The sequence below is a fragment of the Rhodoferax sp. TS-BS-61-7 genome (assembly GCF_002943465.1).
In the GTDB taxonomy this organism is placed as follows: Bacteria; Pseudomonadota; Gammaproteobacteria; order Burkholderiales; family Burkholderiaceae_C; genus Allorhodoferax.
On record NZ_PTQY01000004.1, the window covers coordinates 168,346 to 223,321 of the forward strand.

General features: G+C 62.3%; 62 protein-coding genes (2 of these 62 running past the window's edge). 31 read left to right on the forward strand and 31 right to left on the reverse strand.

Going from position 1 to position 54,976, the window contains the following annotated elements; translation table 11 throughout:
• From C5F53_RS12385 to C5F53_RS12500, 24 genes are all read left to right on the forward strand, one after another.
• Positions 1-823 carry the 3' portion of a dipeptidase gene (locus tag C5F53_RS12385; RefSeq protein ID WP_105261684.1) on the forward strand. Its footprint begins 149 nt before the window's first position, so the window shows 823 of its 972 coding nt (coding positions 150-972); its start codon lies off the left edge, out of view; it ends in the stop codon at positions 821-823.
• Positions 824-902: 79 nt separating this feature from the next.
• Positions 903-1,775: a glycine betaine ABC transporter substrate-binding protein gene (locus tag C5F53_RS12390; RefSeq protein ID WP_370446729.1), complete on the forward strand. Its 873-nt coding sequence runs from the start codon at positions 903-905 to the stop codon at positions 1,773-1,775.
• A gap of 24 nt (positions 1,776-1,799) precedes the next feature.
• Positions 1,800-2,333 (forward strand): DUF5943 domain-containing protein, encoded by a 534-nt coding sequence (locus C5F53_RS12395; RefSeq protein ID WP_105261685.1) that lies wholly within the window; start codon positions 1,800-1,802, stop codon positions 2,331-2,333.
• Positions 2,334-2,357: 24 nt separating this feature from the next.
• Positions 2,358-4,418 carry an NADH:flavin oxidoreductase gene (locus C5F53_RS12400; protein ID WP_105261686.1) on the forward strand — a complete coding sequence of 687 codons (2,061 nt, stop codon included), beginning with the start codon at positions 2,358-2,360 and terminating at the stop codon, positions 4,416-4,418.
• A 1-nt stretch (position 4,419) separates the two neighbouring features.
• The gene (locus C5F53_RS12405; protein ID WP_105261687.1) at positions 4,420-6,312 is read left to right on the forward strand and encodes a DUF3483 domain-containing protein; all 1,893 of its coding nucleotides are present in this window, start codon (positions 4,420-4,422) and stop codon (positions 6,310-6,312) included.
• Complete coding sequence (locus C5F53_RS12410; RefSeq protein WP_105261688.1) at positions 6,309-7,421, forward strand: electron transfer flavoprotein subunit alpha/FixB family protein; 1,113 nt, start codon at positions 6,309-6,311, stop codon at positions 7,419-7,421. Before C5F53_RS12405 ends, C5F53_RS12410 begins: the two co-directional genes overlap by 4 nt.
• Positions 7,418-8,170, forward strand: a complete 753-nt coding sequence (locus C5F53_RS12415) for a hypothetical protein (RefSeq protein WP_105261689.1) — start codon at positions 7,418-7,420, stop codon at positions 8,168-8,170. The genes C5F53_RS12410 and C5F53_RS12415 overlap by 4 nt, the downstream gene beginning before the upstream one ends.
• A 21-nt stretch (positions 8,171-8,191) precedes the next feature.
• Positions 8,192-9,448, forward strand: a complete 1,257-nt coding sequence (locus C5F53_RS12420) for an aromatic ring-hydroxylating dioxygenase subunit alpha (RefSeq protein WP_105261690.1) — start codon at positions 8,192-8,194, stop codon at positions 9,446-9,448.
• 45 nt (positions 9,449-9,493) lie between these two features.
• Positions 9,494-10,597, forward strand: a complete 1,104-nt coding sequence (locus C5F53_RS12425; RefSeq protein WP_105261691.1) for a hybrid-cluster NAD(P)-dependent oxidoreductase — start codon at positions 9,494-9,496, stop codon at positions 10,595-10,597.
• 210 nt (positions 10,598-10,807) lie between these two features.
• Positions 10,808-11,845 (forward strand): glycine betaine/L-proline ABC transporter ATP-binding protein, encoded by a 1,038-nt coding sequence (locus tag C5F53_RS12430; protein WP_105261692.1) that lies wholly within the window; start codon positions 10,808-10,810, stop codon positions 11,843-11,845.
• The gene (locus C5F53_RS12435; protein ID WP_105261693.1) at positions 11,838-12,710 is read left to right on the forward strand and encodes a proline/glycine betaine ABC transporter permease; all 873 of its coding nucleotides are present in this window, start codon (positions 11,838-11,840) and stop codon (positions 12,708-12,710) included. Before C5F53_RS12430 ends, C5F53_RS12435 begins: the two co-directional genes overlap by 8 nt.
• Before the next feature lie 29 nt (positions 12,711-12,739).
• Positions 12,740-13,825 (forward strand): GlxA family transcriptional regulator, encoded by a 1,086-nt coding sequence (locus C5F53_RS12440; RefSeq protein ID WP_370446730.1) that lies wholly within the window; start codon positions 12,740-12,742, stop codon positions 13,823-13,825.
• A gap of 272 nt (positions 13,826-14,097) precedes the next feature.
• A complete protein-coding gene (locus C5F53_RS12445; RefSeq protein ID WP_105261936.1) occupies positions 14,098-15,021 on the forward strand; it encodes a choline ABC transporter substrate-binding protein in 924 nt (307 codons plus the stop codon).
• 10 nt (positions 15,022-15,031) lie between these two features.
• Complete coding sequence (gene purU, locus C5F53_RS12450) at positions 15,032-15,892, forward strand: formyltetrahydrofolate deformylase (RefSeq protein ID WP_105261694.1); 861 nt, start codon at positions 15,032-15,034, stop codon at positions 15,890-15,892.
• Between the two features lie 21 nt (positions 15,893-15,913).
• The gene (betB, locus tag C5F53_RS12455; protein WP_105261695.1) at positions 15,914-17,374 is read left to right on the forward strand and encodes a betaine-aldehyde dehydrogenase; all 1,461 of its coding nucleotides are present in this window, start codon (positions 15,914-15,916) and stop codon (positions 17,372-17,374) included.
• A 19-nt stretch (positions 17,375-17,393) separates the two neighbouring features.
• Positions 17,394-19,064 carry a choline dehydrogenase gene (betA, locus tag C5F53_RS12460; protein ID WP_105261696.1) on the forward strand — a complete coding sequence of 557 codons (1,671 nt, stop codon included), beginning with the start codon at positions 17,394-17,396 and terminating at the stop codon, positions 19,062-19,064.
• Positions 19,065-19,237: 173 nt separating this feature from the next.
• The gene (locus tag C5F53_RS12465) at positions 19,238-20,350 is read left to right on the forward strand and encodes an ABC transporter substrate-binding protein (protein WP_105261697.1); all 1,113 of its coding nucleotides are present in this window, start codon (positions 19,238-19,240) and stop codon (positions 20,348-20,350) included.
• 89 nt (positions 20,351-20,439) lie between these two features.
• Positions 20,440-21,327 (forward strand): ABC transporter permease subunit, encoded by an 888-nt coding sequence (locus tag C5F53_RS12470; RefSeq protein WP_105261698.1) that lies wholly within the window; start codon positions 20,440-20,442, stop codon positions 21,325-21,327.
• Positions 21,324-22,112: an ABC transporter permease gene (locus C5F53_RS12475; RefSeq protein ID WP_105261699.1), complete on the forward strand. Its 789-nt coding sequence runs from the start codon at positions 21,324-21,326 to the stop codon at positions 22,110-22,112. Before C5F53_RS12470 ends, C5F53_RS12475 begins: the two co-directional genes overlap by 4 nt.
• A 19-nt stretch (positions 22,113-22,131) precedes the next feature.
• The gene (locus C5F53_RS12480) at positions 22,132-23,190 is read left to right on the forward strand and encodes an ABC transporter ATP-binding protein (RefSeq protein ID WP_105261700.1); all 1,059 of its coding nucleotides are present in this window, start codon (positions 22,132-22,134) and stop codon (positions 23,188-23,190) included.
• A gap of 15 nt (positions 23,191-23,205) precedes the next feature.
• Complete coding sequence (locus C5F53_RS12485; RefSeq protein ID WP_105261701.1) at positions 23,206-23,535, forward strand: multidrug efflux SMR transporter; 330 nt, start codon at positions 23,206-23,208, stop codon at positions 23,533-23,535.
• Between the two features lie 78 nt (positions 23,536-23,613).
• Positions 23,614-24,660: an L-glyceraldehyde 3-phosphate reductase gene (mgrA, locus tag C5F53_RS12490; protein ID WP_105261937.1), complete on the forward strand. Its 1,047-nt coding sequence runs from the start codon at positions 23,614-23,616 to the stop codon at positions 24,658-24,660.
• Positions 24,661-24,670: 10 nt separating this feature from the next.
• Positions 24,671-25,360 carry an AraC family transcriptional regulator gene (locus C5F53_RS12495; RefSeq protein WP_105261702.1) on the forward strand — a complete coding sequence of 230 codons (690 nt, stop codon included), beginning with the start codon at positions 24,671-24,673 and terminating at the stop codon, positions 25,358-25,360.
• 73 nt (positions 25,361-25,433) lie between these two features.
• Positions 25,434-26,270 (forward strand): DMT family transporter, encoded by an 837-nt coding sequence (locus tag C5F53_RS12500; protein ID WP_105261703.1) that lies wholly within the window; start codon positions 25,434-25,436, stop codon positions 26,268-26,270.
• A 61-nt stretch (positions 26,271-26,331) separates the two neighbouring features.
• On the opposite strand, the gene ptsP is transcribed toward C5F53_RS12500, so the two are convergent.
• The 6 genes from ptsP to C5F53_RS12535 form a co-directional block, all read right to left on the reverse strand.
• On the reverse strand, positions 26,332-28,119 hold the full coding sequence (ptsP, locus tag C5F53_RS12505; protein WP_105261704.1) for a phosphoenolpyruvate--protein phosphotransferase: 1,788 nt from the start codon (positions 28,117-28,119) through the stop codon (positions 26,332-26,334).
• An 85-nt stretch (positions 28,120-28,204) separates the two neighbouring features.
• Entirely contained in the window at positions 28,205-28,474 is a 270-nt protein-coding gene (locus C5F53_RS12515; RefSeq protein WP_105261705.1) for an HPr family phosphocarrier protein, read from the reverse strand.
• Entirely contained in the window at positions 28,443-28,889 is a 447-nt protein-coding gene (locus C5F53_RS12520; protein ID WP_105261706.1) for a PTS sugar transporter subunit IIA, read from the reverse strand. Before C5F53_RS12520 ends, C5F53_RS12515 begins: the two co-directional genes overlap by 32 nt.
• 28 nt (positions 28,890-28,917) lie before the next feature.
• Positions 28,918-30,141 carry a nitrate/nitrite transporter gene (locus C5F53_RS12525; protein WP_105261707.1) on the reverse strand — a complete coding sequence of 408 codons (1,224 nt, stop codon included), beginning with the start codon at positions 30,139-30,141 and terminating at the stop codon, positions 28,918-28,920.
• Positions 30,138-30,668: a hypothetical protein gene (locus tag C5F53_RS12530; RefSeq protein ID WP_105261708.1), complete on the reverse strand. Its 531-nt coding sequence runs from the start codon at positions 30,666-30,668 to the stop codon at positions 30,138-30,140. The genes C5F53_RS12525 and C5F53_RS12530 overlap by 4 nt, the downstream gene beginning before the upstream one ends.
• Positions 30,665-31,369, reverse strand: coding sequence for a DUF4197 domain-containing protein (locus C5F53_RS12535; protein ID WP_105261709.1), 705 nt, complete (start codon positions 31,367-31,369; stop codon positions 30,665-30,667). Before C5F53_RS12535 ends, C5F53_RS12530 begins: the two co-directional genes overlap by 4 nt.
• A gap of 15 nt (positions 31,370-31,384) precedes the next feature.
• Between C5F53_RS12535 and C5F53_RS12540 the strand changes: the two genes are divergently transcribed.
• Positions 31,385-31,882, forward strand: coding sequence for a TlpA disulfide reductase family protein (locus C5F53_RS12540; RefSeq protein WP_105261710.1), 498 nt, complete (start codon positions 31,385-31,387; stop codon positions 31,880-31,882).
• Between the two features lie 19 nt (positions 31,883-31,901).
• Here the strand turns inward: C5F53_RS12540 and C5F53_RS12545 are convergent, their stop codons facing one another.
• Positions 31,902-32,354: a cytochrome c gene (locus C5F53_RS12545; protein ID WP_105261711.1), complete on the reverse strand. Its 453-nt coding sequence runs from the start codon at positions 32,352-32,354 to the stop codon at positions 31,902-31,904.
• Positions 32,355-32,532: 178 nt separating this feature from the next.
• Between C5F53_RS12545 and C5F53_RS12550 the strand changes: the two genes are divergently transcribed.
• Both C5F53_RS12550 and C5F53_RS12555 read left to right on the forward strand, forming a co-directional pair.
• Positions 32,533-33,195: a cytochrome b/b6 domain-containing protein gene (locus C5F53_RS12550; protein WP_105261712.1), complete on the forward strand. Its 663-nt coding sequence runs from the start codon at positions 32,533-32,535 to the stop codon at positions 33,193-33,195.
• Position 33,196: 1 nt separating this feature from the next.
• A complete protein-coding gene (locus tag C5F53_RS12555; protein ID WP_105261713.1) occupies positions 33,197-33,700 on the forward strand; it encodes a GNAT family N-acetyltransferase in 504 nt (167 codons plus the stop codon).
• A gap of 21 nt (positions 33,701-33,721) precedes the next feature.
• Here C5F53_RS12555 and C5F53_RS12560 read toward each other — a convergent pair whose 3' ends face one another.
• From C5F53_RS12560 to C5F53_RS12660, 21 genes are all read right to left on the reverse strand, one after another.
• Positions 33,722-34,228: a peroxiredoxin gene (locus C5F53_RS12560; RefSeq protein ID WP_105261714.1), complete on the reverse strand. Its 507-nt coding sequence runs from the start codon at positions 34,226-34,228 to the stop codon at positions 33,722-33,724.
• A 145-nt stretch (positions 34,229-34,373) separates the two neighbouring features.
• Positions 34,374-34,643 carry a 30S ribosomal protein S17 gene (rpsQ, locus tag C5F53_RS12565; protein WP_105261715.1) on the reverse strand — a complete coding sequence of 90 codons (270 nt, stop codon included), beginning with the start codon at positions 34,641-34,643 and terminating at the stop codon, positions 34,374-34,376.
• Positions 34,644-34,653: 10 nt separating this feature from the next.
• Positions 34,654-34,863 carry a 50S ribosomal protein L29 gene (gene rpmC / locus C5F53_RS12570; RefSeq protein WP_105261716.1) on the reverse strand — a complete coding sequence of 70 codons (210 nt, stop codon included), beginning with the start codon at positions 34,861-34,863 and terminating at the stop codon, positions 34,654-34,656.
• 16 nt (positions 34,864-34,879) lie between these two features.
• Positions 34,880-35,296 carry a 50S ribosomal protein L16 gene (rplP, locus tag C5F53_RS12575; RefSeq protein WP_029708121.1) on the reverse strand — a complete coding sequence of 139 codons (417 nt, stop codon included), beginning with the start codon at positions 35,294-35,296 and terminating at the stop codon, positions 34,880-34,882.
• A gap of 2 nt (positions 35,297-35,298) precedes the next feature.
• Complete coding sequence (gene rpsC / locus C5F53_RS12580; RefSeq protein WP_105261717.1) at positions 35,299-36,195, reverse strand: 30S ribosomal protein S3; 897 nt, start codon at positions 36,193-36,195, stop codon at positions 35,299-35,301.
• Positions 36,196-36,211: 16 nt separating this feature from the next.
• On the reverse strand, positions 36,212-36,541 hold the full coding sequence (rplV, locus tag C5F53_RS12585) for a 50S ribosomal protein L22 (protein WP_075585605.1): 330 nt from the start codon (positions 36,539-36,541) through the stop codon (positions 36,212-36,214).
• Positions 36,542-36,551: 10 nt separating this feature from the next.
• On the reverse strand, positions 36,552-36,830 hold the full coding sequence (gene rpsS, locus C5F53_RS12590; RefSeq protein ID WP_094476242.1) for a 30S ribosomal protein S19: 279 nt from the start codon (positions 36,828-36,830) through the stop codon (positions 36,552-36,554).
• An 11-nt stretch (positions 36,831-36,841) separates the two neighbouring features.
• Complete coding sequence (gene rplB / locus C5F53_RS12595; protein WP_105261718.1) at positions 36,842-37,666, reverse strand: 50S ribosomal protein L2; 825 nt, start codon at positions 37,664-37,666, stop codon at positions 36,842-36,844.
• A 2-nt stretch (positions 37,667-37,668) separates the two neighbouring features.
• Positions 37,669-37,992, reverse strand: a complete 324-nt coding sequence (rplW, locus tag C5F53_RS12600) for a 50S ribosomal protein L23 (protein ID WP_105261719.1) — start codon at positions 37,990-37,992, stop codon at positions 37,669-37,671.
• Positions 37,993-38,000: 8 nt separating this feature from the next.
• Entirely contained in the window at positions 38,001-38,621 is a 621-nt protein-coding gene (gene rplD, locus C5F53_RS12605) for a 50S ribosomal protein L4 (protein WP_094476239.1), read from the reverse strand.
• Complete coding sequence (gene rplC / locus C5F53_RS12610) at positions 38,621-39,295, reverse strand: 50S ribosomal protein L3 (protein ID WP_105261720.1); 675 nt, start codon at positions 39,293-39,295, stop codon at positions 38,621-38,623. The genes rplD and rplC overlap by 1 nt, the downstream gene beginning before the upstream one ends.
• 199 nt (positions 39,296-39,494) lie before the next feature.
• Complete coding sequence (gene rpsJ, locus C5F53_RS12615; RefSeq protein WP_068674876.1) at positions 39,495-39,809, reverse strand: 30S ribosomal protein S10; 315 nt, start codon at positions 39,807-39,809, stop codon at positions 39,495-39,497.
• 23 nt (positions 39,810-39,832) lie between these two features.
• Positions 39,833-41,023, reverse strand: coding sequence for an elongation factor Tu (gene tuf, locus C5F53_RS12620; protein WP_105261721.1), 1,191 nt, complete (start codon positions 41,021-41,023; stop codon positions 39,833-39,835).
• Positions 41,024-41,175: 152 nt separating this feature from the next.
• On the reverse strand, positions 41,176-43,278 hold the full coding sequence (gene fusA, locus C5F53_RS12625) for an elongation factor G (RefSeq protein WP_105261722.1): 2,103 nt from the start codon (positions 43,276-43,278) through the stop codon (positions 41,176-41,178).
• A 146-nt stretch (positions 43,279-43,424) separates the two neighbouring features.
• Positions 43,425-43,898, reverse strand: a complete 474-nt coding sequence (rpsG, locus tag C5F53_RS12630) for a 30S ribosomal protein S7 (protein ID WP_105261723.1) — start codon at positions 43,896-43,898, stop codon at positions 43,425-43,427.
• A 177-nt stretch (positions 43,899-44,075) separates the two neighbouring features.
• Entirely contained in the window at positions 44,076-44,453 is a 378-nt protein-coding gene (rpsL, locus tag C5F53_RS12635; protein WP_011466063.1) for a 30S ribosomal protein S12, read from the reverse strand.
• A gap of 116 nt (positions 44,454-44,569) precedes the next feature.
• Entirely contained in the window at positions 44,570-45,754 is a 1,185-nt protein-coding gene (locus C5F53_RS12640) for a D-alanyl-D-alanine carboxypeptidase family protein (RefSeq protein ID WP_201740843.1), read from the reverse strand.
• A gap of 25 nt (positions 45,755-45,779) precedes the next feature.
• Entirely contained in the window at positions 45,780-46,409 is a 630-nt protein-coding gene (locus C5F53_RS12645; RefSeq protein ID WP_105261725.1) for an alpha/beta hydrolase, read from the reverse strand.
• A gap of 69 nt (positions 46,410-46,478) precedes the next feature.
• A complete protein-coding gene (locus tag C5F53_RS12650) occupies positions 46,479-46,829 on the reverse strand; it encodes a ferredoxin (RefSeq protein WP_105261726.1) in 351 nt (116 codons plus the stop codon).
• 9 nt (positions 46,830-46,838) lie between these two features.
• Positions 46,839-47,933: a VanZ family protein gene (locus tag C5F53_RS12655; RefSeq protein WP_105261727.1), complete on the reverse strand. Its 1,095-nt coding sequence runs from the start codon at positions 47,931-47,933 to the stop codon at positions 46,839-46,841.
• A 17-nt stretch (positions 47,934-47,950) separates the two neighbouring features.
• Complete coding sequence (locus C5F53_RS12660) at positions 47,951-48,379, reverse strand: CopD family protein (protein ID WP_105261728.1); 429 nt, start codon at positions 48,377-48,379, stop codon at positions 47,951-47,953.
• A 558-nt stretch (positions 48,380-48,937) separates the two neighbouring features.
• Here C5F53_RS12660 and hemB point away from each other — a divergent pair.
• From hemB to C5F53_RS12675, 3 genes are all read left to right on the forward strand, one after another.
• Positions 48,938-49,951 (forward strand): porphobilinogen synthase, encoded by a 1,014-nt coding sequence (gene hemB / locus C5F53_RS12665; RefSeq protein ID WP_105261729.1) that lies wholly within the window; start codon positions 48,938-48,940, stop codon positions 49,949-49,951.
• 75 nt (positions 49,952-50,026) lie between these two features.
• Positions 50,027-51,148 (forward strand): magnesium transporter CorA family protein, encoded by a 1,122-nt coding sequence (locus C5F53_RS12670; protein WP_105261730.1) that lies wholly within the window; start codon positions 50,027-50,029, stop codon positions 51,146-51,148.
• 67 nt (positions 51,149-51,215) lie between these two features.
• On the forward strand, positions 51,216-51,959 hold the full coding sequence (locus C5F53_RS12675; protein ID WP_105261731.1) for an ABC transporter substrate-binding protein: 744 nt from the start codon (positions 51,216-51,218) through the stop codon (positions 51,957-51,959).
• Between the two features lie 12 nt (positions 51,960-51,971).
• Here C5F53_RS12675 and C5F53_RS12680 read toward each other — a convergent pair whose 3' ends face one another.
• From C5F53_RS12680 to C5F53_RS12690, 3 genes are read right to left on the reverse strand one after another with little or no spacing between them, the layout of a single operon-like run.
• The gene (locus C5F53_RS12680) at positions 51,972-52,661 is read right to left on the reverse strand and encodes a dienelactone hydrolase family protein (RefSeq protein WP_105261732.1); all 690 of its coding nucleotides are present in this window, start codon (positions 52,659-52,661) and stop codon (positions 51,972-51,974) included.
• Complete coding sequence (locus C5F53_RS12685; protein ID WP_105261733.1) at positions 52,658-53,653, reverse strand: Bug family tripartite tricarboxylate transporter substrate binding protein; 996 nt, start codon at positions 53,651-53,653, stop codon at positions 52,658-52,660. The genes C5F53_RS12680 and C5F53_RS12685 overlap by 4 nt, the downstream gene beginning before the upstream one ends.
• A 59-nt stretch (positions 53,654-53,712) precedes the next feature.
• Positions 53,713-54,471, reverse strand: a complete 759-nt coding sequence (locus tag C5F53_RS12690) for an MgtC/SapB family protein (protein WP_236635359.1) — start codon at positions 54,469-54,471, stop codon at positions 53,713-53,715.
• 31 nt (positions 54,472-54,502) lie between these two features.
• On the opposite strand from C5F53_RS12690, the gene C5F53_RS12695 reads away from it, so the two are divergent.
• Positions 54,503-54,976 carry the 5' portion of an SDR family oxidoreductase gene (locus tag C5F53_RS12695; protein WP_105261938.1) on the forward strand. Its footprint extends 273 nt past the window's final position, so only the first 474 of its 747 coding nucleotides appear in the window; its start codon is at positions 54,503-54,505; the stop codon falls past the right edge of the window.

Sequence of the window (54,976 nt, forward strand, 5' to 3'; positions counted from 1 at the left end):
CAACATCGCCCAGCTCAAACAGCTGATCCGCGACAACAGCGACCTCGTGACCCTGGCGCGCAACACGGCTGACATCGTCCAAGCGAAAGCCGATGGCAAAACCGGCATCGTCCTGGGCTTCCAGAACGCCCATGCCTTTGAGGACAACCTCGGCTACATCGAGGCCTTCCACGACATGGGGGTGCGCGTGGTCCAGCTTTGCTACAACACGCAGAACCTTGTGGGCACCGGTTGTTATGAGCGCGATGGCGGACTGTCCGGCTACGGCCGCGAAGTGATCGCAGAGATGAACCGTGTGGGCATCATGGTCGACCTGTCGCACGTGGGCAGCAAGACCTCGGAAGAAGCGATCCTGGCCTCCACCAAACCCGTTGCCTACACCCACTGCCTACCCCTGGGCCTGAAAGATCACCCGCGCAACAAGAGTGACGCAGAGCTGAAATTCATCGCCGACCACGGTGGTTTCATCGGCGTGACCATGTTCTCGCCCTTCCTCAAGCGCGGCAATGAGTCGACCGTGCACGACTACGTCGAGGCGATCGACTATGTCATCAACATCGTGGGCGAAGACTGTGTGGGCCTGGGCTCCGACTTCACCCAAGGCCACGGCCATGAATTCTTCGACATGCTGACGCATGACAAAGGCCGCTGGCGCCGTCTGACCAACTTCGGCCCGGTGATCAACCCCGAAGGCATTCGCACCATCGGCGACTTCCCCAACCTGACCACCACGATGCAGCAATCCGGCTGGTCCGACACGCGCATCACCAAGGTGCTGGGTGCCAACTGGATGAAGTTCTTCGACCAAGTCTGGGGCAGCTAAGCCCGGCAACCACCCCGACAAACCGATCTCTCGTTCCGCTTCCGTTCTTCCCATCCACCCCCACCAGGAGTTAGCTGTTATGACCGTATCGTTCTCCCACCGCAAGCGACGTGCCTTCCTCACCCAGACCCTGGGCCTGTCCGCCCTGGCCATGTCCGGCACCGCCGCCCTCGCACAGGCCAAGCCCACGCTGAAGATCGGCTTTGTGGATGGCTGGTCCGACAGTGTGGCCACGACCCACCTGGCTGCCGCCATCATGCGCAGCAAGCTCAATGTGAATGTGGAGCTGGTGCCCCTGGCGGCCGGCATCATGTGGCAGGGCGTGGCCCGTGGCGATATCGACATGACACTCTCCGCCTGGTTGCCCGTTACCCACGAGGCCTACCTGACCAGCTTCAAGGACAAGGTGCAGATCGTCGGCGCCAACTACCCCGGCGCCAAGATCGGCCTGATTGTTCCCGACTACGTCAAGGCCACCAGCCTGGCCGACCTCAACACCCACCGCGCCGACTTTGACAACCGCATCGTCGGCATCGACGCCGGCGCCGGTGTGATGAAGAAGACCGAAGAAGCCATCAAGGCCTATGGCCTGGAGATGCGCCTGCAGCCCAGCTCCGGCCCCGCCATGGCCGCCGAACTGGACCGCGCCTACCGCGCCAAGAAGTCCATTGCCGTGACCGGCTGGATTCCACACTGGATGTTTGCCAAGTACAAGCTGCGTTTCCTGGCCGACCCCAAGACCATCTACGGCGCCGAAGAGCATGTGGACAGCGTCATCAACCCCGGCCTGAACAGCAAGGCGCCTGCAGTGGTGGCCTTCCTGAAGAAGTTCTCCTGGAAGCCCGAAGAAATCGGTGCCGTGATGCTGGCCGTCGAAGGTGGTGCCAAACCGGCCGAAGCCGCTGACAAGTGGATGAACGACAACGCAGCCCGCGTCTCCAGCTGGCTGTAAGTACTGAGCGACCGAGGTAAGACCATGCACCCCCAACTCCCCATTGACGTTCACGCAGACACCGGCGTCTGGACCACCGACGGCTTGCCGATGATTTATGTGCCCCGGCACTTCTTCGTCAACAACCATGTGGAAACCGAGGCCGTGGTGGGTCGGGAGGTGTATGCGCCTGCGCTGTACAAAGCCGGCTACCGCTCGGCCTACTTCTGGTGCCAGAAGGAAGCCGCCACCCATGGCCTGTCCGGCATGGCGGTGTATGAGCACTACCTCAAGCGCCTGTCCCAGCGCGGCTGGGGCCTGTTCTCCTTCTCCTCGGCAGACGCCACCACAGGCCACGCCACGGTCAAGCTGGAACACTCGGTGTTTGTGCTGGCCCAGGGCATCGCCGGGGTGCCAGTCAACCACAGCAAGGTCTGCTATCTGTTTGCCGGTTGGTTCTCGGGTGCCATGGACTGGGTGCTGGAAACCAGCGGCTCCACCATCCGCACCACTAGCGAAGAAACCCAATGCGCTGCCGAAGGCCATACGCACTGCATCTTCACCGTTCGCCCCCTGTAACCCCACCCAGCCAGGCACCCCGCCATGCGTTACCCGCACTTGTTTGAGCCCATCCGTCTGAACCAGGTTCTGGTGCGCAACCGCATCGTCAGCACCGCGCATGCCGAGGTGTATGCCGAAGGCGGCCATGCGTCGGAGCGCTACATCCGCTACTACGAAGAAAAAGCCAAGGGCGGCGTCGGCCTGGCCATCTGCGGTGGCTCCAGCCCCGTGTCGCGCGACAGCCCCTGGTCGTGGTGGAGTTCCATCAACCTGGCCAACAGCTCGGTGGTGGACTCCCTGGCCAAGCTGGCGGAAACCATGCACAAACATGGCGCCAAGATCATGATCCAAGCCACCCACATGGGTCGGCGCAACGCCTGGCATGGCTTTGACTGGCCGCACCTGGTCAGCCCCTCGGGTATCCGCGAGCCGGTGCACCGCGGCAATGCCAAAACCATCGAGATCGAAGAGATCCGCCGCATCGTGGCCGACTACGGCCGTGCCGCCAAGCGCGTGAAAGACGCCGGCTTGGACGGCATTGAGATTTCTGCTGCCCACCAGCAGCTGATCGACCAGTTCTGGAGCCCCCGCGTCAACCACCGCACCGACGAGTACGGCGGCAGCCTGGAAAACCGCATGCGCTTTGGCATGGAGGTGCTGCTGTCCATTCGCGAACAGGTAGGGGCCGACTTCTGCGTGGGCATGCGCATGTGCGGCGACGAATTCCATGAAGACGGCATCAGCCACGACATGGCCAAGGACATTGCCCAGGGCATGAGCGAGTCCGGCCTGATCGACTTTCTGAGTGTGGTCGGCTCTGGTGCCGACACGCACAACACCCTGGCCAACTGCATGCCACCGATGGCGCTGCCGCCCGAACCCTTTGTGCACCTGGCCGCCGGCATCAAGTCGGTGTCCAAAGTGCCGGTCATGCATGCCCAAAGCATCCGTGATGCGTCGCAGGCCGAGCGCATCCTGGCCACCGGTATGGTGGACATGGTGGGCATGACCCGCGCGCAAATTGCCGACCCGCACATGGTCATCAAGATCCGCGACGGCAAAGAAGACCAGATCAAACAATGTGTGGGCGCGAACTACTGCATCGACCGCCAGTACAACGGTCTGGACGTGCTGTGCGTGCAAAACGCCGCCACCAGCCGCGAGCAGACCATGCCCCATGTGATCGCCAAGACCACCGGCCCACGCCGCAAGGTGGTGGTGGTAGGCGCCGGCCCGGCCGGACTGGAAGCGGCCCGCGTGGCGCGCGAGCGCGGCCACGACGTGGTGCTATTCGAGAAGAACCCGCTGGTGGGTGGGCAGGTCAACCTGGCCGCCAAGCCACCCAAGCGCGAACAGATGGCCGGCATCATCCGCTGGTTTGACATGGAGACCGTGCGTTTGGGCGTGGACCGCCGACTGGGTGTGGCGGCCACGGCCGAAATGATCCAGGCCGAAGCCCCCGACATCGTGGTGCTGGCCACGGGCGGCGTGCCCCACACCGGGCAAACGCCAGCCTGGGGCGCGGCCGAGGGCCTGTGCGTGAGCGGCTGGGACATCCTGAGTGGCGCCGTGCAACCCGGCGAGAACGTGCTGGTGTACGACAGCATCAGCACCCACGCCGGCACCGGTGTGGCCGACTTCATTGCCGCACGCGGCAAGCAGGTCGAGATCGTCACCCCCGATGTGAAAGTGGCCGACGACACCGGCGGCACCACCTTCCCCATCTTCTACCGCCAGCTCTATGCCAACGGCGTCATCCAGACGCCCAACCACTGGTTGGAAAAGGTGTACCGCGAAGGCGACAAACTGATTGCGGTGCTGAAGAACGAGTACACCGAAGTGCTGGAAGAGCGCGCCGTGGACCAGGTGGTGGTGGAAAACGGCATCCTGCCGAACGACGGCCTGTACTGGCAGCTCAAACCCCTGTCGCTCAACAAGGGGCAGACCGACCTGGACGCACTGTTCGACGCCCTGCCCCAACCGGCATTGAGCCAACCCATCGGCAACGGCCAGTTCCTGCTGTACCGCGTAGGCGACTGCATTTCGATGCACAACATCCACGCCGCCATTTACGACGCGCTGCGTCTGTGCAAGGACTTCTGAGATGCTGCCCCAGCTCGTCAGCACGGTTTTCTGGCTTGCGGTCCTGGCGCTGGGCTGGGGCCTGGCGCGCCGCGCACTTGTATGGAAAAAGGGCCGCAAGCCCCCGGTGGATATGCGCGGGCTGCTACAAATTCCGAAGCGTTATTTTGTCGACCTGCACGATGTGGTGGCCCGTGAACCCTTCGTCGCCCGAGCCCACGTAGGGGTGGCCGGCGGCGCCATCCTCGCGCTGGCACTCATCGCTTTGAACTACGGCCTGGGCCTGTACCTGCGGGTGCTGGATGCAGCACTGCTGTTCGCCGGTGTGCTGATGGTGGCCGGCGCCAGCGCCATGGCCTGGCGCCGCCGCGCAGCACCGGCCCGCCTCTCGCGCGGCCCCTGGAGCCGCCTGCCATTCAGCTTGCTGCTGTTTGCTCTGGCCGTCAGCCTTACCTCCGCCGTGGCCCTCACCGGCACCGCACTCGCCCCGTGGCTGGCTGGCCTCATCAGCCTGGCGTTTGCTGCAGGCGCTGCGGAGCTGGCACTGGGCATCGGCCTGGGCGGCCCCATGAAACATGCGGTGGCCGGCTTGCTGCACCTGGGCTTGCACCCACGGCCCGAACGCTTTGGCACACCGGCTGAAAAGCGCTTTGCCACCGCCCTGCGCCCGCTCACCTTGACGGCCGATGACATGGGCGTGGGCAAGCCCGCCGACTTTGCCTGGAACAAGCTGCTGTCGTTTGATGCCTGCGTGCAGTGCGGCAAGTGCGAGGCCGCCTGCCCGGCCTTCGCGGCGGGCCAGCCCCTGAACCCCAAGAAGCTGATCCAGGACCTGGTGGTGGGCATGAGTGGCAGCACCGACGCAGCCTATGCCGGCAGCCCCTACCCCGGCCAACCCGTCGGCCAGCATGGTGGCGCACCCCAGCTGCCCATCGTGGGTGGCCTGATCAGCAGCGACACCCTGTGGTCCTGCACCACCTGCCGCGCCTGTGTGCAGGAATGCCCCATGCTGATCGAGCATGTGGACAGCATCGTTGACATGCGCCGCCACCTGACCCTGGTGGGCGGTGTGGTGCCCAACAAGGGCAACGAAGCGCTGGACAACCTGCGCGACACCGACACCGTGGGTGGCTTCCCTCTGAGCGCCCGCCACCACTGGGCGGCAGACCTCAACGTGCCGGTGCTGGCCGCTGGTGAATCGACCGACTGGCTGGTGCTGGTGGGTGAAGGCGGCTTTGACATGCGTTATCAGCGTACTTTGCGTGCCTTCATCAAGACGCTGCAAAAGGCCGGCCTGAAGATCGCCCTGCTGGGCGCCGCAGAAACTGACGGGGGCGACCTGGCCCGCCGCCTGGGCGACGAGGCAGGCTTCCAACGCTTGGCACGGCAGCTCATGGCCACCTTGCAGGCGCGCAGCTTCAAAGGCATCGTCACCGCAGACCCGCACCTATTCCACCTGCTCAAGAACGAATACCCCGCACTGGGTGGCCACTTCACGGTACTGCACCACACCCAACTGCTGGCCGAGCTGATGGCCCAGGGCAGCCTGAAAGCCACCCGCAGCGCCGGCGTGGACAGCCTGACCTACCACGACCCCTGCTACCTGGGCCGCTATGGCCAAGAGGTGGACGCCCCCCGCGCCGTGCTCAAGGGCATTGGCATCAAGGTGGTGGAAATGGAACGCCATGGGGTACGCGGCCGCTGCTGCGGCGGCGGCGGCGGTGCGCCGTTCACTGACATTCCTGGCAGCACCCGCATTCCCGACATCCGCATGGCAGACGCAAAAGCCACCGGCGCAGCCGTGGTGGCCGTGGCCTGCCCGCAATGCACCGCCATGCTCGAAGGCGTGGTGGGCCCACGCCCCGAAGTGCGCGACATTGCCGAACTCGTGGCCCACGCTGTGGAGGCCGTATGAACACCGCAGCACCTGCGCAAGCCATACGCCGGGTAGACCCACGCCGCCCCGCCATCATCACGCCCCAGGGGCTGCGCCGCATTGTGCTGGGCAGTACCGAAGGCGAGCGCGGTGCCGCGCGCCTGCACGCCGCGCACGACGCCCCCAAGCCCGTGCGCAGCCAGGGCCCGTTCAACCATGCCCACGTGGTGGTCACCCACACCGAACGCGGCGCCCTGGGCGATGGCGCGCGCCAAGCCCTGGCCGCCGCCGCCATCCTGGCCGATGCCGCCACCGAAGTGGTGCTGCTGGCCCTGGGCCCCTGCAAAGACGATGCGGCGGCGTTGGGTGCCGACCGCGTGCTCTGCGCAACAGACTTTGACGCCAGCTACTACCAGCCCGAGGCCGCGGTCGCCTGGCTGCAGGCGCTGCATACGCAGATGGCGGTGCGCCACTGGTTTTTTGCCGACCACACCGCCGATGGCGAGCTAGGCCGCCGCTTCGCCACCGCCAGTGGCTTGCCCGCCAGTTGCGGTGTGGCAGAGATCAACGCACGCGAGACGCGCACGCCAGCCAGCCCTACCCACGACTTCGTGCAGCCCCACACGGCCGTCCTGCTGCTGGGCAAGGGAACCGCGTCAACCCAGCTGCCATTTGTCGGTCTGGGCCAGGCGGCGACAGCCCCGGCATGGGTGAACGTGCCCCACCCCCAAGTCGAAGACCTGGGCGTGCAGGCCGGCGACCCCCAGTCGCTGGCGCTGGAAGAAGCGGACTTCATTGCCGCAGCCGGCAACGGTGTGCAGAACGTGGCCCTGTTCCACGACCTGGCCCGCAGCCTGGGTGCGGCCGTAGGCGCATCGCGTGTGGCGGTGGACGATGGCCGCTTCACCCGCGCACAGCAGGTAGGGGCCACCGGCAAAACGGTGACGGCATCAACCTACCTCGCGCTGGGTATTTCGGGGGCGGTACAACACTTGCAAGGCATCAAGGATTGCCGCCATGTGATTGCCGTAAACACCGATGCCTCCGCCCCCATGACCAAACGCGCCGACCTCACCTTGGTTGAAGACAGCGCCGCGCTGATGCAGGCCCTGCTGCAACTGGTGCGCCAAGGCAAGGAGCCCACATGAGCCGCATGACCGTGTTGGTGGCTGCCCGACAGCACCCCGTGAGTGGCAAGCCCACCCGCAGCCCGGCCGATGCCAAGGCTGTTGCCGTGGCGCTGGCCGTGCCAGGGGGTGATGTGCAACTGCTCAGTGCAGGCGCCCTGGGGGACGACGTGGCCCGGGACTACCTGGCCCAAGGCGCACGCTCCATCGAAGTGATCACTACGGACGCCGACGTGTGCGCAAGCTTGCTGCGACCGCTGAAAGAAGTGCTGTGGATTCTGACCGGTACCCGCAGCGCCGAAGAAGCGGGCGGCAACCTGTTGCCTTTCCAGCTGGGCGCCGCCTTGGGCCGCCCGGTCGTCACCCAGGTGGTGGCGATAGAAGACCATGGCGCGCACTGGATCGTGACCCAGGCCCTGCCCAAAGGGGCGCGCCGTCGCTTAAAGGTCACCGCCCCTGCGGTGCTGGCCATCAGCGAGGCAGCACCGGCCACCGTGCGCTACGCCTTGGCAGACAAAACAGCGGGCCGTATTTTCCGAACCGGTGCAGCCGCACCCGCAGAGGCTTCCACCCATGCCAGCACGCTGGTGCCCCGCAGCAAACGCCGCGCCGTGTTGCAAGCCAAGGTGGCGCAAAGCGGCCATGCCCGCATGCTGGGCGCGATCGATTCGCCCGCGGGCGGTGGCACCGTGGTCAGCGCCGGCACAGCCGAACAGAAGGCGCAGGTCCTGCTGGACTACCTGCGTCGCCATGCACTCGTCAATTTCTAGGGAAGGTACAAGAGGTACACCATGCACACCACCATTTCCGCACACACCCTGTTGACCCGCGAGTTGCTGGCGCGCCGCCGCCCCGGCTACAGCCTGGAGGCGCCGTTCTACCTGAGCGAGTCCATCCTCGCGGCCGACATGGAACACATCTTTGGCAAGCACTGGATCTTTGTGGCCGTCGAGCCGCAGATTGCCGAAGCGGGCGACTACATCACGGTGGACTTTGGCAACAACTCCATCCTCATCGTGCGCGACGACGACATGCAGGTCAAAGCCTTCCACAACGTCTGCCGCCACCGCGGCTCGCGCCTGTGCGCCAGCCACCGCGGCTCGGTGGGCAACATCGTCTGCCCCTACCACCAGTGGACTTATGACCTGACTGGCAAGCTGATCCACGCCAAACACATGGGGGAGGACTTCGACCCCTCCGGCTCCGGCCTCAAGGCCGTGCATGTGCGCAGCCTGGGCGGGCTGATCTTCATCTGCCTGGCCGAGCACCCACCCGAAGACTTCGACCAGATGGCCGCGGAGATGACGCCCTACATCGCCCCCCACCGCCTGGCCGATTGCAAGGTAGCGGCGCAGGTCGACATCATCGAAGACTGCAACTGGAAACTCACCATGGAAAACAACCGGGAGTGTTACCACTGCGTGAGCAACCACCCGGAGCTGACCATTTCCCTCTACGAATACGGCTTTGGCTACCAACCCGACGAACAGAACGCTGCGGGCCTGCAACGCTTCAAGGACGTGACGGCCGCCAACCATGCGCGCTGGGAAAGCATGGGCCTGCCCTCAGCCGAAATCGACACCCTGGACGACCGCATCACCGGCTTTCGCACGCAGCGCCTGCCGATTGACCGCACGGGCCAGTCGCAGACCATGAACACCGAAGTCGCGTCCAAAAAACTGCTGGCCGATTTTGTGGACCCGGCGCTGGGGGGCCTGTCGTTTTGGACCCAGCCGAACTCCTGGCACCACTTCATGAGCGACCACATCGTGAGCTTCTCGGTATTGCCGATCTCGGCCGGCAAGACGCTGGTGCGCACCACCTGGTGTGTGCACAAGGATGCCGTGGAGGGCGTGGATTACACCGTAGACAACCTCACCGCCGTGTGGAATGCTACGAACGCGCAGGACCGCCGCCTGGTGGAAGAGTCGCAGATCGGTGTCGCCAACGGTGCGTACGAGCCTGGCCCCTACTCGCCCTTCACCGAAGGGCTGGTCGAGAAGTTCTGCAACTGGTACGTGGGCCGCATGCGCGAGCTGACGCGCTGATCCCCGCGCCCTTTCTTTCACTGACCGATTGCCCGACACCACCGCATGAGCTTTCCCGCCCACTTGCCTGACTTTGCCGGCACGCCCTCCCAGCCCTGGTCTGCGGACCGGGACGAAACCCTGCGCTGCATCCACATCCGCCAGGAAACGCACGACGTCAAAACCTTTGTGCTGGCGGCCGATGCACCGCGCAGCTTCCGCTACCTGCCGGGCCAGTTCATCACCCTGGAGCTGGAGATAGCAGGGCAGAAAATCAACCGCTGCTACACCCTGTCGTCGTCGCCCACGCGGCCCGACGTGGTCAGCATCACGGTCAAGCGCGTGCCCGGCGGTGTGGTGTCCAACTGGCTGCATGAGCACCTGCGCGTGGGCATGGCACTGGGCGTGATGGGCCCGTCTGGCGACTTCAGCTGCTTCGTTCAACCAGCCAAACACTACCTGCTGATGTCGGGCGGCAGCGGTGTCACCCCGCTGATGTCCATGGCACGTGCACTGCACGACTTGGGCAGTGATGCCGACGTGGTGTTTGTGCACTGCGCACGCACCCCGGCCGATGTGTTGTTTGCCGAAGAACTGGCCCTGATGGCGCGCAACATGCCGAAGTTCCGCGTGGCCATCGTGTGTGAGCAACACACTGCGGGCAGCAGCTACGCGGGCCACCTGGGCCGCATGGATGCCGCACGCCTGGCGCACATTGCGCCCGACTTCATGCAGCGAGATGTCTACACCTGCGGGCCGGCACCATTCATGGGCGCCGTGCGCACCTTGCTGGACCAGGCGGGTTTTGACATGGCGCGTTACCGCCAGGAAAGTTTTTCGTTTGAAGAAACCGTGGCACCGGCAGCGCCCACCACGGGACCTGCACCCGCCGCAGCCGGTGGTGCAGTGCTGCACACCATCACTCTGAAGAAAACTGCACAGAGTTTTAGCTGCGCAGAAGACCAGACCATTTTGCAAGCCGCCTTTGCGGCCGGTGTGCGCTTGCCCTCCTCCTGCAGCAGCGGTGCCTGCGGCACTTGCAAGTCGCTGAGCCTGTCCGGCAAGGTGCAAATGCAACACGCGGGCGGCATTCGCCAACGCGAAATCGACCAAGGCTGGATGCTGCCCTGCTGCTCCAAGCCCTTGAGCGACGTGGCGCTGGACCGCTGACCCCTCAGGAGTGCATGTTCAGCCCCCCATGAAGCGCCCCATGCACTCCCTTTTTGTCGCCGCATTTTCCGCACCCTGCGGGGCGCGAAAGCCTTGCTGCGCGCGGCTTGGCGCACGAAAAACAAACCCCAAAACTAGCCCCAACTGGCTCGCCCCTTGCTTACACCACAAGCGCTTTTTGTCATCCCGCGATGAACTTTGGAGACCTCCATGTCGGATCTGAAAATCAGTGTCAAAAACCTCTACAAAATCTTCGGCAACAACACGGCTGCAGCGCAGAACATGTTGAACGAAGGTTTCAGCAAGGATGAGGTGTTTGCCAAGACCGGGCATGTGGTCGGCGTCAACCGCGTCAGCTTCGATGTCAACCAGGGCGAGATTTATGTGCTCATGGGGCTATCGGGTTCCGGCAAGTCCACGTTGATCCGGCTGATCAACCGCCTGGTCGAACCCACCGACGGCATGATCATCATTGACGACCAGAACATCGCCAAACTGCCACAGCCCGAGCTCGTCAAATGGCGGCGCAAACGGGTGGCCATGGTGTTCCAGTCGTTTGCCCTGATGCCGCACCGCAGCGTGCTGGACAACGCCGCCTTCGGCTTGGAGATGGCCGGCACCGACCGCAAGGAACGCGAAAAACGCGCCATGGAGGTGCTGGCCCAGGTGGGCCTGCACACCTATGCCGCCAAGTACCCGCACCAGCTCTCGGGCGGCATGCAGCAGCGCGTCGGCCTGGCCCGCGCACTGGCGGTGGACCCTGACATTCTGTTGATGGACGAAGCCTTCTCGGCATTGGACCCGCTCAAGCGCGTGGAGATGCAGACCCTGATGCTGGAGCTGCAACGCGTGCAAAAACGCACCATCCTGTTTGTCTCGCACGACCTCGAAGAGGCCCTGCGCATTGGCAACCGCATCGCCATCATGGAAGGCGGCCAGCTGGTGCAGGAGGGCACGGCGCACCAGATCATTACGCAGCCGGCCAACGACTATGTGCGCAAGTTTTTTGAGGGCGTCGACACCTCGCGCTACCTGACCGCAGCCGACCTGCTCGACAGCAGCCTCAACGGCCACTCGTACCACGGCGGGCCACGCCTGGCCTGGTCCACCCCCTTGCCAGACGCCATGAAGATCGTCATGGGTCTGGACGAACCCGTGGGCGTGTTTGACGCCGCGGACCACTTACTCGGCTGCATCTCTGCACGCAGCCTGCTTGTCAAAATGTCCCAGGAAGCCCGCCATGTCTGATCTCTTGACCACAGTGACCGAAGCCTCCCACAACATGCTGCCGCTGGGGCAGTGGGTGAATGCCGGTGTGAAAGTGCTGCTCGATAACGGTGCATCGGTGTTCGATTCCGTGGGTGTGGTGGTGGAAGGTTTTGCCCAGTCCATCGAGCAGGGTTTGCTGGCGATTCCCTTCTGGCTGGTCATCGCCGTGGCCACCTATGTGGGTTTCAAGCGGCTGGGCTGGGCCTTTGGCCTGTTTGTTGCTTTGGCTTTGATGCTGATTGTGGTGACCGGCTTCTGGCCCCAGACCATGGTGACCCTGGCGCTGACCCTGTCCGCCACCCTGATCAGCTTGCTGTTTGGCATTCCACTGGGCATCTGGTGTGCCCGCAACAACCATGTCAACGCCAGCGTTCGCCCTGTTTTGGACTTCATGCAAACCATGCCCGCCTTTGTGTACCTGATTCCCGCCGCCATGCTGTTCGGGCTGGGCCGCGTGCCGGGCACGATTGCGACCGTGATCTTCGCCATGCCGCCCGTGGTGCGCCTGACCAGCCTGGGTATCCGCCAGGTGAGTTCGGAGCAGGTCGAGGCCGGCAATGCCTTCGGCTGCACCTCGGCCCAGCTGCTGTTCAAGGTGCAACTGCCCATCGCCATGCCGACCATCATGGCCGGTGTGAACCAGACCATCATGATGGCGCTGTCCATGGTGATCATTGCCTCCATGGTGGGGGCTGGCGGGCTGGGCAACGACGTACTGGCCAGCATCCAGCGCCTGGACATTGGCTTAGGGTTTGAGAGTGGTCTTGCTGTCGTTTTGCTGGCTATTATTCTGGACCGCATCACCGAGAGCTTCGGTGTGGCCCGCCAGAGCCACGACAGCTGAGAACAAAAAAAGCGGATCAGGAGCAACACGTGCAACGGACTTCCCAGGACATCAACTCGGCCGCCGCTTATGGTGCGAATGAATCGCGCACCGATGGCACGCCCACGCACGTCGGCTTCATCCTGATGCCGGACTACTCGATGATCGCGTTTGCCAACGCCATCGAAACCCTGCGCATGGCCAACTACATCAGCCGCAGCACGTTGTACCGCTGGTCAGTGGTCAGCACCGACCAGGCCGGCGCCGTGGCCAGCAACGGCTTGTGTATGGCCTCGTCCTGTGGCGCAGACGCGCTGCAGGGCTGCGACATGGTGTTTGTGTGCGGCGGTGTCAACATCCGCGCCAACACCGACGACAAGATCCGCCAGCTGCTGCACCAGTGTGCCGCCAGCGGTGTGGCCATGGGTTCCTTGTGCACCGGCTCGTTTGCACTGGCCAGTGCCGGTTTGCTGGACGGCTACAAGTGCGCCATCCACTGGGAAAACCTGGCCGCCATCAGCGAAGAATTTCCCCGCGTGCAGTTCTCCACCGAAGTGTTTGTGCTGGACCGCGACCGCTACACCTGTTCGGGGGGCACCGCGCCCCTGCACCTGATGTTGCACCTGGTGCGCGCGCACCACGGTGCCAAGCTGGTGATGGACATCTCCGAGCAGTTCATTGTGGAACGCCTGCGCGCCAGCAACGACCGGCAACGTATTCCCCAGCCCGAATGCATAGGCCCGGGTTACCAGCACCTGACCGAGGCCGCCGAGATCATGGCGGCCAACATCGAAGAGCCGCTGCCACTGGCCGAGCTGGCCGCCGTGATCCACGTGTCGCTGCGCCAGCTGGAGCGGCTGTTCCACCGCTACTTCAGCATGAACCCGGCGCAGTACTACATGAACCTGCGCCTGCGCCGCGCGCAGGAGTTGTTGACGCACAGCAGCATGCCGGTGATGCAGGTCACCGTGGCCTGCGGCTTCCAGTCGGCCTCGCATTTCTGCAAGGCCTACCGCAGCCTGTTCGGCCATTCCCCCAGCGAAGAACGCCGCAACCAGGCGGCCGCCCCCGAGGCCCGCACCACCCCCAGCCGCCGGGCCAGCCCCCGCCGCTTCGAAGCCAGCGCCCACGCCTGAGGTCGGCGCCATCCGGCACAACGCCCGCAAGGGGCAGGTGTTTTCACGCCCGCTTAATTGCTATTTATTTAATAGCTGTTTGCGCAATATCCATGGGGCTCAACGGCACATTCTGCCTAAATTTGTGCATTCCCCACCCATGCCGTTCTGGAGCAATTTCACGTCGTTCTGAGCAAAGTTAGACACCGCCAAGCTGCCAAAGTCGCAGGGCGTTTAGTTCGACACTCCCCCACCTCACACGATTGGAACTGGTCATGAAACTCACCGTCTCGATGCTGGCTTGCGCAGCCGCTGTACTCTCCCTCACCGTGCCCCTGGCCCACGCCGAAGACGCCAGCTGCAAACCCGTGCGTTTTGCCGATGTGGGCTGGAGCGATATCGCCGCCACCACCGGCCTGGCCTCGGTGGTGCTGGAAGGCCTGGGCTACAAGCCCACGGTGACCATCGCGTCAGTGCCCATCACCTTCGCAGGCATCAAGTCCAAGCAGATCGACGCCTTCCTGGGTTACTGGAACCCCAGCATGACGCCCATGATCGAGCCCTTCGTCAAGGCTGGCCAGATCAAGGTGCTGGACCAGCCCAACCTGGTGGGCGCCAAGTACACCCTGGCCGTGCCCGCCAGCCTGTACGACAAGGGCCTGAAAACCTTTGCCGATATCTCCAAGTTTGAAAAAGAACTCGGCGGCAAGATCTACGGCATTGAGCCCGGCAACGATGGCAATGCCCTGATCATCGACATGATCAAGAAAAACGACTTCAACCTCAAGGGTTTCAAGATCGTGGAATCGTCCGAGGCCGGCATGCTGGCCGAGGTGATGCGCTCGGGCAAAAGCGGCAAACCCATCGTTTTCCTGGGCTGGGAACCGCACCCCATGAACGTGCAGGTCAAGATGAAATACCTGGAAGGTGGCGATGCCGTGTTTGGCCCCAACCTGGGCGAAGCCAAGGTGTTCACCGCCATCCCGCCAGCCTACGAGACCCGCTGCCCCAACGTGGCGACCTTGCTGAAAAACCTGCAGTTCACCACCGACATGGAAAACAGCGTGATGCTCTCCATCATGGACAAGGCCAAACCCAACAAAGCGGCCAAGGACTACCTGAAGAAGAACCCTGCCGTGCTGGACACATGGCTGAAGGGCGTGAAGACCTTCGACGGCAAAGAGGGCTTGCCTGCGGTGTTGGCCACGTTGAAGTGAGCGCCGCTGCATGAGCCTGGACACCGCCACCCACTACTGCCTGAACCTGGCCTGTGGCAGCGCCCGCGGCCAGGTGGCCGCCATTTCGAACCTGTTGAACGAACATGGCGCCTACATCGAGCAGTTCTCCGTGTTTGACGACCACACCACGGAGCGGTTTTTTGTGCGCGGTGTGTTCAGTCTGCGCAGCCCGGTGCAGGTGCTGGAACATGCCCTCACGGCGCTGGCCAGCACCTTCCCCGATGCGCAGTGGAAGGTGCACGACCTGGCCGTGCCTACCAAAGTGGTCATCATGGTGTCCAAGTTCGACCACTGCCTGCGCGAGCTGATTGCGCAATGGCGACGCGGCGAACTCAGCATGGACATCGTGGCCGTGGCGAGCAACCATGCCGACCTGGCCAGCATCGCCCAGGCCGAGGGCCTGCCGTTTCACCACCTGCCCATCAGCGCCGACACCAAGCCGCAGCAAGAGGCGCAGCTGGAAAACATCATCACCGAAAGTGGCGCCGAATTCGTGGTGCTGGCCCGTTACATGCAGGTGCTCAGCGAAGACCTGTGCCACCGCCTGCATGGCCGTGTCATCAACATCCACCACTCCTTCCTGCCCGGTTTCAAGGGCGGCAAACCTTACCAACAGGCCTTCGAGCGTGGCGTCAAACTCATTGGCGCCACGGCCCACTTTGCCACCACCGATCTGGACGAGGGTCCTATCATCGAACAATCCGTCGAACGCGTAGACCATGCAGACACCCCCCAGAACCTGGCCCAGGCCGGTAGGCTGGTAGAGAGCTTGGTGCTCTCGCGTGCCATGCGTTTTGTGCTGGACCGGCGTGTGTTCATCAACGGCAAAAAAACGGTGGTGCTGCGCTGAGCCACACCCCAAAGGACACTTGTGACGGATCTTGTCATCCCCAGTTTTATCGACGGCCGCGCCGTGCACGGCAGTGGCGCGCGTTTTGACACCATCAACCCGGCCACGGGCCAGGTCATCGCGGATGTGCATGACTGCACGCAGGCCGATGTGGATACCGCGGTGGCCGCCGCCCAGCGTGGTTTTGCGGTCTGGTCGGCGCTGACCGGCACCGAGCGCGGTCGCATCCTGCAGCGCGCGGTGCAGATCCTGCGCGAACGCAACGACGAACTGGCGGCCCTGGAGGTGCAGGACACCGGCAAACCTTGGCAAGAGGCCCAGGTGGTGGACGTGGCCAGCGGTGCAGACTGCATCGAGTACTTTGCCGGCGCCGCTGCCACCCTGGCCGGAGCCCAGTACCCGCTCAAAAACGCCTTCGCCTATACCCGCCGCGAGCCCCTGGGCGTGTGCGTGGGCATAGGTGCCTGGAACTACCCCATCCAGATTGCCTGCTGGAAATCCGGCCCCGCGCTGGCCGCAGGCAACGCCATGATTTTCAAGCCCTCGGAGCTGACACCCATGACAGCACTCAAGCTGGCCGAGGTGTACCTGGAGGCCGGTGTGCCGCCGGGCGTGTTCCAGGTGCTGCAGGGGCGTGGCACTACGGGCGCCCTGTTGGCCGCGCACCCCGATGTGGCCAAGGTGTCCGTCACCGGCTCGGTACCCACCGGCAAACGCGTCATGGCCAGCGCCGCCGCGACCCTCAAGCGCGTGACCATGGAGCTGGGGGGAAAGTCACCGCTCGTGGTGTTTGAAGATGCCGACTTCGAGCAGGCCGTCACCGCCGCCATGATGGCCAACTTCTACACCCAGGGCGAGATCTGCACCAACGGCACCCGCGTCTTCGTGCAGCGCAGCATCCTGCCGCGCTTCATCGCTCGCCTGAAAGAACGCACCGCGCTCTTGCGCGTGGGCGACCCCATGCACCCCGACACCGAAGTGGGCGCGCTGATTTCTGCCGCGCACCGCGACAAGGTGATGGGTTACATCCAGATCGGCAAGGATCACGGTGCCACGCTGGTCTGCGGCGGCCACACCGTGGCCGTGCCCGGCATGGAAAGCGGCTACTTTGTGGCCCCCACCATCTTTGCCGATTGCACCGACGCCATGCGCATCGTGCAGGAAGAGATCTTCGGGCCAGTGATGTCCATCCTGGCGTTTGACGACGAAGCCGAAGTGCTGCGCCGTGCCAACGACACCCGCTTTGGCCTGGCGGCCGGTGTGTTCACGCGCGACAGTGCGCGCGGCCACCGCATGGCGGCCGGCCTGAAAGCCGGCATCTGCTGGATCAACAACTACAACATCACGCCGATTGAAATGCCGTTTGGCGGTGCGCGTGAATCCGGCATCGGCCATGAAAACAGCATGGTCGCGCTGGAGCACTACACCCAGCTCAAAACGGTCTACGTCGAACTCGGCCAGGTGGCCTGCGGCTACCGCTAACCCTTCGCCACGCCTTGCCATGCGCACAGAAACTTTTGACTACATCATCGTGGGCGCCGGTTCTGCCGGCTGTGTGCTGGCCAACCGCCTGACCGAGGACCCCGAGGTGTCGGTGCTGCTGCTCGAAGCCGGCCCCGGCGACAAAAGCATCTTCATCCACATGCCTTCGGCCTTTGCCTACCCGCTGGCCAACGACAAGTACAACTGGTACTACCACTCCGAGCCCGAGCCCTTCATGAACCACCGCGCCATGTACTGCCCGCGCGGGCGGGTGCTGGGCGGCTCGTCCTCTATCAACGGCATGGTCTACATCCGCGGCCACGCCATGGACTACGAGGGCTGGGCGTCCTACGCCGGACTGGAGAACTGGTCGTATGCCGACTGCCTGCCCTACTTCCGCAAGGCCGAAACACGGGCCAAAGGCGGCGACGACTACCGGGGCGACAGCGGCCCCCTGCATGTGTCCACGGGCGCCTGCAAAAACCCACTCTACAACGCCTTCATTGAGGCCGGCCAGCAGGCTGGTTATGCGCGCACCGAAGACATGAACGGCTACCGCCAGGAAGGCCTGGGCCCCATGGATATGACAGTGCACAAGGGCCGCCGCTGGAGCACCGCCATGGCCTACCTGCGCCCGGCCCTCACACGCCCCAACCTGCAGGTGCGCACCCGCGCGCTGGTGGCCCGTGTGAGCTTTGCGCCCGACACCAGCCCGCCCCAAGCCACAGGGGTGGAGGTGGTCAATGGCCACCGCACCGACCACATCCAGGCCCGCCGCGAGGTGATTTTGTGCGGCGGTGCCATCAACTCGCCGCAGTTGCTGCAGCTCTCCGGCATTGGCAACCCCGATGCCTTGCGCGGGCTAGGCATCCGTGTGGTGGCCCCGCTGCGCGGCGTAGGTGAGAACCTGCAGGACCATCTGGAAACCTATGTGCAGTACGCCTGCAAAGAGCCCATCACGCTGTACAGCGCGATGAACCCGATCGCCAAGGTGAAGATCGGCCTGGAGTGGATGCTCAAGGGCACGGGCCTGGGGGCGACCAACCATTTTGAATCGGGCGGTTTTATCCGCAGCGAGGCCGGTGTGCAGCACCCGGACCTGCAGTACCACTTCCTGCCCATGGCGATCAGTTACGACGGCAGTGCGCCAGCCAGCTTCCACGGCTTCCAGGCGCATGTGGGCCCCATGCGCCCGACCAGCCGGGGCTCCGTCAAGATCAAAAGCGTCAGCCCCAAGGAGGCGCCGCGCATTCTGTTCAATTACATGGCCACCGAGCAGGACCGCAAGGAGATGCGGGCCGGTGTCCGCCTGACCCGTGAAATTTTCCGCCAACAGGCCTTTGACCGCTTTCGGGGTGACGCTGTGTCACCCAAGGACAATGTGCAAACCGACGCAGAGATTGACGCCCACATCCGCGAACATGCCGAAAGCGCGCTGCACCCCTCCTGCACCTGCCGCATGGGCAGCGACGAGATGGCCGTGACCGACGGCAGCGGCCGCGTGCATGGGGTTGCCGGCCTGCGGGTGGTGGACGCGTCCATCATGCCCGACGTGGTGAGTGGCAACCTGAATGCGCCCACCATCATGCTGGCCGAAAAAATGGCCGACACCATCCGCAACAAAACAGCCCTGCCCAGGTCCAGCGCGCCGTTTTTTATCCACCCTTCATACGAAACGCAACAACGCTGAAGCGAACGGAAGCGCAAGTAAAAGAAAACCGTCATTTTCTAGTTCAGTTGCGACACATGCAATTGCGCCAAAGGGCGGTTCAGGGGGAAGATGCTAAGGCCGTCATGCATCCGTCACAGGACTGTCATTCGGGCTTTGAATACTGGTGACGCTTTCTTTTCATAGGGAACTTTATGTCTACACGTTTTTCTGTTCGCCCCGCGCTGAGCGCCTTGACCACGGCCGTTCTGGCCGTTTGCGCAGCACCTTCTGCCCACGCCCAATCCGCTGAATTGATTGCGGCAGCCAAGGCCGAAGGCCAGCTGACAGTGATCGCCCTGGCGCGCAACTGGTGCGGCTACGGCCCCATCATTGATGCGTTCAAGGCCAAGTACGGCATCAAGGTCAACGAACTGAACCCCGATGCCAGCTCCGGGGATGAAATCGAAGCCATCAAAGCCAACAAAGACAACAAAGGCCCGCAAGCCCCGGACACGATTGACGTGGGCCTGTCCTTCGGTCCGGCCGCCAAGGCCGCCGGCCTGATCCAGCCCTACAAGGTTTCCACTTGGTCCACCATTCCCGATTCCGCCAAGGACCCCGAGGGTTACTGGTATGGCGACTACTACGGCGTGTTGGCTTTTGAGGTCAACACCGACATCCTCCCCAAGCCCCCCACGGATTGGGCTGACCTGCTCAAGCCCGAATTCAAAAACGCCGTCGCTTTGGCCGGAGACCCCCGCAGCGCCAACCAAGCCATCCAGGGCGTGTATGCCGCAGGCCTGGCATCGTCTGGCGGTGACGCATCCAAGGCAGCAGCCGCCGGCCTGAAGTACTTCTCCGACATGAACAAGGCGGGCAATTTTGTGCCCGTCATTGGCAAGGCGGCCTCGTTGGCACAAGGCACCACGCCCATCGTTATTCGTTGGGACTACAACGCACTGGCGGACCGCGACACCCTCAAGGGCAACCCCAAGGTGGAGGTGATTGTTCCGAAAACCGGTGTGGTCGCCGGTGTGTATGTGCAGGCCATCAGCGCCTACGCGCCCCACCCCAACGCCGCCAAGCTGTGGATGGAGTACCTGTACTCGGATGAAGGCCAGCAAGGCCTGCTGAACGGCTACTGCCACCCGATCCGCTTTAACGACATGGTGGCGAAGAACAAGTTCACCAAGGCCTCCATGGACAAGCTGCCGCCTGCAGCGGCGTATGCCAAAGCGGTGTTTCCCACCTTGGACCAGCAAAATGCGGCCAAGGAAACCATCACCAAACAATGGGACCAAGTGGTGGGTGCCACCGTCAAGTAAGCCTTTGGCTTGAACATTGCTAACCGGGCAAGGCCGCACACCGCGGTCCTGCCCGTTTTTGTTTGGTACTGCCCCTGCATGAATCACCCATGACTGCTGCATCCCCCTCTCACGCACCGCCCGCGGTGGCTGCCAAACCGGCCTACCACCTGATCGGCGTGTTGCCCTTCACGGCGTTTGCGCTGATGTTCCTCATCTTGCCGACCGCCTACCTGATGGTGGGCGCGTTCCAAGACGCCCAGGGCCACTTCACTCTGAATAACATTCGCGACCTGATGCAGGCCAACGTTCTGGATGCCTACTGGATCAGCATCAAAATCAGCGCCATGTCGGCGATTGGTGGCGGCGTGTTGGGCTCTGTGCTGGCATGGGCTGCGGTGATGGGCAAGCTGCCTGCCTGGATACGCCCGACGTTGATGACGTTTTCGGGCGTGGCCTCCAACTTCGCCGGTGTTCCCCTCGCGTTTGCTTTTCTGTCCACCCTGGGGCGCATGGGCCTGGTCACGGTGCTGCTGCGCACCTACTTCGACATCAACCTGTACGCCACCGGCTTCAGCATTCTGAGCTTTGTGGGTCTGGCCCTCACCTACCTGTACTTCCAGATTCCGCTCATGGTGCTCATCGTGACCCCGGCACTGGAAGGCCTGAAGAAGGAATGGCGCGAAGCCTGCGACTGCTTGGGCGGCACGGCGTTCCACTACTGGCGCTACGTGGCCTTGCCAGTGCTTTGGCCCAGCATGGTGGGCGCCATGCTGCTGCTGTTTGCCAACGCCTTTGGTGCGGTCGCCACGGCCTACGCGCTGACCGGTAGTTCGCTCAACATCGTGCCCATTCTTTTGTACGCGCAGATCCGCGGGGACGTGCTGCACAACCCCAACCTGGGCTACGCCATGGCGCTGGGCATGATTCTGATCACCGGCCTGGCCAACGCCGGCTACATGGTCCTGCGCAGCAAGACCGAAAGGAGCCGCGCATGAACCGCCAGTCCCGCCTCGGTGCCTGGATCGCCATGGCCATCGGCGCCAGTTACTTTCTGATTCCACTCATCGCCACCTTCGAGTTCAGCCTGCGCATGCGGCGCGGCGAATACAGCTTCGATGCCTACCGCGTGGTATTTGCCGACCCGCAGTTCCAGACCACCTTTGGTTACTCCATCGTGATGGCCGTGGTCACCATTGTGGTGGGCGTGTTGCTGGTGGTGCCCACGGCCTACTGGGTGCATTTGCGCATGCCCAAGCTGCGCCCGCTGGTGGAGTTCATCACCCTCTTGCCCCTGGTGATTCCGGCCATCGTGATCGTGTACGGCTACCTGCGCATGTACAACAGCAGCTCCTTCATTCCGCTCACCGGCAGTGAGCGGGCCACTGACTTTTTGCTGATGTGCAGTTATGTCACGCTGTCGCTGCCTTACATGTACCGCTCGGTGGACACGGGGCTGCGCACCATTGACATCCGCACCCTCACCGAGGCGGCCGAGGTGCTGGGTGCCAACACCGCCACCATCCTGTTCAAGGTGATTTTTCCCAACATCACCTCAGCCATCCTGTCCGGTGCCTTTCTCACCTTTGCGGTGGTCATCGGTGAGTTCACCATGGCCAGCCTGTTGGACCGTCCGGCTTTTGGCCCCTACCTGCAGCTCATTGGCGCCAACCGCGCCTACGAGCCGTCGGCACTGGCCGTCATTGCCTTCCTGCTGACCTGGGCCTCGATGGGCCTGATCCAGGTCTTCGGCCGCAACGCTGCGGCACGCACCCAAAAATAACCGTTACGAGAACTCCGACATGGCTTTTCTGGAAATCTCCCAGCTGCAAAAACACTTCGGCACCCACACCGCCGTCAAGGACTTTTCGATCTCCATCGAGAAGGGCGAGTTCATCACCTTTCTCGGCCCTTCCGGCTGCGGCAAAACCACCATCCTGCGCATGCTGGCGGGTTTCGAGTCACCGTCCCAAGGCAGCATCGTGTTTGACGGTCAGGACGTGACCCAGCTGCGCACCAGCCAGCGCAATGTGGGCATGGTGTTCCAGTCGTATGCACTGTTTCCCAACATGACGGTGGCGCAAAACATCGGCTTCGGCCTGAAGGTGGCCAAGATGCCACAAGACCAGATTGACGCACGTGTGCATGAAATGCTGGCGCTGATCAAGCTGGAGCAACTGGCCGACCGTTACCCCTGGCAGATGTCGGGCGGACAGCAGCAGCGCGTGGCCCTGGCCCGGGCGATTGCCAACAAGCCCAAAGTGTTGCTGCTCGATGAACCGCTGTCGGCACTGGACGCGAAGATCCGCATCTCTTTGCGTGAAGAAATCCGCGCCTTGCAGCGGACCCTGAACATCACCACCGTGTTCGTCACCCATGACCAGGAGGAAGCCCTGTCCATCTCCGACCGCATCGTGGTGCTCAACGAAGGTGGTGTGGAACAGACCGGCACGCCTTCCGAGATTTACAACTTCCCGCGCACCCGTTTTGTCGCCTCGTTTATCGGCACGCTGAACCAGGTGAACGCCACCGTGGCCGATGTGCAAGCCGGCACCCTGCGTGTGGGCGACCAGACCCTGACCAGCAGCCACCCCCTGACCGGCCTGCAAGCCGGCCAGTCCTGCATGCTGGCCCTGCGGCCCGAGGCCGTGAGCCTGGCCGAACCCGAGACCGGCAAAAACAACCTGCAGGTGGTGGTGGACGATGTGAGTTTTCTGGGCTCTATTGTGCGCATCCGCACACGGACGGGCGACCAAGTGGTGTCGCTGGACGTCTTTAACGACCCCAACCGCCAACTGCCCCAGCGCGGCACTCCGGTCAACCTGAGCTTCGCACACGAGAACCTGCTGGTACTGCAGTAAACCCGGGCCCCGCGCATGAACTGGTTGTACCTGGCGATTGCCATTGCCTGCGAGGTGGTGGCCACCTCGGCCCTCAAGGCCACGGAAGGTTTCACACGCTGGCAAGCGTCGGCGCTGGTGGTGGCGGGTTACGGGCTGGCCTTTTTCTTTCTGTCGCTCACCCTGCGCAGCATCCCGGTGGGCATTGCCTATGCCATCTGGGCCGGAGCCGGCGTGGTGCTGGTGTCCATCGCCGGCTGGTTGCTGTACCAGCAGGTGCTCGATGGCGCTGCCATCCTCGGCATCGGTCTGATCGTGGCCGGTGTGCTGGTCATCAACCTGTTTTCCAAGGTGGTGGTGCACTGAAACCCTGCGCCTTCAGGCGCCCCCAAAAAAGGCCACAATGCTGCACTTCGTTGTTCCACCTTTTTTGTGAAGCGCACCATGTACCACGCAGCCTCTGACCGTTACGACGGACGTGTCCCCTACCGCTATTGCGGCAAAAGCGGCCTCAAACTGCCCGCGGTGTCGCTGGGCCTGTGGCACAACTTTGGCGATGCCACGCCTTTCCAGACCCAGCGCGACATGCTGCGCACAGCCTTTGACCTGGGTATCACCCACTTCGACCTGGCCAACAACTACGGCCCGCCCTACGGCAGCGCCGAGACCAACTTTGGCGAACACCTGCGCCGCGACTTCAAACCCTACCGCGACGAGCTGATCATCTCCAGCAAGGCTGGCTACGACATGTGGCCCGGCCCCTACGGCCAGGGCGGCGGTTCGCGCAAGTACGTGCTGGCCAGCCTGGACCAGAGCCTGAAACGCATGGGCCTGGAGTACGTGGACATCTTCTACAGCCATCGCTTTGACCCCGACACCCCGCTGGAAGAAACCATGGGCGCACTGGCCACGGCCGTTCAACAGGGCAAGGCGCTGTACGCCGGCATCAGCAGCTACTCGGGCACCAAAACGCGCGAAGCTGCGGCCATCCTCAAGAGCATGGGCGTGCCCATGCTGATCCACCAACCGTCGTACAGCCTCATGAACCGCTGGATCGAAGAAGACCTGCTGGACGCACTGGATGAGACCGGCATGGGCTGCATCGCCTTCAGCGCGCTGGCCCAGGGCCTGCTGACCAACAAGTACCTCAACGGCGTGCCGGCCGACGCCCGCATCAACCGCCCCGGCGGTGGATCGTTCAACAAGGACCACCTGAGCGAGCAAAACCTCAAACACGTGCGTGCGCTCAACGACATCGCCCAGGCACGCGGCCAGAGCCTGGCGCAAATGGCCACGGCCTGGGTGCTGCGCGACAAGCGCGTCACGTCCGCGCTGATTGGCGCAAGCAAGCCTGAGCAGATCGTTGACCTGGTGGGTGCCATGAGCAACCTGACCTTCAGCGCCGACGAGCTGGCAACGATTGATCAACACGCGGTGGACGGTGGCATCAACCTGTGGAAACGCCCTTCCACGGACCAGCGCCTGGCCTAAAGAACTGACGATGCACGCCGCCCATGGCTCCCTGTCGCTGCGCCAGTACGGCCCATCGCCGGGTAGCCATGCGCACGACCATTTCCAGGTGTTGCTAGGCCTGGAAGGCACGCTGGAGCTGGAAGTGCAAGGCCGCGGCCAACGCGTCACCGCCGGCAGTGGCTGTGTGATTGCGCCGGGTGAGCGGCATGACTTTGAAGCCGACGGCAAGGCGCACTGCCTGGTGCTGGACACGGCCGAAGCCGGCTGGGCCCAGGCCGTGGGCGCCCCGGTGCAGCCGGCGACTGCGCTGGCCCTGGCGCGTTACCTGCAACTGGCCCTGGCCCGGCAGGACAGCCTGGCCCAGCACTACGGCCCGCTGTTGCTGCTGGACTGCTGGCGTGCGCCACAAACCCGCCCCGCCCGCAGCCAACGCCGCATCGACTGGAACAGCCTGACCACGTGGTGCCAGCAGCAGTTGCACACGCCACTCACCGTGGCCGACCTGGCGCAACAGGTGTTTCTGAGTCCCACCCAATTTGCCGTGCGCTGCCAGCACGAAACCGGCATGCGGCCCATGCAGTGGCTGCGCGACCTGCGGCTGCAACGCGCCCGCCAGCTGCGCGCCCAGGGCTTGGCCATGGCCGACATTGCCGGGCGCTGTGGCTACCAATCGGCATCGGCCCTAACCGCCGCGCTGCGCCAGCACACCCGACACTGAACACCGGCAGCACCGTGGTTGGGCGACAACCCACCGTCGTTGCGCACTAGTCCCTGCGGCTAAGCTTGTCACCATGCAAGCCACTTTTCTCGCCCTCGCGGCCATTGCCCTCTGGGGCTCACTCGCCCCGCTGGGCGTATCGCTCGGCCATGTGCCCCCGTTTTTGCTGACCGGCTGCGGCCTGCTGATTGGCAGCCTGATTGGGCTGGTGTTGTCACGCGGCCGGGTGCAGCAGTGGAAGGTGCCCGCCCCCACTCTGGCGCTGGGGGTGTACGGGCTATTTGGGTTTCACTTTTTGCTGTTTATTGCGCTGCGCCATGCGCCACCCGTGCAGGCCAATCTGGTGAACTACCTGTGGCCGCTGGGCATTGTGCTGATGGCGCCACTGTTTTTGCCCGGCATGCGGCTGCACGGTCTGCACATAGCGGCGGCCTTTCTGGGCTTTGCCGGCGCGGCGCTGGCCATTGTGGGCGGGCGCGACTTACAAGGTGGCTTCGCATGGGGCTACATCCCCGCCTTGGGCTCGGCCTTTATCTGGGCCAGTTACTCGCTGCTGACACGGCGCGTGCCGGCCTTCCCCAGCGCGGCGATTGGCCTGTTTGGCCTGGTGTCGGGCCTGCTCTCACTCTTGTGCCATGCGCTGCTGGAAACCCCGGTTGATTTGAGCGCCCACGACTGGGCCCTGCTGGCCGCCATGGGCCTGGGCCCGCTGGGTGGCGCGTTTTATCTGTGGGATGCGGCGCTCAAACGCGGCGATGCGCGGCAGATTGGCGTGTTGTCTTTCCTCACCCCGTTGTTGTCCACACTGGCGCTGTTGTGGTTGCGGGGGGAATGGCCCAGTGCTTCGGTGGCGCTGGCCGCGGTGATGATTGTGGGCGCCGCGGTGCTGGGCTCACGCGCCGGCAAGTAGGCCAATTACAAGCCAAATCGACCTCTAGCACGCGGCAGTATTGCGCGAGCAGCTCCTATTTTTATAGCGGCATGGGCCGGCTGCTGAGTTCCTCGCCGGGCTCTTCGGCATCACACACACCCTGCGCCCAAGCTTCCAGCTTGCTGGCATCGGCGCGCAGGATCTCCTGCTTGACGGCCAGGATCTGCGCCGGGTGCATGGAGAAGCTGCGCAGGCCCAGGCCCAGCAGCAGGCGCGTCATGGTCACGTCGCCGGCCATCTCGCCACACACACTCACGTCCTTGCCCTGGGCCCGGCCTTCGGCAATGGTGTCGGCCACCAGGCGCAGCACGGCGGGGTGCAGCGGGTCGTACAAATGGGCCACCGACTCGTCGGCCCGGTCGATTGCCAGCGTGTACTGGATCAGGTCGTTGGTGCCGATGGAGAGGAAATCGAAGTACTTGAGGAACAGGCGCAGGCTCAACGCCGCGGCTGGAATCTCGATCATCGCGCCAAGCTGGATGGGCCCGTACGCCACGCCCCGCCGGTCCAGCTGCGCGCGCGCCTTCTCGATGTGGGCGATGGTCTGGCGGATCTCGCTGGCATGGGCCAGCATGGGGATCAGCATGCGCACCTTGCCATGCGCCGCGGCACGCAAAATCGCGCGCAACTGGGTCAAAAACATGCCGGGGTCGGCCAGGCTCCAGCGGATGGCGCGCAGGCCCAGCGCGGGGTTCAGGTGGGCGTTGTCGCGCACCGAATCGTCCAGCGGTTTGTCGGCCCCCACATCCACGGTGCGGATGGTGACCGGCAGGCCCTGCATGCCTTCCACCGCTTTTTTGTAGGCCTGGTACTGCTCTTCTTCGTCGGGCAAGCGGCCCTGGCGGCCCATGAACAAAAACTCGCTGCGGAACAGGCCCACACCCAGCGCACCGGCCTTGAGCGCGACCTGGGCGTCCTCCGGCATCTCGATGTTGGCCAGCAGCTGCACCTTTTGGTCGTCCATGGTGATGGCGGGCGTGTGCAGCAGGCGCTGCAGGCGGCCGCGCTCCAGCTCGCCCTGGCGCTGCTTGAAGCCGTACTCGGCCAGGATGATGGGCGACGGGTCGACGATGACCACGCCGGCATCGCCGTCGATGATGACCCAGTCGTCCTGGCGGACCAGCTGGCTGCAGGTGCGGGCTCCCACCACGGCCGGAATGTCCATGCTGCGCGCCACGATGGCGGTGTGCGAGGTTTTGCCCCCCACATCGGTAATAAAACCGGCAAACACACTCTGCTTGAACTGCAGCATGTCAGCGGGCGACAGGTCGTGTGCGATCAGCACCAGCGGCACGTCCACCGTGTCATCCAGCAGCAGGTCTTGTTGGGAGGGTTTGCGCCCACCACGCTGCACCGGCTGCACGATGGGGGACTGCGAGCCCTTCATGGCACGCAGGATGCGCTCGCAGATTTGCTCCATGTCGGCCTTGCGCTCGCGCAGGTAGGCGTCTTCCATTTCGTCGAAATGGCGGGCAATGATTTCCAGCTGCGTGGTCAACGCCCACTCGGCGTTGTAGAGGCGGTCGGTGATCCAGTGCTTCACGCCGGACACCAGCTCCTCGTCCTGCAACAGCATCAGGTGCACGTCCAGCAAGGCCGACAGCTCCTGCGGCGCCTCCTTGGGTCCCATGCGGGTGATGCTCTCCTGCAAGCGGTGAATCTCGTCCACCACGGCGTCACGCCCGGCACGCACGCGGCCAATCTCGGCATCCACCTGGTCGGGTTTGACAAAGTAATGCGCCACATCCACCCGACTGGACGCCACCAGCACCGCACGGCCAATGGCAATGCCGCGCGAGACGGCCAGACCGTGGATCGAGAAGGTCATGCCCCCACGCTCCCCGCTGCGCGTGGTTCGCTGCCCCCCAAGGGGGCGCTCGCGGCTTGGGACGGCCCGGCGCCGCTCAGGTCAGTCATTCGCCCTCTCCGAATTTGTCGTTGATGAGGGCGAGCAATGCGTCCATCGCTTCCTGCTCACGCTCACCGCTGGTTTCCAGGGTGACTTCGGTGCCAATGCCGGCGGCCAGCATCATCACGCCCATGATGCTTTTGGCGTTCACGCGGCGGTCGCCGCGGGCCATCCACACCTCGCACGGAAAGCTGCCTGCCAGCTTGGTGAGTTTGGCCGATGCGCGGGCGTGCAGGCCCAGTTTATTGGCTATGGTCGTGTTGGTGCTGATCATGGGGTTTGCGATGTTGGTTTTGGGGGGCGGTCACGGCCACCTGCATGATGCACTGGGCACCACCGGCCAGCGCCCGCGTGACCAGCACGTCCAGCGCTTCATGGCGGTAATTGACCGTGCGCAAGAGCATGGGCAGGTTCACCCCGGCCACCAGCTTGCTGTGGATGCCGTCCACCACTTTTTGCGCCACGTTGCAGGGGGTGGCACCAAACACATCGGTCAGCACCAGCGCTTGGGGGGTGCCCAGCTGGGCCAGCAGCGCCTGGGCGGCGGCGCGTGAAAGTTCGGGGCTGTCCTGGGCCGCCACATCCAGTGCCAGCACACCCGCGGCGGCTTCGGGATACACATGCAGGGCCGCCGTGCGCAGTGCACTGGCCAGCGGTGCGTGGGCGACGATGAGGATGCCGGTGTTCATGGAGAGGGGTCTGCGGAGTGGGCTTTGATTATGGCGCCTTTGCCCGCAAGAAATACAGATACGCCCCTAGGCACGCCAGCCCGTAAACCCCAAAGGCCGCCTGGTAGGCCGCGACCTCGGCCAGGCCCAGCACCTTGAAACCGTCCAGCAGCAAACCAATGCCCCACTGCACGGCAAATACACCGCTGAAAATGACCAGGTTGTAGGCCGACAGCGCGCGCCCCGCCAGCGCCGCCGGGAACGCCATGCCCACCGCTGGCTGCGCCAGGGCCACCACGGTGCAGCTCACACATACCAAGGAAAACAGCACGGTAGCCCGCGTAGATATTGCGCCACCAGCTACCAAAAGAATAGCGAACAAAACAAAGTTCAGCGGCATACCCCACCGGATCAACCGGTCCGCGGTATGGCCCTGGCGCGACAACCAGGGGTTGGCCCACCCCCACAACCAGTAGGCCAGCAGCATTGCCACGTTGAGCCAGAACAGGCCCGTCGCAGCCTGCAGCGCGCTGTACCCGGCCACCTTGACCATCCAGGGCCCGGCCCATAACGTCTGCATCGCCACCATGCCGCCGTAGTTGAAGAAACCCAGCGGCGCCAGCTTGCGGAAATAGGGGTGGCGCCAGACCTCGCGGTAACTCGCCAGCACACCTTCTGGTGTGGGCGCGGCGCTCGTCTCGGTCTGCCATGGGGGGGACTGCCAGGCAATGGCCAGCATGGACACCGCCACCAACACCCCCAGCAGCACAAAAATGCCGCGCCAACCCAAAAGTGGCATCAACCATTGCACCGGCAAGGTAGATGCCACCATGCCAAAAGCGCCCACCATCAACATCCAGGAGTTGGCGCGCATCTGCTGCTCGGGCGCGTACCAGCGGCGGTAGCCAGTCAGCGGCGCCATCAGGCAGGCGCTGACGCCGGCACCGCACAACACCCGCGCCGCCAGCAGGCCCCAAAAACTTTGCGCCAGTGCAAAGGCCAGGCAACCCACCACAGCCAGCGACAAAAAGGCAATCTCCACGCGTTTGGGGCCCAAGCGGTCCAGCCAGCGGCCCAGCGGCAGCTGGGTGGCGGCAAAACCCAAAAAATAGCCCCCCGCCAGCAGCCCCAGGTCGCGCGACTGCAGACTGAACTCCTGCACCAGCGTGGGCGCCAGGGTGGCGGTGATGGCGCGGATCAGCGCCGACAAAAAATAGGCCAGCGCGAAAGCGCTGAACACCAGCACCGCTTTGCGGGGACTCAAGGGGCTCATGGGCGAGAAATGTCCGTGAAAAAGGGCTCGGTCATGTCCGCGCCCAGGTGGTCGGCATACACCGCCAGATGGTAAATATCGCTGCCCAGCACCAACCAGCCGAGCTGCGCTTGCACCGCCCCCCCCTGCGGGCGCTGGCCCGTCACGTGCAGCCACTGGGCACTGGCCACACCAGGCAGGCCGGCGTAACTGGGCGCCACCCCGGGGCGTGTTGCCCCCGCCTCGGCCCGCAACGCGGCCAACGCCGAGGCGCGCCAAGCCTGCACCACTGCGGGCACGGCCGTGGCGTCGCCCACCTGGGCACGGCTGATGGCAAACAGCGCGCCACCGGCCTCGCAGCCCTGCATTTCCAACGGTAGGCTGAGGCCGGCCAGGGGCACTTCGCGCTGGGCTTTGTCAGGTTTGCAGGGCAAGGAGAAGCGCAGTCCGCCCAGCGGAACCTGGCGCCAGTTGAGCGCCGGGCTGCACGCGACCACGGCCAGCACCGCCGGCAGCAGCCAGCGGCGCACGGGGGTGAAGGCGCTCACTTCAATGCGCCAAATACTTTGGTGAGGATGGAACTGCCGTAGGCCACCGGGTTTTGGCGGATCTTCTTTTCCTCTTCCGAGATCATGAAAAACAGGCCGTCCAGCGCTTTGCCGGTCACGTACTGCTGGATGTTGGCATCCTCTTTTTTCATGAGCCCGATCTCAGAAGCCTTGCCGGCCAGTTGGTTGTATTTGTCGGCCAAGCCCACTTTTTCGGTGACCTTGGTCACGATGGGCAGAAACTTGACACCCAACGGGGAGCGGGTTTTTTCGGCGAAGAACTGGGTGACCGCGGTGTCGCCGCCCCCCAAAATGCCCTTGGCGTCATTGACGGACATGCCCTGTACTGCCTTGAGCAGCAGGTCGCGGGCCATAGGCACGGCGGCTTCGGCGCCGCGGTTCATGGAGGTGACCAGTTCGTCCACCTTGGCGCCTTGGCCAAAGGTGCGCAGCAGTTTGCCGGCGTCTTCCAGGTAACCGGGCAAAGGAATGCGAACTTTTTCGTTGCCCAGGAATCCATCCTGCACACCCAAGATGCCAATGGCGGCCAGTGCGCCCTTTTCGAGCGCGGTTTTCAGGCCCTTGGTGGCGTCGGCCTTGCTCAAATCATCCAGACTGAGCGCGTGGGCGGGGTGCAAAGACGCCGCAGTCCACAGGGCAGCAGCGGTCAAAGAGATGGAATTAAACTGTCGGCGGTCCATGGGGAATACCTATTCATGAAAAAAAACATTGTCGTTGCCAGCATCGTAGCCGCTGTCGCCCTGGTCGTGGGCGGTGTGCTGCTGACCCAGAGCAAAGCGGCACCGGTATCGACCTTTGTGTTGCTGGATGGTTCGCAAAAACCCTCTTCGGCCTTGCAGGGCAAGGTGACCCTGGTGAATTTCTGGGCCACCAGCTGTGTGACCTGTGTGGCCGAGATGCCCAAGCTGGTCTCCACCTTCGAGAAGTACAAATCCCAGGGCTACGGCACGGTGGCCGTGGCCATGGCCTACGACCCGCCTAGCTACGTGGTCAACTTTGTCCAGACCCGGAAGTTGCCGTTTGATGTGGCCATTGACAACACCGGCGCCGTGGCCAGGGCCTGGGGTGAAGTGGGCATCACGCCCACCAGCTATCTGGTCAACAAACGCGGCGAAATCGTGAAGCAGTATGTGGGCGAACCCAATATGCCCGAGCTGCACCAGTTGATCGAAACCCTGCTCAAGGAATCCTGAGCAAGGCCACGCCGCCCTTTTAAGAGCGGAAGGCGTCGTGGCAGGTCTTACAGCTGCCACTCGCCGCCCCCACTGCGGCTTTGATACTGTCCAGGTTGCCCGTTTTGGCCGCTGCGTTGAGTTTGTTCATCTCGCCCTGCATTTTTTCGGCGTAGTCGTTGAACTTGGCCTTGTTGCTCCAAATTTCGGCCTTGGCCTTGGTGGGGGCGCCCTTGTCCGTGCCTTCCCCAAAGGCAGCCCAAGGCAGCTTGCTCATATAGGTCGCCACCTCGGCGCTCTCAGCCGCCACTTTGGCGTCCAACGGCGCCCGACCCGCGGCCATCGCGGCAATCCGCCCAAAGTTCTGCTGCATAACAAACAAGGCGCTCTGGCGGTACTTGATGGCATCTTCCGCCTTGGCAAACTGGGCCATAGCGGGCCCAGACAGAGTGGCAATGGCGCTGAGCAGAATCAGGGAGGCTAATTTTTTCATCGGACGTCCTTGGTGGGGTGAAGGGAAGTTAGCGGCCGGTAGAGCCCCCGTCCGCCCAATTAGTTCTGGCAGAAACCACACCCTAGGGTAACTACCAGGTGGTGGCCCCTGTGCGCAGCAGTGATACATTGCGCGTTCGCCCTTGGGGCGGCAGACCCGGCGTTATCAAGGAGTGCTTATGCAAACAACCCGTGTGTGGGACTTGCCCACCCGCCTGTTCCACTGGCTGCTGGCCGCGGGGGTTACAGGCCTGGTGGTCACGGGGCAAGTGGGCGGCAGCTGGATGGACTGGCACTTCCGTCTGGGGTACGGCGTGTTGGCCTTGTTGTTGTTTCGGGTGGTCTGGGGCTTCGTTGGCGGCCACTGGTCCCGCTTTACGCATTTTTTGTACGGCCCCGCAACCATCTGGCGTTACCTGAGCGGCCACAGCGCTCCAGAACACGGTGTGGGACACAACCCCCTGGGCTTCCTGTCCGTGCTGGGCCTGCTGGGGTTCACGCTGCTGCAGGTTGCCACCGGCCTGTTCAGTGACGACGAAATCGCCACCTCCGGCCCCCTGTCCAAGTTCGCCACGGGTGAATGGGTGAGCCGCGCAAGCGATTACCACACCGACATCGGGAAGTTCATCCTGTTGGCCTTGGTGTTCCTGCACCTGGCCGCCATCGTGTTCTACCGTGTCAAGAAGAAGCAGAACCTGGTGGCCCCCATGGTGTGGGGCGACAAACAAACCGAGCTTGGTGTGCCGAGCGCACGTGATGACCTGGCTACACGCCTGCTGGCACTAGGCGTCCTCGCGCTCAGCGGTGGCGCTGTAGCGGCATTGTTGATTTGGACTGCCTGATATGGATTCCGCGTTGCCCTCGACAGAACAACCCGTGCTGGACATTCCGAGCACCCCCGAAGAACTGGACGCCCTGCGGCAGCTGTTTCAGGAGTACGCAACCCAATTGGGGGTAGACCTGTGTTTTCAGAACTTTGCGCAAGAACTGCGTGAACTGCCAGGGGAATACGCCGCACCGCGGGGCACACTGCTGGTTGCCCGGGTGGGAGATGTGCTTGCCGGTTGCTGCGCGCTGCGCCCATTGGACACAACGGACTATCCCAATGCGGCAGAGATGAAGCGCCTGTTTGTACGTCCGGCCTACCGCGGACTCGGCCTGGGACGCCTGCTGGCGGAAGGCATTCTCGACGCGGCCCGCCAAAGTGGCTATGACTGTGTGCTGCTCGATACCCTGGACGATATGGAAGCCGCACGGGCCCTGTACGAAGAGCTGGGGTTTGAAGAAGTACCGCCGTATTACTTCAACCCGATTGCAGGCGCGCACTACCTCAAAGCGGATCTCTGAGGTAGGCGCGGTTTACAACGCTTACGCCTTGGCCTGGGCCAACAGGGTCTCGGCGTCGCTGACCTCAAACTTGCCAGGGCCTTCCACGTTCAAGGCACTGACCTTGCCGTCTTTGACCAGCATGGAGTAGCGGTTGCTGCGCAGGCCCATGCCCTTAGAGGTAAGGTCCAAGGTCAGACCGGTGGCTTGGGCAAATGCGGCGCTGCCGTCGGCCAGCATGCGCACCTTGCCCGCAGTCTTTTGCTCACGGGCCCAAGCACCCATCACAAACGCGTCATTGACGCTGACGCACCAGATCTCGTCCACACCCGCCGCCTGAAAGGCAGCGGCTTGCTCCACATAACCGGGCACATGTTTGGCCGAACATGTGGGAGTAAAGGCACCAGGCAGCGCGAACAGGGCAATGGTCTTGCCTGCGGTCGCTTTGCCCACATCCACGGGGTTGGGGCCAATGCTGCAACCCTCTCCCTCCACGTCCATATATTCCATCAGGGTGGCCGATGGCAGGGTGTCGCCGACTTTGATCATGTGTGCTCCTAACAAGTAAGGGGAAGGGAATGTTCAATCGCTTGCGATTGGACTCACTACGGCGCGTAGCGCTTGTGAGCCAAAGCAAAACGGCCCACATTGTGGGCCGTTTTGAAGTCACTTGCAGTGAACAAAGCCGATAGGCTTAGACTGCAGCAGCCTTTTCCACCAAGCGGGTCGCAACCCAGTTCTTGGTTTTGGAAATGGGCTTGCTTTCGGTGATTTCGATGACATCACCCAACTTGTACTCGCCCTTTTCGTCATGGGCGTGGTACTTGCTGGTTTTTGCCACGATTTTTCCGTACAGCTCATGCTTCACGCGACGCTCGATCAGTACAGTCACTGTCTTCGAACGCTTGTCGCTGACCACCTTGCCAATCAAGGTGCGCTTGAGGGATTTTTTAGCTTCCGTCATTTATCGCTCCTTATTTGGCGGATTTATCAGCGCTTTGCTTCTCGACAAGAATGGTCTTGGCGCGAGCAATATCACGGCGCGCAGTGCGCAGCGTAGCGGTGTTGTTGAGTTGTTGTGTAGCCTTTTGCATACGCAGGCCAAAGTGAGCTTTTTGCAGCGCTTTGACTTCCGATGTCAGTCCGGCAACGTCTTTGGTCCGCAGTTCAGCAGCTTTCGTCATTTCGAGTTCTCCTGAATTACTGACCAATCATGCGTGCCACGAAAGTGGTACGCAGAGGCAGCTTGGCCGCAGCCAAACGGAATGCCTCGCGTGCCAGCTCTTCAGGCACACCGACGATTTCAAACACGATCTTGCCGGGCTGGATTTCAGCCACGTAGTACTCGGGGTTACCTTTACCGTTACCCATACGCACTTCAGCAGGCTTTTGAGAGATCGGCTTGTCAGGGAACACGCGAATCCAGATACGGCCGCCACGCTTCACGTGACGGGAAATTGCACGACGTGCAGCTTCGATCTGGCGAGCCGTCAGACGGCCGCGGTCAGTACATTTGAGACCGAAGTCACCGAATGCGACCGAGCTTCCTCGGGTCGCAATGCCGGTGTTACGGCCTTTTTGCTCTTTGCGGTATTTCCGGCGAGCGGGTTGCAACATGGTTATTCTCCTTTACCGTCAGCTGCTGCAGCTGGCGCGGCGACTTTGCGAACGCGCTTAACGGCTGGTTTGTTTGCATCGGCACCAAGTGCTTCTGCGGGCTTGTCGCTGCCATCGGCAGGGGCTGCGTTGGCGCCCACGGGACGACGAGCGCCACGGGGAGCTGCGCGGTCAGCACCTGGACGGGCACCACCGCGGTCATCGCGGCGGGGACCACGGGGGCGACGCTCTTCTTCAGCGCGAGGCTCCACAGCAGCGGGCAAGTCGTTACGGCCCAAGGTGTCACCCTTGTAGACCCAGACCTTCACACCAATGATGCCGTACGTGGTCTTGGCTTCGGAAGTACCGTAGTCAATGTCAGCGCGCAATGTGTGAAGTGGCACGCGACCTTCGCGGTACCACTCGCAACGGGCGATTTCAATGCCGTTCAGACGACCGGACGACATGATCTTGATGCCCAGGGCACCCAGACGCATGGCGTTTTGCATAGCGCGCTTCATGGCACGGCGGAACATGATCCGCTTTTCCAATTGCTGCGTGATGCTGTCAGCGATCAATTTGGCGTCGATTTCGGGCTTGCGCACTTCTTCGATGTTCACAGCCACAGGCACGCCGAGCTGTTTGCCCAGTTCGCGCTTGAGGTTTTCGATGTCTTCGCCTTTCTTGCCGATCACCACACCCGGACGTGCCGAGAAAATGGTGATACGTGCGTTCTTTGCAGGACGCTCGATCAGAATGCGCGACACCGAAGCGTTCTTCAACTTGGCCTTCAGGTACTCACGCACCTTAATGTCTTCGGCCAGCATGCCCGCGAAATCGCGGTTGCTAGCGTACCAACGAGAAGACCAATTACGGCTGATCGCCAAGCGAAAGCCGGTTGGGTGGATTTTTTGTCCCATATCTTCCTGGCCTCTTTCAGTTACCAACCGTCACGTACACGTGGCACGTGGGCTTGCGGATTTGATTGCCACGGCCTTTGGCACGTGCTGTGAAGCGACGCAACGAAGCACCTTGCTCGACGTAGATGGTTTTCACCTTCAGTTCGTCGATATCGGCGCCGTCATTGTGCTCAGCGTTGGCAATGGCGGACTCCAGAACCTTCTTGATGATCACAGCAGCTTTTTTCTGTGTGAACTGCAAGATGTTCAGAGCTTGGTCAACTTTTTTGCCACGGATCAGGTCCGCGACCAGACGACCTTTGTCTACCGACAAACGGACGCCACGAAGGGTTGCACGAGTTTCCATGGTCACCTCCTTATTTCTTCTGGACTTTTTTGTCCGCAGGGTGACCCTTGAAAGTACGGGTCAGAGCGAACTCACCCAACTTGTGGCCAACCATTTGATCGGTGATATAGACAGGCACGTGCTGTTTGCCGTTGTGCACAGCAATGGTCAAGCCGATGAAATCGGGCAGGATCATGGAACGACGCGACCAAGTCTTAATCGGCTTCTTGTCCTTGGTTGCCACGGCCTTTTCGGTCTTGGCTACCAGGTGGTGGTCCACAAAGGGACCCTTTTTGAGAGAACGAGTCATTTACCTACCCCTTACTTCTTGCGACGCGACACGATCATGACCTGCGTGCGCTTGTTGTTACGGGTACGGTAACCCTTGGTCAGATTACCCCAAGGATCGACTGCATGACGGCCTTCGCCAGTCTTGCCTTCGCCACCACCGTGTGGGTGGTCCACAGGGTTCATCACCACACCGCGAACGGTCGGGCGAATACCCATCCAGCGCTTGACACCGGCTTTACCCAGACGGCGCAGGCTGTGCTCTTCGTTGGCGACTTGGCCAATGGTTGCACGGCAATCGATGTGGATCTTGCGAACTTCACCGGAGCGAACGCGAACCTGGGCGTAGGTGCCTTCACGGGCCAACAGGGTTGCAGAGGTACCCGCAGAGCGGATGATCTGTGCGCCCTTGCCCACTTGCAGTTCCACGCAGTGGATGATGGAACCCACTGGAATGTTGCGGATAGGCAAAGTGTTACCCACGCGGATAGGAGCTTCGGAACCATTCATGATGGTTGCGCCGACTTCCAGACCACGGGGGGCAATGATGTACTTGCGTTCGCCGTCGGCGTAACACACCAGAGCGATGTGCGCAGAGCGGTTGGGATCGTACTCAATGCGTTCCACCTTGGCAGGAATGCCGTCCTTGTTGCGGACAAAGTCAACAACGCGGTAGTGGTGCTTGTGTCCACCGCCCTTGTGGCGGGTGGTGATGTGGCCGTTGTTGTTACGACCGGCTTGCTGGAATTGAGGTTCCAGCAACGCAGCGTGAGGAGCACCCTTGTACAGGTGGTCACGCGAAATCTTCACCACGCCACGACGGCCTGGAGAAGTAGGTTTCATTTTAATGACAGCCATGATTACGCGGCCTCCCCACCAAGGTTCAGCTCTTGGCCGGGCTTGAGCATCACGTAGGCTTTGCGAACGTTGTCGCGACGGCCATTCGATTTGCCAAAGCGCTTGGCCTTGCCTTTTGTGTTCACCACAGAAACGCCTTGCACTTCCACCTTGAACATCAATTCCACAGCGGCCTTGATTTCGGGCTTGGTAGCGTCTTGCAGCACCTTGAAAGTCACAGCATTGGATTTTTCAGCCACCATGGTTGCCTTTTCAGACACGATGGGAGCAACCAGAACCTGCATCAAACGACCTTCGTCGTACTTGACTTTCGACGTGTTGTTCATACGGGCGCTCATGCGAACATCTCCTTGAGTTTGTCCATGGCGGCCTTGGTCACCAACACCTTGCGGTAGTGCACCAACGACAGGGGATCTGCATAACGAGGCTCAACCACCAGGATGTTCACCAGGTTGCGAGATGCCAAGTACAGGTTTTCATCCACTTCGTCAGCAATCACCAGCACGGATTCAAGGTTCATCGCCTTGAATTTGGCTGCCAAAGGCTTGGTCTTGGGAGAGTCCACCTTGAGGGAGTCAACCACCGCCAGACGGCCTTCGCGGGCCAGCTGAGACAGGATGGAAGCCATACCTGCGCGGTACATCTTCTTGTTGATCTTTTGACCGAAGTTTTCGTCGGGCATGTTCGGGAAAATGCGGCCGCCTCCGCGCCACAGTGGCGAGGAAGTCATACCGGCACGGGCGCGGCCCGTTCCCTTTTGCTTGAACGGCTTCTTGGTCGAGTGCTTGACCTGCTCGCGATCCTTCTGGGCGCGTGTGCCTTGACGGGCATTGGCCTGGAACGCTACCACCACTTGGTGGACGAGGTCTTCGTTGTATTCACGACCAAACACGGTTTCAGGCGCGTCGTATTTCGACGTGGCTTGACCTTGGTCATTCAGGAGTTCGAGCTGCATCAGTTCGCTCCTTTCGCTGCTTTAGCCTTGACTGCGGGACGGACGGTTACAAAACCACCTGCTGCACCGGGGATTGCACCCTTGATCAGCAGCAATTGACGCGCTTCGTCGATGCGGATCACATCGAGGTTCTGCGTGGTTTTGGTGACATCGCCCAAATGGCCCGTCATGCGCTTACCGGGGAACACGCGACCTGGGTCTTGTGCCATACCGATGGAACCGGGAACGTTGTGCGAACGGCTGTTACCGTGCGAAGCACGTTGCGAGCTCATGTTGTGGCGCTTGATGGTACCGGCGTAGCCTTTACCAATGGAGGTGCCTTGCACGTCCACTTTTTGGCCCACAACAAACACATCAGCCACAGGCACAGTCGCACCAGCGGCGTACTTTGCAGCAACGTCAGCAGTAATGCGGAATTCCTGGATGATTTCACCGGCTTCCACACCTGCCTTGGCAAGGTGACCGGCAACTGGCTTGGTCACACGCGAAGCTTTGCGTGCACCGAACGTTACCTGCAAGGCAACGTAGCCATCGTTCTCTTGGGTTTTGACCTGCGTCACGCGGTTGTTGGACACGTCTACCACCGTAACAGGAACTGCATCCCCGTCGTCGGTGAATAGGCGCATCATGCCAACCTTGCGACCCAGCAACCCTAAGTGATTGCTAAGACTCATTGTTTTCTCCGTAACTCCCACCGCTGCAACTTCAATTGGCTACAGCGTTTTTGCGTGAGAGACTGTTAATAAAACTCAGCCCGCGCACAAAAGCACATCGGACAGAGCCAGCGAGTATAGCGCGGGCTTGTGATTCACACAAGCCCCTGCTTTTCCCGCCAGTCAGAAGCCCCGGATTGACATCCGGGGCCACTATTTCTTACTGCAGCTTGATTTCAACGTCCACGCCAGCAGGCAGATCGAGCTTCATCAGCGCGTCAACCGTCTTGTCTGTTGGATCAACGATGTCCATCAGACGCTGGTGTGTACGAATTTCAAACTGGTCGCGACTGGCCTTGTTCACGTGGGGTGAACGCAGGATGTCAAAACGCTTCATGCGGGTTGGCAAAGGCACGGGGCCCTTGACAATCGCACCGGTACGCTTGGCGGTGTCGACGATTTCAGCAGCCGATTGGTCAATCAGCTTGTAGTCAAACGCCTTCAGGCGAATGCGGATTTTTTGCTTGGCAGCCATCGTAATTCCTTAGTTTGTGCGAATTACGCGATGATTTTCGCGACCACGCCAGCGCCGACGGTACGGCCACCTTCGCGGATAGCGAAGCGCAGACCTTCTTCCATGGCGATGGGGTTGATCAGCTTCACAGTGATCGACACGTTGTCACCAGGCATGACCATTTCCTTGCCTTCTGGCAACTCGATCGCACCGGTCACGTCCGTAGTACGGAAGTAGAACTGGGGGCGGTAGTTGTTGAAGAAAGGGGTGTGGCGGCCGCCCTCATCCTTGGACAAGACATAGATCTCGCCAGTGAAGTGGGTGTGGGGCTTGATGGAGCCGGGCTTGCACAGCACTTGGCCGCGCTGCACGTCTTCACGCTTGGTGCCGCGCAACAGGATACCGACGTTGTCGCCAGCTTGGCCTTGGTCCAGCAGCTTGCGGAACATTTCCACGCCGGTGCAGGTGGTCTTCTGGGTGTCAGCGATACCGACGACTTCGATTTCTTCGCCAACCTTGACCACACCGCGCTCGATACGGCCAGTCACCACGGTGCCACGGCCAGAGATGGAGAACACGTCTTCCACGGGCATCAGGAATGCGCCGTCAACAGCACGCTCAGGCAGAGGGATGTAGCTGTCCAGTGCGTCGGCCAGTTTCATGATGGCGCCTTCGCCCAGTTCACCCTTGTCGCCTTCCATGGCGAGTTTGGCAGAGCCGTGGATGATGGGGGTCTTGTCGCCTGGGAAGTCGTACTTGTCGAGGAGTTCGCGAACTTCCATTTCGACCAGCTCCAACAGTTCAGCATCGTCCACCATGTCGCACTTGTTCAGGAACACGATGATGTAGGGCACGCCCACCTGACGAGCCAACAGAATGTGCTCGCGGGTTTGGGGCATAGGGCCGTCAGCAGCAGAGCAGACCAGGATGGCGCCGTCCATTTGGGCAGCGCCAGTGATCATGTTCTTCACATAGTCGGCGTGTCCGGGGCAGTCGACGTGGGCGTAGTGGCGGTTGGCCGTTTCGTATTCCACGTGGGCGGTGTTGATGGTAATACCGCGTGCTTTTTCTTCAGGTGCCGCGTCGATCTGGTCGTACGCCTTGGCAGAGCCGCCAAACTTGGCTGCCAACACGGTGGTGATGGCGGCTGTCAGTGTCGTCTTGCCGTGGTCCACGTGGCCAATCGTGCCTACGTTGACGTGTGGCTTGGTTCGTGTGAATTTTTCTTTACCCATTTTTCAATTCTCCAAAAGAGCTATACCCGTGTGTTGGTTTTATGTCTGCACAGTGTTGCTAGTTCGCTCCGCACGGGCACAGAGCGGCACACTGTCGCAGACAATTCTTCAATCAGTTGAGGACAGAGCCAAAGATCTGCCCCGCAAACCCATTACTTTGCGCGCGCTGCCATGATGGCTTCAGACACGTTACGTGGGGCTTCCGCGTAGTGCTTGAATTCCATCGTGTACGTGGCACGACCTTGCGACATGGAACGCAGGGTGGTGGAGTAGCCAAACATTTCGGACAGGGGCACTTCAGCCTTGATGGCTTTACCGCCACCGACCATGTCGTCCATGCCCTGCACCATGCCGCGGCGGCTGGACAGATCGCCCATCACGTTACCGGCGTAGTCTTCAGGTGTTTCCACTTCCACAGCCATCATGGGCTCCAGAATCACAGGGTTGGCCTTGCGGCAACCTTCCTTGAAACCAAAGATAGCAGCCATCTTGAACGCGTTTTCGTTCGAGTCCACATCGTGGTACGAACCGAAAGTCAAGGTCACCTTGACGTCCACTACGGGGTAGCCAGCCATCACGCCCTGGTTCAAGGCTTCGATCACGCCCTTTTCAACAGCAGGAATGTACTCGCGAGGCACCACGCCGCCCTTGATGGCGTCGACGAACTGGAAGCCCTTGCCGGCTTCGTTGGGTTCAACGGTGAACACCACGTGGCCGTACTGACCCTTACCACCAGACTGGCGCACAAACTTGCCTTCGACATCCACCACTTGCTTACGGATGGTTTCGCGGTAAGCAACCTGGGGCTTGCCCACGTTGGCTTCCACGCCGAATTCGCGCTTCATGCGGTCCACAATGATTTCCAAGTGCAGCTCGCCCTGACCACCAATGATGGTCTGGCCCGACTCTTCGTCGGTCTGCACGCGGAAAGAAGGATCTTCTGCGGCCAAACGGCTCAGAGCAATACCCATTTTTTCCTGGTCAGCCTTGGTCTTGGGCTCTACTGCCTGGCGAATCACCGAGTCAGGGAACACCATGCGTTCCAGCGTGATGACAGCGGAAGGATCACACAGGGTTTCACCGGTGGTCACGTCTTTCAAACCCACGCATGCAGCGATGTCGCCAGCGCGGATTTCATCGACTTCTTCACGGTTGTTGGCGTGCATTTGCACGATACGACCGATACGCTCTTTTTTGCCGCGCACCGCGTTGTAAACGGTGTCGCCCTTTTTCAGAACGCCAGAGTACACACGCACAAATGTCAGCTGGCCCACAAACGGGTCAGTCATCAACTTGAATGCCAAGGCAGCAAACTTTTCGCTGTCGTCAGCCTTACGAGTCACTTCTTTTTCGTCTTCGTCAAAGCCCTTGATGGCCTTCACGTCCAGCGGAGAAGGCATCAGTTCAATGACGGCGTCCAGCATGCGCTGCACACCCTTGTTCTTGAAGGCAGTGCCACACAACATCGGCTGGATTTCGCCAGCGATGGTACGTGTACGCAGACCGGCGGTGATTTCCTCTTCGGTCAGCTCACCCTCTTCCAGGTACTTGTTCATTAGCTCTTCAGACGCTTCGGCCGCAGCTTCCACCATCTTTTCGCGCCACTCTTTGGCGGTAGCCACGAGGTCTGCCGGAATCTCTTCGAAGGTGAACTTCATGCCCTGGGACGCTTCGTCCCAGATGATGGCTTTCATCTTGCGCAGATCAACCACACCGGTGAAGTTTTCTTCAGCGCCGATTGGGATCACGATTGGCACAGGGCTGGCCTTCAGGCGCAGCTTCATCTGCTCCACCACCTTGAAGAAGTTGGCACCGGTACGGTCCATCTTGTTCACAAAGGCCAAACGAGGCACTTTGTACTTGTTCGCCTGGCGCCACACGGTCTCGGACTGGGGCTGCACGCCACCCACAGCGCAGTACACCATGCAAGCGCCGTCCAGCACGCGCATCGAACGCTCGACTTCAATCGTGAAGTCCACGTGCCCGGGGGTGTCAATGATGTTGATGCGGTGCTCGGGGAAGGAAGCATCCATGCCCTTCCAGAAGCAGGTCGTGGCAGCAGACGTGATCGTGATACCACGCTCTTGCTCTTGCTCCATCCAGTCCATGGTGGCCGCACCATCGTGCACTTCACCAATCTTGTGGTTCACACCGGTATAAAACAGAATACGCTCGGTGGTAGTGGTTTTGCCGGCGTCAATGTGCGCAGAAATACCGATGTTGCGGTAGCGCTCAATGGGAGTAGTGCGAGCCATGATGGATCCTTGTTTGATCAAATTCTGTAAACCGCCAACTGCACAGCGCAGCGTGGCGTGCGGCCTTCAAAGTGTGGATGGCCCAGATGACAGCGCCATTGCGCCGCCAGGACCAGCCCGCCACTTGAAAGCCGCGGGGTCCGTTTTTAGAAACGGAAGTGGGAGAAAGCCTTGTTGGCTTCAGCCATGCGGTGCACTTCGTCACGCTTCTTCATGGCGCCGCCACGGCCTTCAGTGGCTTCCAACATTTCGTTGGCCAGGCGCTGGGCCATGGACTTTTCGCCACGCTTGCGGGCGGCTTCCTTGATCCAGCGCATGGACAAAGCCAGGCGACGAACCGGACGCACTTCCACAGGCACCTGGTAGTTGGCACCACCCACGCGGCGGGATTTCACTTCCACCATGGGCTTGACGTTGTTGATAGCGACAGTGAAAGCTTCCACTGGGTCTTTATCAGGGTGCTTCTTGGCGATCAGTTCGAGGGCACCGTAAATGATGCGCTCGGCTACAGCCTTCTTGCCGCCTTCCATGATCACGTTCATGAATTTGGACAGCTCTACATTGCCGAACTTGGGATCCGGCAGGATTTCACGTTTAGGGACTTCGCGACGACGTGGCATTTTTTCACCTCTTTGCTTCAGTTGGCACCTTTGCAGGCACCGCGAGAGTTAATCAATAAGACTCTCACTTACTCGACCCAAACAGCGGGTCACTTCGTTTATCTACTGCGCCACGCAGCAAACAAACACCTCTTATTTTTCGGATCCAAAGCCTTGCAGCGATGGGCCCAGGTCAAATTATTTGGCCTTTGGCTTTTTGGCACCGTACTTGGAGCGAGACTGCTTGCGGTCTTTCACGCCTTGCAAGTCCAGCGAACCGCGGACGATGTGGTAACGCACACCGGGCAAATCCTTGACACGACCGCCGCGAACCAGCACTACGCTGTGTTCTTGCAGGTTGTGGCCTTCACCGCCGATGTAGGAAATGACTTCAAAACCGTTGGTCAAGCGCACTTTGGCGACTTTACGCAGAGCGGAGTTGGGCTTTTTAGGCGTTGTGGTGTACACACGGGTGCACACACCGCGACGCTGCGGAGAGTTCTGCATCGCAGGGCTCTTCGACTTGATGGTCTCGACCTCACGGCCTTGACGCACGAGCTGGTTAATGGTTGGCATTGAAAACGTCCCTAAACGTTTGAAATATTACGAAAACGTGAATCTCTTCGGAATTTCCGAAAAGCCTTCTAATGTACCAGATTGAGGGTTTACACGCAATACATGCGCGGCGGCCGTCAGCGGATCCAGAGGCGAATGCCGTCCCAGGCCCGGCCGAAGATGCCGGCCTGCTCCACCCGGTCAAGCGCCACCAGTGGCACTTCGGCCACAGTTTGCTCACCGGCCAAAACCCGCAACGTGGCCAGTTGCTGGCCTGCCGCTACCGGGGCCACGACGGGTTCATTGCGTACCACTTCAGTTTTGAGGCGGCTGGCCGTACCCGCGGGCACCGCCACGATCAGCGCCTGCTTTTTGCCGACCTTCACCTCGGAAGCACTGCCTTTCCAGACCTTGGGGGTCACCACGGCCTGGTTGGCATCAAACAGCTTGACCGCCTCAAAGGCCGTGTAGCCCCAGTTCAAGAGCTTCTGCGATTCGTTGGCACGGGCGTTTTCGCTGTCGGCCCCCAGCACGATGGACAAAAGGCGGCGGCTGCCAGTCGCAGCGGCAGACCCCGCGGATGCGCCCGCAGAGACCAAATGGGGGAAGTCGCGCTTGGCGGTGGCCACCAAGCAGTAACCCGCGGCATCGGTATGCCCGGTTTTCAGGCCATCCACGGTCGGGTCGCGAAACAACAACAGGTTGCGGTTGCTGTCGTTGGCGGCAGGGGTGCCGGGGTAACGGTACTTCTTGATGGCATAAAAGTGCACATATTCAGGGAAGTCCGACATCAGGCGGGTGGCCAGAATGCTCAGGTCGCGCGCAGTGGTGGTGTGGCCCGCCTCGGTCAGGCCCTCGGGATTCTTGAACCCTGAATTTTTCATGCCCAGCACCTTGGCCTGCTCGTTCATCATCTGAACAAAACGCTCCGCAGTGCCGCCCACGCCTTCGGCCAACGCCATGGTGGCGTCGTTGCCGCTTTGCACAATCATGCCCTTGATCAAATCCTCCACGGGCACCTGCATCTTGGGGTCGATGAACATGCGGGAACCCGGCATCTTCCAGGCACGCTCACTCACCGGCAGGGCCTGTTTGAAGTCAATTTTCTTGCTGCGCAAGGCATCAAACACCAGATAGGCCGTCATCAACTTGGTCAGAGACGCAGGCTCCACCGGCATGTCCATGTCTTTGGAAGCCAGGATCTGATTGGCGGTCACATCCACCAGCAGGTAGGCGCGAGCGGCAATTTCCGGGGGTTGGGGGACTTGGGCGGAGACGGCCAAGCACACAGAGGCCAACAAGGCCGCAATAAAGGATTTCATGGGAGGGAAGAAGAGAGAAAAAAACTTACACGGTGCGCAAATGGCGCGCGACCAGACTGCGCAGAAGCGGCAATTGTCCATGAAAGAAGTGACCGCCCCCGGGCACTACCGTGACCGGCAGGGTTTGTGGCCGTGCCCAGGCCATGGCATCGGCCAAGGGCACGGTGTCGTCGGCCTCGCCGTGCAGCACCAGCGTGCAATCGTGCAGCTCGGGGGCAATCGGCGCCACCGTAAAGCGGCTGGCCGCCGTACCGACTAGCACCACCGCGGCAGGGTCGCGGGCGGCCAAGGCGGCTACGGCATGGCTGGTCACAAAAGCACCAAACGAAAACCCGGCCAGCGCCAACGCGCCCTCGGGCGCACTGTGGGCCACCACCGCCAGCAGGTCCTGCAACTCGCCACGGCCTTCGTCATACGCGCCTTCGCTGGCACCCACACCCCGAAAATTGAACCGCACCGCGCGCCAACCGGACAGCACAAAAGCACGCGCGATGGTTTGCACCACCTTGTTGTCCATGGTGCCGCCAAACAACGGGTGCGGGTGGGCAATCACCGCCGTACCCCGTGGCGCCACACCGTCTGGCGGCAGGTCCAGCAAGGCCTCCAGGGCGCCCGCAGGCCCCGTCAGGCTGAATTTCTGGGTGGATGTATTCATGCAATCACTATCATTTCAATAGCTGCTTGCGCAGTATTCATAAGGGCTAGAGCCCTATTTGACTTAAAATTAGCGCCCCAGGTGGGCCGGCGTCACCAGCCGCTCGACCACCTTGCCGTTTTTGAGGTGGGACTCGACGATCTCGTCAATGTCCTGCAGATCGACAAAGCTGTACCAGACGGCCTCAGGGTAGACCACGGCCACGGGGCCGGCCGCACAACGGTCCAGGCAGCCTGCCTTGTTGACCCGCACCTGGCCCGGGCCGGACAGCCCGGCCGCCTTGACCTGCTGTTTGCAGCGGTCAAAAGCCTCCTGGGCCTGGTACTGGGCGCAGCAGGCCTCGCCATTCTTGCGCTCGTTCAGGCAAAAGAAAATATGCCGCTCGTAATACGAGCTCTGGGGTGCGATGGCTTGGGTCATGGCGGGATTTTAGGTTTCCTCGCTGCGCCGCCCCAGTTGCGCCAGCAAATACACCAGGGCACCGTACGGCCAGAGCCAACCCAACCACTGCGCTAGCCCATGAAAGCGGATGAAACGCCCCTGCTCCCAATGTTGCAAGGTCTGGGCAAAGTACGGACTCTCCGGCGCCTGGTTCAGCACACTGATATAGAGCCCCAAGGCCACCAGTGCCAGGGCCGCACTGCCGCGCCAGGGCATGAACGCCAGCCCCAGTGCCAGCAAGCCCCCTACCAGCAGCCCCCACTGGGCCGGCAAATCCAGCCAGGCCCAAGCATGCAAAGGCCCCCAGCTCAGTGCGGCCGACAGCCCGGTCACAGCCACCGCCAGCAACGCCAACGCGCCCACCAGCACCAAGCGCCGTGCTAGCGGACGCACAATGCAAAACCCCAGCAAACAGGGAATCAGCAGGCCCAGCGCCACACACAACATTTCGGTCCCCGGCGCCAGGGCAGTGAGTTCGGCATCGCGCGCGGGCAGCCAGTGCAGGTAGGGGGTGTCGCTCAGCCACTCGGCCAGCCCCTGTTCCACCCGCTGCAACACCTGGCCCAAGCCCAGCGGCACCGGCGCCGGAAACAACAGCGCCGCTGGCCACAGGGCCAAAAGCACCAGCCCCCCGCGCGAATGCGGCACAAACCAGCGCGCCCGCACCCGGCTCCAGCGGTCAATCGCCCCCCAACGCTCCAGCAACAAGGCACTGCAAGCCCCCACCGCACCGCCCAGGGCATTGAGCAAAAAGTCCTCGCGGGACGGAATGCGGGCTGGCAGGTAACTTTGCAACGCCTCCATCACCAGTGAGAGTAGCGTGGCGACCAACACTGCCCCCACCACCGGGTAGTGGCCGCGCCGGTTGCGCAAGGCCCCCAGGGCCAGGAGCGCGCCCAGAGGCACATACCCCACCACATTCACGCCCACGTCAAACCCGGTCCAGTAACGCGCCATGGGCGCAAACAGAAACTCCCAAGGCGCAATGCCCTGGTCACGCCAGCCCACAAAGGGGTAACAGCTCGCATACACCACCAACCCTGCATACAACCAGGCAAGGGGCCACGCGGCAGATTTGTGCATGCCGTGTACTTGTGACTTTAGAAAGGCTTGACGACCACCAGCACGACGATGGCCGTGAGCATCAGCACCGGAATTTCGTTGAACCAGCGAAACCAGACGTGGCTGCGTTGCAGCGTGCCCGCCTCCAGCTTGCGCAGCAGCGCACCACAGGCATGGTGGTAGCCCAGCACCAAGGCAACAATGAAGAGCTTGGCGTGCATCCAGCCATTACCCGGGCCACGCCCAATGCCATACCCCAGCCAAAGCCAAGCCCCCAGCCCAATGGCGGGCACCGCCAGCAGGGTGGTAAAGCGCAGGAGTTTGCGCGCCATGAGCAGCAAGCGCGCGCGCTCGGCCTCGGAACCGGGTGGCACCAGGGCCAGGTTCACAAAGATGCGGGGAAGGTAGAACAAACCCGCAAACCAGCTGGCTACGAAAACGATGTGGAAGGCTTTAACCCAGAGCATAGGGAAAGTGTAGTCGGGTATGCGTGCTGTCGGAGTCCCCTGAATACGGTGCAAGTTTGCTGTGCTCGCAGAGTGTTTGGGCGCACGCCGCCGTTCGTGTCCCCCGGCCCGTGAGGGGCCTCCTCCTTTACCTCACTTTGGCGTACGCCCAAGCACTCCGCTACGGACTGAATGTCGGTCATGAGACACACCACGCTGGATCAGGCGGGCTGGGCGTTTTGCGTAGGTAAAGGAGGAGGCCGAAGGCCGGGGGACACGGAGCAAAACGCCCAGCCCGCCTGATCCCCGCCAACAATGCCTGCTGTACTGCCGAAGAAGAGGCAAAAAAAACCCCAGCACGTGGGCTGGGGTGGTAAGCCTATTTGCTGTCACACATCAAGGCCCCGCTCAGGGAGGAAAAGCGGGGGATAGCAAGCTATCCGGAGTGGAATTTAGCAATGTTGCGGCCGTGTGACAAGCACTTTTTTGTAAATCCTCCTCAAGCACTGCGGTATTGGGCGAATCTGACCTTCTGGTCAGCGCACGGGCATGTTGTAGGAATCAGGCACAATTTTCCCCATGACCGCCTACGCCCCCTTTCCCCTTGGCCGCCCGCGCCGCCTGCGCCGCGACAGCTTCACCCGCAACCTAGTGCGTGAAAACGCCCTCACCGCGCACGACCTGATCTACCCGGTGTTTGTCGTGGATGGAAAACAGCAACGCGTGCCGATTGCCTCCATGCCCGGCGTGGAGCGCCTGAGCCTGGACCTGCTGCTGCCCGTGGCCGAAGAATGCGTCAAGCTGGGGATTCCGGTGATGGCGCTGTTCCCGGTGGTGGACCAGTCGCTCAAGACCTACGACGGCAAGGAGGCGCTGAATGCCGACGGCCTGGTGCCGCGCGTGGTGCGGGCGCTGAAGAAAGAATTTCCTGATCTGGGCGTGATGACCGATGTGGCGCTGGACCCCTTCACCACCCACGGCCAAGACGGCCTGCCGGACACCCGGCCTGAGGAAAACGGCTACATCCTCAACGAGGAAACCGTGGCCCAACTGGTGCAGCAGGCACTCACCCAGGCGCGCGCCGGTGTGGACATCGTGGCGCCCAGCGACATGATGGACGGCCGCATTGGCGCCATCCGCGCCGCGCTGGAGGCCGAAGGCCTGGTGCACACCCGCATCATGGCCTATAGCGCCAAGTACGCCAGCGCCTTCTACGGCCCGTTCCGCGACGCAGTGGGCTCGGCCGGCAACCTGGGCAAGGGCAACAAAAAGGTCTACCAGATGGACCCCGGCAACAGCGACGAAGCCCTGCGCGAAGTGGCCATGGACATTGCCGAGGGCGCCGACATGGTGATGGTCAAACCCGGCATGCCGTATCTGGACGTGGTGCGCCGCGTGAAAGACGAATTCAAGGTGCCCACTTTTGCCTACCAGGTGAGCGGTGAATACGCCATGCTCAAGGCCGCGGCGCAAAACGGCTGGCTGGACCATGACGCCGTGATGCTGGAGAGCCTGCTGGCCTTCAAACGGGCCGGGGCCGATGGGGTGTTGACCTACTTTGCGATTGCCGCCGCCAAGGCCTTGCAAGAATAATGCTACAAAAATAGGAGCTGCTCGCGCATACTCCACGGGCGCCAAAGGCACTTTTCACCCATATTTCGAACATCCATGCGCATCTTCCACATCCAAGCCAACAGCGTGACCGAGGGCCAGAGTCTGGCCGAGCTCGCAGCCCAAGGCATCCCGCCCGAGGGGTATGTGTGGGTGGCGTGTGCGCGGCGCGAATTTGAGGTGGCGCAGGCCGAGGTGCAAGCCATGCTGCAAACGCAGTGCGGTGTGCAGCTGGTGGACCTGCATATTTCGGACCTGATCAACAACCAGCTGCCTTCGCACTACGACTACACCTCACAGTACGACCTACTGGTGTTCCGCCGCCTGGCGGCGGGCAGCCGCCCCACCGATCTGGAGCAACCCGGCCAGCCCCTGAATGTGGCGCCCAAACGCGGTGGCCCGCCCATTCTGCGGCGTATCGACACCAGCCCGGTCGGTTTTGCCGTGTTTGACCGGGTGCTGCTCACAGTGCACCCGACCGACTGCGCCGTGCGCGACGCCTACGCCGCCAAGCTGCTGCAAGCCGCCAGCAGCGAGTCACGCACCGCCGGCGCCCGCCTGCCCACCAGCCCGGCCGACCTGATGCTGCGCATCGTCAACCACATGGTGGACGGCTACTTGGCCCTGCGCAAAGAACTGACTCAGCAGCTGGACCACTGGCAAACCGAACTGCTGAGCCCGCGGGCCCGCTTCAGCAACTGGGGTTCGCTGCTGGACGCACGTATGGCGCTGCACCAGCTCGACGACGTGTGTGAAGAACAACGCTCCGCCGTGCAGGACTGGATCGAGGCCATCAAGACTTGGCCCGAACCCACAAGCCCGGGTGAAGCGCGCGAGCGCGAGCTGCTGCAGGTGCGCAGCCGCGACGTGCTGGAGCACATCGAGCGCGTGGTGCACCATGTGCGCCGGCTGGAGCAGAGTGTGGAAACTGCGGTGCAAATGCACTTCAGCGTGCAGGGCAGCCGCACCAACGACATCATGCGCACGCTGACCGTGCTCACCGCCATCTTTCTGCCCTTGAACCTGATTGCCGGCATCTTCGGCATGAACTTCGACTTCATCCCGCTGCTGCACCAGCAAAGCGGGTTCTGGTGGGCGATTGCCAGCATGGTGCTAACCGCGGTGCTGCTGGCGGTGTTTTTCTGGCGCAAGCGTTACCTGGCACGCTCCGAACGCTGACCCCCAGGGCTGGCGACACCCAGCGGGCAGCGCTACACTGGCTGCGTCGTTGAAAACACCACACACCATGGCTTTGCAGCTGCGTTCCCTGCTCACCCTGATGCTGCTTGCCCTGGCCTTGCAGGGACGTGCAGACACCCTCGCACCCTACCAAATCGTCAGCGGCAACCTGCCCCCGTTCACCGTAGAAGCCGGCCCCAACGCCCCGGGCGCCTTGGGCGTGCTGGTGCGAGAGATGGCCGAACGCCTGGGCGAGGCACCGCCCATCCAGTTCTACCCCTGGACCCGGGCCCTCAGCATGGTGGGCACCCAGCCCCGCACCCTGATCCTGCCACTGACCCGCACGGCCGAGCGGGAAGCCAGCTACCGCTGGCTGGTCAAGCTGTACCGCCAGCAGTTTGTCTTCATCGCATTGCGTGGCACGGCGGTCAACCTAGATACGCTGGATGCCTTGCGCGATCTGCGCATTGCCGTGCTGCGCGGCTCCCCCAATGAGGGGCATCTGCTGGGTCGCAATTTCAAACAGGTCGTACCGGCCAACTCCGTACTGGACATGGCCCGCATGTTGGAACGTGGCATGGCCGACGCCATTTATGGCGGGGATGCCATCAACCTCGCCGTGCTGGCGGAGTACGGCATCCCGCGCGCCCAACTGCAGCTCAGCAAACCACTGGACTATGGGGAAATCTGGTTGGGCGGCTCGCTGGACATCCCGGAGTCCGAAGCCCTGCTGTGGCAAAACGCCATGAAACAGCTGGTGCGGGACGGTGTGGTGCGCCGCACCCTGGCCCGCTACGGCCTGCCGCAGTAACAAGCCCGTCGATTAGCCCTGCAGGTGCTGCGCGAAAAACGCCAGCGTGCGTTCACGTGCCAGCGCGGCCGCGTCGGCGTTGAAGGCCGCCCGGTGGTCGCAGTTGAACCCGTGTTGGGCGTTGTAAATCTCTACCCGCACCCCGGCATGTGCGGCCTGGAAGGCGTGCACCCCCTCCAGCGGAATGGCGTGGTCTTGGTCACCAAAATGGGCCAGCACCGGGCACTGCGGCTGGCGCGCCACCTCGGCCGGTGTGGTCATGCCGCCACCGTAATACGGCACGGCGGCGCGGATGCCAGAGAGCGCACACGCGGCACGCCAAGTCAACAAACCGCCCCAGCAGTAGCCCACCACGCCCACCGGCCCCGCCTCGGCCGCCAAGGTCACCGCGGCCTGCATGTCCTGCAACACGCCGGGCGTGGGCAGCCCCTCCACCGCAGCTTTGAGCCTCACACCCGCCGCCACATCCTCGGGTGTGTAACCCAGCTCCACGCCGGTTTGCACGCGGTGGAAGGTGGAGGGTGCAATGGCCAAGTAACCTTGGGCGGCATACCCATCGGCCACCGCGCGGATATGGGCGTTGATGCCGAAGATCTCCTGCAGCACCACGATGCCGCCGCGGGGCGTGCCTTCTGGGCGAGCCACGTAGGCGGGAAACACGAAGCCATCGGCTGCGGTCAGGTTCACGGTGTCGGTCTTCATTGCGCCACAAACCCGCTGTCTTTGATCAACTTGGCCCAGACCTTGGTGTAAGCCTGCTCGCGTTTGGCCAGTGTGGCCTGGTCCATAAACCCAACGGTCAAGCCCATGGCGGTCAGGCGCTCCTTCACGTCGGGTTGGGTCAATACCTTGGCCAGCGCGTCGGAGAACTTGTCGACGGTCGCCTTGGGCGTGCCCGCCGGGGCAAAGATGCCGTAATACGGCAGGTCTTCAAAACCGGCCAGCCCCAGCTCGGCAAAGGTGGGCACATCGGGCAGGATGGCTTGGCGCGCACCGCCCAGCACGGCAACCACGCGGATCTTGCCGGCCTTGTGGTTTTCAATGAAGTCGGGCACCGAACCGGTACCCGCCGCAATCTGGTTGCCCAGCATGTCGGCCATCATGGGCGCGCTGCCGCGGTAGGGGGCGGACTGCAGATCCAGCCTATATTTCTGGCCAATCACCTTGACCAGAAACTCTGGCGTGGAGGCCGGCGCCGGCACCCCCACCGTGCCCTTGCCCGCACCCTGCGCCTTGACCCAGGCCACGTAGTCGTTGACCGACTTGGCCGGGGTACCGCCCGACACCGCCAGCGCATTCACAAAGGTGGCAAACCCGGCCACCGGCACAAAGTCCTTGGCCGAGTCATACCCCGGGTTCTTCACCACCTGGGGCAGGATGGAGATGGTGTGGTCATGCGAGAGGAACAGCGTGAGGCCGTCCGGCGCGGCCGCCTTCAGCGCCTGCGCGGCCAGTTGCCCACCGGCACCGGCCTTGTTCTCCACCACCACCGGCATGCCGAGCTGGTCCTTGAGCTTGTCGGCCAGCGTGCGGGCAATCGCGTCGGTGCCGCCGCCGGGTGGAAAACCCACCATCAGCCGCACCGGCCCGCTTTGTGCCTGCACCAGACCTGCGGCCAGCAGGGCCGCGACCGACACGGCCAACACGCCTACGCGGCGCAATGTGCCGCCCCAGCCTTGCGAGGAAAAACCCATGGTCAAACTCCTGAAAAACAAGTGATGAAGAAAGGGGAAAGGTAAAACTGCTGTGCTGTCTAGTTGCGTGCGTACGCCACGTGGAAACGCTGCACACCGGGGAACTGGCCCATTTCGGACGCCAGATCAGAAATCGGTGCCATTTTTTTGCGGCTGCGTGCCACGGCTACAAAGTTCCAGGTGAAAGAGCCCTCGTCCATCGAAATAACGATGGTGCCACCGGCAATGTCATACCCCCGGTCATGCGCCATGGTGCGCAGGGCCGCCTCCACCGGTCGGTAACCCGGATCAAACGTAAGGCGGATCGCCACCGCCTGGCGCGACGGCAGCCAGCTCTCCAGCTTGGACACCCAGACCATACAAAACGCGCTGAGCAGCGCCAGCGACATGGCCGCCGCGTACAGGCCTACCCCCACCAGAATGCCAATCACCGACGAGGCCCACAACGAGGCCGCCGTGGTCAGGCCGCTGATGTTGAAGCCCTCTTTCATGATCACACCGGCGCACAAAAAACCAATGCCGGTCAGGATGCCCTGGATGACGCGCGAGAGGTCGCCGTTACTGAACAGCGTGGTGCTCATGCCGCCGTACCAGAAGTTGGAATACCCGCCCATGACGGCCAGCGCCGCCGAGGCCATACACACCAGCCCGTAGGTGCGCATACCCGCCGCACGCCCGTGGTACGAACGCTCGTACCCCACCATCAGCCCCAGCACCAGCGACCCCAGCAGGTGCAGCAGCACAAAGATGTTGGCCTCTACCACCGGGGTGGACCAGTAGGCGGCAAAGGTTTCGGTATTGAGCATGGGCGCAAACATACCCCAAAAACCAGCGCGCTACCATGGCGCCATGCAAGCGATCGCACTCATCACCGGCGCCTCCCGTGGCATTGGCGCAGCCACCGCACTCTCTCTGGCCCAGGCCGGTTACGCCGTGGCTGTGAACTACCGCGACAACTCCCTGGCCGCCGACGAGGTGGTGCGCCAGATCCGCGCCCAAGGTGGCAACGCCATCACCGTGAAGGCCGACGTGGCCGTGGAGGCCGAGGTGCTGGCCATGTTTGCCAAGGTGGATGCCAAGCTGGGCACGCTGACGGCCCTGGTCAACAACGCGGGGGTGGTGGATGTGGCCAGCCGCGTGGAGGCCATGTCGGTGGATCGCATGCAACGCATGCTGGCCACCAATGTGCTGGGCAGCATGGTCTGCGCGCGTGAGGCGGTGCTGCGCATGAGCACCCGCCATGGCGGCAGCGGCGGCGCCATCGTCAACCTCTCCAGCGTGGCAGCCACGCTGGGTTCACCCGGCCAGTACGTGGACTACGCG

Coding starts and splice junctions, on each gene's coding strand:
- C5F53_RS12535 (WP_105261709.1), bottom strand. CDS start 31,369: ATGGACCGCCGACAGTTTAATTCCATCTCTTTGACCGCTGCTGCCCTG.
- rpsJ (WP_068674876.1), bottom strand. CDS start 39,809: ATGGCTGCCAAGCAAAAAATCCGCATTCGCCTGAAGGCGTTTGACTAC.
- rpsQ (WP_105261715.1), bottom strand. CDS start 34,643: ATGACGGAAGCTAAAAAATCCCTCAAGCGCACCTTGATTGGCAAGGTG.
- C5F53_RS12395 (WP_105261685.1), top strand. CDS start 1,800: ATGCACCCCCAACTCCCCATTGACGTTCACGCAGACACCGGCGTCTGG.
- C5F53_RS12690 (WP_236635359.1), bottom strand. CDS start 54,471: ATGTTTGCGCCCATGCTCAATACCGAAACCTTTGCCGCCTACTGGTCC.
- rpsC (WP_105261717.1), bottom strand. CDS start 36,195: ATGGGACAAAAAATCCACCCAACCGGCTTTCGCTTGGCGATCAGCCGT.
- C5F53_RS12655 (WP_105261727.1), bottom strand. CDS start 47,933: ATGCACAAATCTGCCGCGTGGCCCCTTGCCTGGTTGTATGCAGGGTTG.
- C5F53_RS12670 (WP_105261730.1), top strand. CDS start 50,027: ATGCGCATCTTCCACATCCAAGCCAACAGCGTGACCGAGGGCCAGAGT.
- C5F53_RS12660 (WP_105261728.1), bottom strand. CDS start 48,379: ATGCTCTGGGTTAAAGCCTTCCACATCGTTTTCGTAGCCAGCTGGTTT.
- rplP (WP_029708121.1), bottom strand. CDS start 35,296: ATGTTGCAACCCGCTCGCCGGAAATACCGCAAAGAGCAAAAAGGCCGT.
- C5F53_RS12495 (WP_105261702.1), top strand. CDS start 24,671: ATGCACGCCGCCCATGGCTCCCTGTCGCTGCGCCAGTACGGCCCATCG.
- C5F53_RS12435 (WP_105261693.1), top strand. CDS start 11,838: ATGTCTGATCTCTTGACCACAGTGACCGAAGCCTCCCACAACATGCTG.
- hemB (WP_105261729.1), top strand. CDS start 48,938: ATGACCGCCTACGCCCCCTTTCCCCTTGGCCGCCCGCGCCGCCTGCGC.
- rplV (WP_075585605.1), bottom strand. CDS start 36,541: ATGGAAACTCGTGCAACCCTTCGTGGCGTCCGTTTGTCGGTAGACAAA.
- C5F53_RS12410 (WP_105261688.1), top strand. CDS start 6,309: ATGAACACCGCAGCACCTGCGCAAGCCATACGCCGGGTAGACCCACGC.
- rplB (WP_105261718.1), bottom strand. CDS start 37,666: ATGGCTGTCATTAAAATGAAACCTACTTCTCCAGGCCGTCGTGGCGTG.
- C5F53_RS12675 (WP_105261731.1), top strand. CDS start 51,216: ATGGCTTTGCAGCTGCGTTCCCTGCTCACCCTGATGCTGCTTGCCCTG.
- C5F53_RS12420 (WP_105261690.1), top strand. CDS start 8,192: ATGCACACCACCATTTCCGCACACACCCTGTTGACCCGCGAGTTGCTG.
- C5F53_RS12500 (WP_105261703.1), top strand. CDS start 25,434: ATGCAAGCCACTTTTCTCGCCCTCGCGGCCATTGCCCTCTGGGGCTCA.
- C5F53_RS12425 (WP_105261691.1), top strand. CDS start 9,494: ATGAGCTTTCCCGCCCACTTGCCTGACTTTGCCGGCACGCCCTCCCAG.
- rpsS (WP_094476242.1), bottom strand. CDS start 36,830: ATGACTCGTTCTCTCAAAAAGGGTCCCTTTGTGGACCACCACCTGGTA.
- mgrA (WP_105261937.1), top strand. CDS start 23,614: ATGTACCACGCAGCCTCTGACCGTTACGACGGACGTGTCCCCTACCGC.
- C5F53_RS12640 (WP_201740843.1), bottom strand. CDS start 45,754: ATGAAATCCTTTATTGCGGCCTTGTTGGCCTCTGTGTGCTTGGCCGTC.
- C5F53_RS12685 (WP_105261733.1), bottom strand. CDS start 53,653: ATGGGTTTTTCCTCGCAAGGCTGGGGCGGCACATTGCGCCGCGTAGGC.
- ptsP (WP_105261704.1), bottom strand. CDS start 28,119: ATGACCTTCTCGATCCACGGTCTGGCCGTCTCGCGCGGCATTGCCATT.
- rplW (WP_105261719.1), bottom strand. CDS start 37,992: ATGAACAACACGTCGAAAGTCAAGTACGACGAAGGTCGTTTGATGCAG.
- C5F53_RS12445 (WP_105261936.1), top strand. CDS start 14,098: ATGCTGGCTTGCGCAGCCGCTGTACTCTCCCTCACCGTGCCCCTGGCC.
- C5F53_RS12680 (WP_105261732.1), bottom strand. CDS start 52,661: ATGAAGACCGACACCGTGAACCTGACCGCAGCCGATGGCTTCGTGTTT.
- C5F53_RS12485 (WP_105261701.1), top strand. CDS start 23,206: ATGAACTGGTTGTACCTGGCGATTGCCATTGCCTGCGAGGTGGTGGCC.
- C5F53_RS12405 (WP_105261687.1), top strand. CDS start 4,420: ATGCTGCCCCAGCTCGTCAGCACGGTTTTCTGGCTTGCGGTCCTGGCG.
- tuf (WP_105261721.1), bottom strand. CDS start 41,023: ATGGGTAAAGAAAAATTCACACGAACCAAGCCACACGTCAACGTAGGC.
- fusA (WP_105261722.1), bottom strand. CDS start 43,278: ATGGCTCGCACTACTCCCATTGAGCGCTACCGCAACATCGGTATTTCT.
- C5F53_RS12650 (WP_105261726.1), bottom strand. CDS start 46,829: ATGACCCAAGCCATCGCACCCCAGAGCTCGTATTACGAGCGGCATATT.
- C5F53_RS12555 (WP_105261713.1), top strand. CDS start 33,197: ATGGATTCCGCGTTGCCCTCGACAGAACAACCCGTGCTGGACATTCCG.
- C5F53_RS12430 (WP_105261692.1), top strand. CDS start 10,808: ATGTCGGATCTGAAAATCAGTGTCAAAAACCTCTACAAAATCTTCGGC.
- C5F53_RS12415 (WP_105261689.1), top strand. CDS start 7,418: ATGAGCCGCATGACCGTGTTGGTGGCTGCCCGACAGCACCCCGTGAGT.
- purU (WP_105261694.1), top strand. CDS start 15,032: ATGAGCCTGGACACCGCCACCCACTACTGCCTGAACCTGGCCTGTGGC.
- C5F53_RS12515 (WP_105261705.1), bottom strand. CDS start 28,474: ATGATCAGCACCAACACGACCATAGCCAATAAACTGGGCCTGCACGCC.
- C5F53_RS12645 (WP_105261725.1), bottom strand. CDS start 46,409: ATGAATACATCCACCCAGAAATTCAGCCTGACGGGGCCTGCGGGCGCC.
- C5F53_RS12475 (WP_105261699.1), top strand. CDS start 21,324: ATGAACCGCCAGTCCCGCCTCGGTGCCTGGATCGCCATGGCCATCGGC.
- C5F53_RS12390 (WP_370446729.1), top strand. CDS start 903: ATGACCGTATCGTTCTCCCACCGCAAGCGACGTGCCTTCCTCACCCAG.
- C5F53_RS12480 (WP_105261700.1), top strand. CDS start 22,132: ATGGCTTTTCTGGAAATCTCCCAGCTGCAAAAACACTTCGGCACCCAC.
- rpsG (WP_105261723.1), bottom strand. CDS start 43,898: ATGCCACGTCGTCGCGAAGTCCCTAAACGTGAAATCCTGCCGGATCCC.
- C5F53_RS12525 (WP_105261707.1), bottom strand. CDS start 30,141: ATGAGCCCCTTGAGTCCCCGCAAAGCGGTGCTGGTGTTCAGCGCTTTC.
- rplC (WP_105261720.1), bottom strand. CDS start 39,295: ATGAGTCTTAGCAATCACTTAGGGTTGCTGGGTCGCAAGGTTGGCATG.
- C5F53_RS12560 (WP_105261714.1), bottom strand. CDS start 34,228: ATGATCAAAGTCGGCGACACCCTGCCATCGGCCACCCTGATGGAATAT.
- rplD (WP_094476239.1), bottom strand. CDS start 38,621: ATGCAGCTCGAACTCCTGAATGACCAAGGTCAAGCCACGTCGAAATAC.
- C5F53_RS12520 (WP_105261706.1), bottom strand. CDS start 28,889: ATGAACACCGGCATCCTCATCGTCGCCCACGCACCGCTGGCCAGTGCA.
- C5F53_RS12540 (WP_105261710.1), top strand. CDS start 31,385: ATGAAAAAAAACATTGTCGTTGCCAGCATCGTAGCCGCTGTCGCCCTG.
- C5F53_RS12545 (WP_105261711.1), bottom strand. CDS start 32,354: ATGAAAAAATTAGCCTCCCTGATTCTGCTCAGCGCCATTGCCACTCTG.
- rpmC (WP_105261716.1), bottom strand. CDS start 34,863: ATGACGAAAGCTGCTGAACTGCGGACCAAAGACGTTGCCGGACTGACA.
- C5F53_RS12465 (WP_105261697.1), top strand. CDS start 19,238: ATGTCTACACGTTTTTCTGTTCGCCCCGCGCTGAGCGCCTTGACCACG.
- C5F53_RS12470 (WP_105261698.1), top strand. CDS start 20,440: ATGACTGCTGCATCCCCCTCTCACGCACCGCCCGCGGTGGCTGCCAAA.
- C5F53_RS12400 (WP_105261686.1), top strand. CDS start 2,358: ATGCGTTACCCGCACTTGTTTGAGCCCATCCGTCTGAACCAGGTTCTG.
- C5F53_RS12550 (WP_105261712.1), top strand. CDS start 32,533: ATGCAAACAACCCGTGTGTGGGACTTGCCCACCCGCCTGTTCCACTGG.
- rpsL (WP_011466063.1), bottom strand. CDS start 44,453: ATGCCAACCATTAACCAGCTCGTGCGTCAAGGCCGTGAGGTCGAGACC.
- betA (WP_105261696.1), top strand. CDS start 17,394: ATGCGCACAGAAACTTTTGACTACATCATCGTGGGCGCCGGTTCTGCC.